The organism is Paraburkholderia sp. J67 (genome assembly GCF_905220265.1).
GTDB lineage: Bacteria > Pseudomonadota > Gammaproteobacteria > Burkholderiales > Burkholderiaceae > Paraburkholderia.
Window position 1 is genome coordinate 57,672 of the sequence record NZ_CAJMZK010000032.1, and the last position, 46,647, is coordinate 104,318.

Here is a 46,647-nt window from a genome sequence, read left to right on the forward strand (position 1 = left end):
AACCGCCGGGGGTCAGGCTTCGGACGCCGGAGAACGCGACGTTTCGACCTGCAAGGCGGGGCGCGCGCGCAACAGCGTATCGAGTGCGTGACGCACGCGCGGCGTGTGCCGCTCGGTGAGCAGCGAAATGGCGTAGCAGTACGCATAGACCAGCGCAACGGCCACGGCGAAGAGCGTTATGCCGCGCGCGTCGGGACGCTGCCCGAAATGCAGGCCGAAGCTTTGCGCCGCTATCGCGCAGAGCAATAGCAGCGCCGGGAAATGAAGCAGATAAGTGGTGTACGAGAACTCGGCGAGTTGCCGGTGCCATGTCGCGAAGGGCAGGCCATGCGCGAGACGGCTCGCGCTTGCGAGCGCAGCCGCATAGGCGATGCCCAGCACGAAGTCGCGTGCGAACGCCGCGAGCAGATTCGACTCGATCGCGTTAATCCCGTGCGTGAGGCGCGAAGCGGCCAGCGCGAGCGCGAACAGTGCGAAGCCCGCGAGCGGCGGCGGCCGCCATGCGGTCGAATTGACCCAGCGAAAGGTCAGGACACCGATCAACCAGACGGCGCCCCACAGCATGACGGAAAACGGCAATAGCACCGCGAGTGCACAGGCCGCCACGGCCCAACCCAGACGCCGGCCGCGTTCGCTCGTGAGCGCGGCGGCGCCGAGTGCGAACACGCAGTAGTACCACCACTCGCAGGCGAGACTCCAGAGCGGCCCATTGCTGCCGAGTGTTTGCGTGAGCACGCCCTGCATCATGAAGAGATTGCCGAGAAGCGTGGGCAGGTTCATCGCGGAGGCGATCACATAGGTGATCGTCGCGATGGGCGGCTCGGGCATCGACGTGTAGATGCCGCTGGTGTTGAACCAGCGCAGGCCCACGCAATCGAGCGCGATGCCGATGAGCAGAGCGGGCAGCAAGGTCGTATAGATGCGACTCGCGCGCGCGGAGGCATAGGCGCGCAGATCCGGGCCGCGCCGCTGCCAGCGCTGCAGCGTGGTGCCGCCCACCAGAAAGCCGCTGATGACGAAGAACACCACTACGGCTTCGTGGCCGAGGCCGGTGAAGAAGTACAGCGCGCGCGCGAGCGGACCCTGCGCGCCCGAGGTACCCGACGCAGCGGACGCGGCGAAATCCGCGAGCACGAGCGAACGCGCGTGATTGACGACCACGAGCAACGCGGCGAACCAGCGCGATAGATCGAGGAAGGTGGTGAGCCCTGCTTTCATCGTGGCGACTTTCCAGGCGAACGCAAGCGGCCGTCCGCGAAGGCTGAAGGATTCGAACGATGCTACTGCCGTAAAAGCGCCGTTGTACGCCAGGGTCTCGGCGTTGTGCGACATCGACACCCTGCCAGCGCGTGACGCTCGCCGCGTGCGTGCGCTGGCGCTCGAAACTCCGTAGAAACCCGGGGTGCGTGGCTGCGAGCGGCGAGGCCTTGGCGAGCGCACAGGAGCGCGTGCCCATACGCTGCGATTGACGGGGCACGGCCCGCCAATCACACGACAACTACCGACCATCACGTCGAGGAAACAACGATGCGCACAATACGCAAGGCGGTCTTTCCGGTCGCGGGTCTCGGCACGCGTTTTCTACCGGCCACCAAGGCAAGCCCGAAAGAGATGCTGCCGATCGTGGACAAACCCTTGATCCAGTACGCCGTGGAAGAAGCCGCCGCGGCGGGCGTGACCGAAATGATCTTCGTGACCGGGCGTAGCAAGCGCGCCATCGAAGACCACTTCGACAAGTCCTACGAAATCGAAGCCGAGCTCATGAGCCGCGGCAAGACCGAATTGCTGCGCGTCGTGCAGAGCATCAAGCCGCGCCACGTCGATTGCCTGTTCGTGCGCCAGGCCGAAGCGCTGGGTCTCGGCCATGCAGTGCTGTGCGCGGAGAAGATCGTCGATGGCGAGCCGTTCGCCGTGATCCTCGCCGACGATCTGCTCGACGGACAGCCGCCCGTGCTCTCGCAGATGCTCGACGTGTTTGGGCACTACGCGTGTTCGGTGGTGGGCGTCGATCAGATCGAGCCGCAGGAAAGCCGCTCGTACGGCGTGATCGACGGGCGCGCGTGGGACGACCGCATCTTCCGCATGAGCGGCATCGTCGAAAAGCCGGCACCCGAAGCGGCGCCCTCGCGTCTGGGCGTGGTGGGGCGCTATGTTTTCACGCCTGGCATCTTCGAGCACCTGCGTCGCGTGACACCGGGCGCGGGCAACGAAATCCAGCTCACCGACGCGATTCTCTCGTTGATCGCACGCGAGCAGGTGCTTGCGTATCGCTTTCGGGGCAAGCGTTACGACTGCGGCAGCAAGCTCGGCTATCTGAAGGCGAGCGTCGAGTTTGCGCTGCGCCACCCGGAAGTGGGCGAGGGCTTCGAGCGCTACCTCGAAGAACTGGCTTTCGAGAACGAGGCGGCCGCGCAGCGGGCGAAAGTGGCATGAGCGCCGCGCCGCTTGCCCTTGTGCGCCCGACGGCTGAGCGTGCGCAGGACGACGGCTCGCCGCCGCTCGATGAAGGCGATTTCCTCGCGGCCGTGCGCCTCGCGCCGCTGGTGGCGATCGACCTGATCGTCACCGACGATGCGGGCCGCGTGCTGGTGGGCTTTCGCCGCAACCGACCCGCGCGCGGCAGCTGGTTCGTGCCGGGCGGGCGCATCCGCAAGAACGAAACGCTCGATGCGGCCTTCACGCGCATCGTCGAGGCCGAGCTGGGGCTGGCCGAAGTGGCGCGTCGGCAGGCGTCGTTCTACGGGCTCTACGAGCATCATTACCCGGACAATTTCGCGGGCCGCGAGGGCGTGCCGACGCACTACGTCGTGCTCGCGCACATCATGGCCGTCAAGGACACGGCGAGCGTGGGCCGGCTCGATCAGCACAGCGAATACGCGTGGGTCGCGCCGGAAGCGCTGCTGGTGCGCGACGATGTGCATGAGAACACCAAGGCGTATTTCCGCTGAGCGGCCCGGTGTGCGAGCCGCGTTGGTGCACTGCGAGGTTTTCCTTTGCGGACAGACACTTGCGTGAACCGCCCAAAGGTTATCAACAGGGCTGTGAACAAAATCTGTGGATAATTTGCGGGCGGTGGGTGGTGGTTGTGGCGCGGGGTTTAATGTCTTGTTCTTTTGCGTCAATGAGTTAGGGGCGATTTCCCGGTGTTGCCCACAAGGCTGTGAACAAAAACTGTGGATAAATCCGGGCGCGCCGTTATCGCCCCGGCGCTCGAAACGGCATACACCCCAGCGCTACCGTATCAGCCCGCAACGGTCTTGCAACATAAGGCAAGATTTCCCGCACCGCCCCGCGCCAGGCCGCCTGCACCGCAGGCCTTCGCTCGACACGGCTTCCCGCCCCTTTCGCTTGCGCAGGATCAATCCCGCTCCGCGCCCCTCCTGCGCTGCGAAGCGAGATGCTGCTACCTTTCGCGGTCGTTTTCGCCGCGTGCGCACGCGTGTGTGCAGCCTCGCCCCGTTCAGGATTGCCATGCCCCGCTTAACCCGCTTTGCCGGTCCCTCAGCCGCCGATCCCTTCGCGCCACACGGCCCGCGAGCCGCCATCGGCCTGCCCGCGCGCATCGTGTATGCCGAAGGCCTCGCCGCTCAGGCCGCCACGCGCCACGGCGCCTGCGCACTCGATCTGTCGCGCACTGGTCCGCTGCCAGCGGGCGCATGGGTGCTGGCACTGCGCGGCGCGGCGCGTGCCGTCATCGACAGCGAGCGGGCGCGCGAAATCGACGCCACGCTCGATCTGCTCGATGCCGTCGCGCGCGGCGAACTCGACGACACCCATACGCCGAGCAGTCTCGTCGGTTATCTGGCCGCGCTGCAACGAAAAGCCGGCACATCGCATCTTGAATAAACAAAGGAATCCGAACATGTTTTCCGCGACACGCTCCGGTGCACGACCCGGGAACGCGCGCCCAGCCGATGTCCGCGAGACCATCGGCCGATGAAACTCGCCGACGACATTCGCCACAACGCCATCGCACGCGGACTGTGCGCGCGCCTGCACGAAGCCGTCGAACTGCGCCGCCGCTATCGCCTGATCAGCTTTTGCCACAGTCACGCGCAGGCGATCACGCGGCACGGTCTGGGCGCGCTGCTGCCGTCGCAGATCGAACTGATCCACGGCCCAGGCTGCCCCGACTGCATCCTGCCCGCCGCCCAGATCGACGCCGCGATCGATCTCGCGTGCTCGCGCGGCGTGACGCTGTGCGCCAGCGACGATCTGCTGCGCGTGCCGGGCGCCCATCACACGAATCTGTTCGCTGCGCGTGCAGCGGGCGCCGACATCGTTGCCGTCGCCACCATCGCTGAGGCGCTTGCACTCGCGCGCGCGCATCCGCAACGCGACATCGTCCATCTCGCGAGCGGTTTCGAAACCACCGCGCCAGCCTCGGCCGAGGCGCTGCTACGCGCGCGCGACCTCGCACTCGGCAATTTCAGCGTGCTCAGCCACCACGTGCTGACGCCCGCAGCCATGCGTCACCTGCTCGCCGACGATGCCATCGGCGAACGCATGCAGCTCAATGGTTTCATCGCGCCTTCGCACGTCAGCCGGGTTATCGGCGTGGCGCCGTATCGCTCGATCTCATCCGATTACGTCAAGCCGATCGTGATCGCCGGGCCGGAACCGCTCGACGTGCTGCATGCCGTGCTGATGCTCGTGGAGCAAATCAACGAATGTCGCGCCGACACGGAAAACCAGTACGCGCGCGCCGTGACCGAAACCGGCGACACGGCCGCGCAACGTCTGGTGGATGAGGTGTTCGAGGTGCGCGAGTCGTTCCTCTGGCGCGGCCTCGGCCGCGTGCCGCATAGCGCGCTCACGCTGCGGCCCGCATTCGCGCAATGGGACGCCGAGCGGCGTCACGCGCTCGGCACGCCGGAAGCGATCGCGATGGAGATTTCAGCGGGTCACGCGGCGAGCGCGGCGTGCACGCCGTTCACGCCGCTCGACCCGCACCTGAGCGCCAGCGCGTGCGGCGTACGCGGGCGGTTCTGGCCGATCGCGTCATAGCCGCCGCACGCGCGCCGCGTCAGTTGCCCTGCGGCGGCGTGTATTGCGCCGGTGCGCCGCCGCTCGAATCGGCGTCGTCGGGCGTGGGTGTCGGCGCAAGAGACGGCTCCTGCGACGGATAGGGCGGCTGCTGGTACGAAGGCTGCGAAGACTGTTGGGGCGCGCTCTGCTGCGAGGCGCCCGACGGCCCGAGGATCGGCGGCACGTTCTGCGCGGGCGGCGTGACGCCATTGAGGATCGCCGACGCCGCAGCCGCTTCCGAGGCAGCCGCGGCCGAAGCCGCAGTCGACGACGACCCCGCCTGCACGCCGCTCGACGGCGGCACTTCAGCAGGCTCAGGCGCGCTCGGGCGCTTGATCGGCGTAGCGGGACGCGGCGTCTCGGTCGGCTTCGACGTGAACAGCGAATCCATCCAGGTCTTCAGGCGGTCGCGGAACTGCTCGAACGCCCCGGGCGCGACTTCGGTATCGAAACGCGCGCGCGGATCGACGATGCGCGAGCGCAGCGCGCGCTGGAAGAAGTCGCCGACGATCGGCAACGCACTACGCGCGCCCTGCCCCCAGTAATCGCTATTGAGTGTCACACGGCCATCGTCGAAGCCCACCCACGCGCCTGCCACCAGCTGCGGGTCCATGAGGATGAACCAGCCGTCCGCGTTGTCCTGGGTCGTGCCGGTCTTGCCCGCCACATCGGCGCGAATGCCGAAGCGCGTGCGGATGCTCGAACCCGTGCCGCGATTCACGACGTCGCGCATCGTATCGAGCAAGGTGCGATCCGCGTCAGCCGACAGCGCCCGCTCCGGCGACGCGCTGCCGAACTCCGCGAGCACTTCGCCCTTGCTGTCTTCGATGCGCGTGACCATGCGCGGCTCCAGATAGACGCCGTCGTTCGCAATGGTGCTGTACGCCGAGACCATTTCCTTGAGCGTCACCGGGCTCGTGCCGAGCGCCAGCGAGGGCACCGCGTTGAGCTGGCTGTCGCGCACGCCCATCGCGCGCGCGAGGCGCGCGACCTTGTCCGGGCCCACGCTCTGCATGACCTGCGCCGTGATGCGGTTGCGCGAGAACGCAAGCGCGTCGCGCAGCGTCATCGGCTTGTTGCTGGGCGGCACGTCATCGTTAGGACGCCAGATTTCCCCGCCTTCGAGCGGCATTTCCACTGCCTGATCGATGACCGTATCGGACGGTTTCGCACCGCCCGCGAACGCCGCGCCATAGACAAAGGCCTTGAACGTCGACCCCGGCTGACGACGCGCCTGTTGCACGTGATCGAAGGGCTCGTCCTGGAAGTCGCGGCTGCCCACCCACGCCTTGATCTGCCCGTCGCGCGGGTCGATCGCAAGGAAGCCCGCCTGCACATCGGTCTTGGCCTTGCAGAGCGAACGCATGAAATTGCGATCCGAAGCGAGCTTCTTGAGCGCATCGGCGTCGCTCTCCCCCGCGTCATGCGCCGCCTTGAAATCGGGCGTCTCGCGCATGAAAGCCTTGAACACGTCGTTGTCCGCCGAGCAGCCGTTACGCCCGCTCCACGCGCCGTTCGCAATGCCCTGCAACTGATTGGCGTGCTGCTTGAGCGAGGCCGTGGCCATCGCCTGCAAACGCGAATCGATCGTCGTGCGAACGACCAGACCATCCGAATAGATGTTGTAGTCGTTGCGGTCGGCCCACGCGATCAGCCACTTGCGCAACTGCTGCGCGAAATGCGGCGCCGGGCCAGGCGGCTCGGTCTGACGCTCGAAGTCCAGACGCAGCGGCTTCTTCGAAAGCGTTGCATACTGCGCGGGCGTGAGCTTGCCGTACTTCACCATCTGCGAGAGCACGGTGTTGCGGCGCGCGAGCGCGCGCTCGGGATTGATCACCGGGTTGTAATAGGCGTTGCCCTTGAGCATGCCCGTGAGCGTGGCGGCCTGCAGCACGGTCAGTTGATCCGCCGACACGCCGAAGTAAGTACGCGCCGCCATCTCGATGCCGAACGCGTTGTACAGGAACGGCACCGTGTTCAGATAGGTTTCGAGGATCTGCGGCTTGCTGTAGACCGCCTCGATCTTGAAGGCGGTGATCGCCTCCTTGATCTTGCGCGTGAGCGTGGGCGCGCGGCCGATCTCATCGGGATAGAGATTGCGCGCGAGCTGCTGCGTGATGGTCGAGCCGCCCTGGCGGTCGCCCGAGAACGTGTGCAGCGCCGCACCCGCCGTGCGCTTGAAGTCGATGCCGTGATGCTCGTAGAAACGGTGATCCTCGGTCGAGATCAGCGCATCGACCATATGCGGCGAGATCTGCGCGAGCGGCACCCATTCGCGGTTCGACGGCTTGAATTCGGCCAGCAGCTTGCCGTCCGCCGAGAGAATCTGCGCCGGTTGATCGACGCGCGCCTTGCGGATGTCGCCAATGCCCGGCGTAAACGGAATCAGCACCAGCACGTAGAGCACGAGCGCCGCGGGCAGCGCCGCTGCGGCGATCAGCACGCCGCGCCGGGTGGGATGACGCAGATGATGGAGGCCTTGCGCGAGCCGCGGCCGTGCGAGCGCACAGGCGCACGACAGCAGGGGCTTCAGGCGGGAGGACCACTTCGCGGCTTGGGCGCGGATAAACGACACGGAACGCTTCACGCGGGCAACTGGATGGCTGGCAAAGCGTGCATCGTACCAAAACTGCGCGGCACGCCTTTCAGGCGGCCGACGCGGCCGGGCAATCCGCTACCGAAGCTACAGGATCAGCGAAAGCGCGATCGACACCCAGACGGCCGCCGCGCCTGCGACGAACGCGCGGCGCGCGAGCAGGAAGCGGCGCTCGTCGCCGGGCGGCGCGGGCGAGGTGGCCAGCCACGGCACGCTGCCGAGGCACGCGAACCCCGCCAGCGCCAGCACCACGATCACGCGGTCGCCGGCGCGCCACGGCGACGGCTCGTGCAGGCCCCAATAGCCGAGAAAGATCATGCCGATCGAAAACATCGTCGAGGCCGCCGAACTGAGCGCCACGACCGAGCCGGTCGGTGATTGCATGGACTGCCTCCCCCGCGCGACGCGCGATGTGGGGCCATTATCGGCGCGTGCGGCGCGAGGGGCAACGAGCTTGCACAGGCGCGGACACGGGCGCGCGGGGACGCGTTCAGGCGGAGGGGCGCACCATCTGGAACATCTCGCCGATCTGCGCGTAATCGGCGCGATAACCGGCGCGCATGATGGGCTGCGCCGCGTGGGTATCGAAGAGACCGTCTTTCAGATACTCCTCGCGGATATGCACGCCCACCACCTGGCCAAGCGCGAGCCAGTTGTCCATCGGCGAGCCGTCGAGCGCATTCAGGCGCACGATCTGAAGCAGCTTGCATTCGAGCGCGGCGGGTGCCTCGGCCACATGCGGGACCGCGACGTTGCGGCCCGGCGCGGCCGTGAGGCCCGCGAGCGCGAATTCGTCGACCTCGGCGGCAACGGGCGCCGAGCTACGGTTCATCTGCTCGGCAAGCGGACGCGAAGCGAGATTCCAGACGAATTCGCCGGTCGCCTCGATGTTGCTGATGCTGTCCTTGCGGCCTTCGCTGCAAAAGCCGATCACGGCGGGGAACGTGGCGAAGGCGCCGAAGAAGCTGTATGGCGCGAGATTGAGCACGCCTTCCTGCGAGCGGCTGGAGATCCAGCCGATCAGGCGCGGCGCGACGATGGCCTTGAACGGATCGTGGCGCAGGCCGTGGCCGGCGGCGGGGTCGTAGAAGTAGGTGTCGGACATGGTGAGCGATGCGGGATTAGCGCGGTTTCAATGCGGCTCACACTATGACATGGGGTGGGGAAATGTGCTGGGAGGGTTGTTTATGCGAATTGGAGTGCCAGGTTATCCACAGTTTTTGTTGAGAGCCTTGTGGAAAACCTGTCCGCATCCTTGCCAAGTGACTGATCCGAATGAAAAATTTTGTGGCGAGCGGGAAGCGGGCCGTCCTCGCCGCATATCGCTCGGTTCCTGAAGTCCGCGCCTCCTCTCTCCTCCATTTCGCAGTCGTCTCCCCCGGCGGGCGATAATGCCGGGCGCGGGCCGCTGGCCCTTCCACCCTTGGAGTGAAACAAGATGTTCCGCATGTCCCAACTGTTGCGCACGCTGTGTGCCTCTGCCGCGCTCGCCTCGGCGCTTCCCGCGTTCGCGCAGCCGATCCCCGTGCAGCCCGGCGCGGCGCAATCCGGCACGGCGCAAAACCTGCCCGCCGGTGCGATGGCCGTGGTCAACGGCGTGCAGATTCCGCAGTCGGCACTCGACAGCGCGGTTCAGACCGTGTTGAGCCGCAACAGCGACGCCAGCGATACGCCGCAACTGCGCAAGGCGCTCAAGGAGCAGTTGATCGTGCGCGAAGTGCTGCGCCAGCAAGCCGTGAGCGCGCATTACGACCAGCGCCCCGAAGTGCTTCAGGCGCCTGACGCCAGCAAGAGCGACACCGAAATCCGCGCGTGGATGCAGGACAACGTGCATGTGCCCGCACCGACCGAGCGTGAGATCCGCGCGCGCTATGACACCACGAACGCGGAACTGGGCAAGTTCGAGTTCAAGCCGCAGGTGATCGTGCTCGCCGATCAGAACATGGCGAAAGACCTGATCGCGAAGGCCAAGGCGGGCCAGCCGTTCGACGCGCTCGCGCGCGACTACAGCATGGTGCCGTCGAAGGCGAATGGCGGTGAAATGCCGTGGGTGAGCTTCAGGACGCCGGTGAAGGAAGGGGAGACGCACGGCGTGCCGGTGGATTTCGCACGCGCGCTCGCGCAACTCAAGGTGGGCGATGTGGCGCCGCAACCGGTGCACTCGGGCCAGGCCTGGGTCGTCGTGAAGCTTCAGGACAAGCGCGCGATGAAGGTGCAGAAGTTCAGCGACGTGAAGGAAGAAATTCGCCGCGAACTGACGGCCGAGGCGATGGACGCGGGCGCGGCGACGCTGGTGAAGTCGCTGGTGCAGAGCGCGACGATCATCCAGTAAGGGCGTAGCGGGTGCTCACGGCACCCGCCCTGACTCGGGGCTGAGTCAGCCGCCGCGCAGCTTGAACACGCTCACGAGCTGCGCGAGCGTGGCGGCCTGCTCCGATAGCGCCGCGGCGGCGCGCTCGGCGTCGCCCACGAGTATCGCGTTCTGTTGCGTGGCCTCGCCGATCTGCGAGACGGCGATGTTGACCTGCTCGATGCCGCCCGACTGCTCGCGCGACGCCACGCTGATTTCGGCGATGATCGCGCGCACTTCCTCCACACGCGTGACGATGTCGCGCATCGTCGTGCTCGCTTCGCCCGCAATCCGGTAGCCCGTATCCACCGTCGCCGACGATTCGGCAATCAGCGCTGCAATTTCGCGCGCCGCTGCCGCGCTACGCTGCGCCAGCGCGCGGACTTCGCTCGCCACCACGGCGAAGCCCTTGCCGTGCTCGCCCGCGCGCGCCGCTTCCACGGCCGCGTTGAGCGCGAGGATGTTGGTCTGGAACGCGATGCCGTCGATCACGCTCGTGATGTCAGTGATTTTCTGCGAGGCGCGGCTGATGTCCTGCATCGTCTCGACCACGCGCTCGACTGCGCGGCCGCCGTCGAGCGCCGCATCGGCCGCGCCCGTCACCACGGCGTTGGCGCGCTGTGCGTGATCGGCGTTCTGCTGCACCGTCGAGGTGATTTCTTCCATGCTTGCCGCGGTTTCTTCGAGGCTGCTCGCCTGGCTCGCGATGCGCTCGGCGATCTCGCCACTGCTTTCGGCGATGCGCGCCGTGTCGTCGCTCATCTGCGCGCTCGCGCCGCGCACCTGCGAGACGATTTGCGCGAGGCCCACGCCGATGCCGTCGATTGCCCGGGTGAGGCGGCCGATTTCATCGGCGCTGGCGGTTTGCGTCGCGTTCGACGCATTGGGGTCGTGCATCGCGTGCGGGTGCTGCGACGCGCCGATGCGCACCGTCAGGTCGCCCGCCGCGAGTTGCCCCGCAGCGTGTGCGGCAGCGTCGAGCGGTTGGCTCACCATGCGCCGCGCCGCGTAGATCGCGAGCGCCGCGAACAGCACGACGAGCGCGAAGCCGATCGCCGCGAAGCGGTTACGCGTGGCGTTCACTTCCGCCATGATTTCGTCGCGCGGCACCACGCCGCCCACGAGCCATTGCCACTGCGGCACGCTCACGAAGGAGACGAGTTTGGCGTGCGCGTCGCGCTCGTTGAGCGTGGCGTCGGCGCTGCTGTAGTCGAAGGTGCCCTCGCGCGCGTCGAGCATGCGCGAATACGGTGCGTTGGCGTCGTCGTAATGCTTGCCGGCGGCGGCCGGATGCACGATGAACGTCCCGCGCGCCGCGCCACTCGACGCATCCATCACGAAGTAATAGCCGGTGTCGCCGAGCTTGAGTTTCGCGATCTCGTTCTTGATCGACTCGATCTGCTTGTCCACATCCACGCCCACGAAGAGCGCGCCGATCACTTTGCCGCTGGCATCGGCAATCGGCTTGTACTCGGTGATGTATTCCTTGCCGAAGAGCTGCGCAAGGCCCGAATAGCTTTGGCCCGCGGAAATGAGCGGGTAGGCCGGGCCCTTGCGGTCGAGCAGCGTGCCGATCGCGCGCGAGCCGTCCTGCTTCTTGAGCGAGGTGGTGACGCGCACGAAGTCGTCGCCGCTGCGTGCGAACACGGTCGCGATCGCGCCGCTGCGTGCGAGGAACTGGTCGGGAATCGTGAAGTCGAGGTTCAGCACGTGATCGCCCACCTTGAACGTGGGCGTGGCCGTGCCGCCGATATCGACGCTTTGCGATGGATCGAGCGCGAAGTCGCCGGGCAGGAAGCTCGCGAAGAGCGTCATCGAGCGATCGACTTCGGCGTCGAGCGCGCTGTCGATCAACGCGATCGTCGAGGCGACCGAGCGGTCCTTTTCGGCGATGCGCGCGCGCACCTGTTCGCCGACCTGGTTGGCGGCGCTGCTGGTGAGCGCCAAAGTAAATGCGATGAAGATCGCCGCGACAATCACGCAGGAAAGTAGCGCGAGGCGCACGCCGACACTGGTGCGTCGCTGGACGAATGAAATCATTGAAGCGGTTCCTGAAAAACGATGCTGGGAACTGGCGCTTTCGAAGCGCTGGCATACGGATTACGGCCTGCTTCAGCGTTCCTTGAGGGGCGATGTGGAAAAAGCGCGAACGTTTGCGTCCGGATCGACGGATGTGTCTTTGTGGGGCGCGAACGCGAGACGCCGGAGCGTAAGGATTTACGCTGGATTTAGATGCAAAGCGTTATAGCCAAAGAAATATTTCGCACGCTGAAATATTATTTTGTTGTGCGTGCAATGAGTGCGATGACTCGCAGGAGGAAGGTGCGGCGTCAGTGACGCCGCGCCTTGCGAATCAGACCTTAGCGGCGCTCGCGCCAGGTGCGCAGAAGCAGCGCGTTGGTCACGACGCTCACGCTTGAAAACGCCATCGCGGCGCCCGCGATCATCGGGTTGAGCAGACCGAAGGCGGCGAGCGGAATGCCGATCAGGTTATAGACGAACGCCCAGAACAGGTTCTGCTGGATCTTGCGCCACGTGCGCCGCGAGATGTCGATGGCGGCGGCCACGAGCGCGGGATCGCCGCGCATGAGCGTGATGCCCGCGGCGTGCATGGCGACATCGGTGCCGGTGGCCATCGCGATGCCGATGTCGGCGGCGGCGAGCGCGGGCGCATCGTTGATGCCGTCGCCGGCCATCGCGACGATGGCGCCCGTGCGGATCTTCAGGTCGCGCACGGTGCGGGCCTTGTCGTCGGGCAGGACCTGGGCGTGCACTTCGTCGATGCCGAGTTGCGTCGCCACGGACTGCGCGCTGCCCGCGTTGTCGCCGGTCACGAGCACGCTGCGGATACCCATTGCCTTGAGTCGCGCGATCGCGTCGCGCGCCGTGGGCTTCACCGTGTCGCCAAAGGCGAGCAGCGCGAGCACGGCATTTTCGTGCGTATCCGGCTGTGTTTCCATCAGCCACGACACAGTGTTGCCTTGCGCTTCGAGCGCCTTGGCGCGCTCGGCGAGCGCGGGCGGCACCGCGAGTTTGAGTTCCGCGAGCCAGCGCGCGCTGCCGATAGCGAGGCGGCGGCCATCGACATCGGCTTCCACGCCGCGCCCGGGCACTGCGCGGGCTTCTGAGGCGGCACGCAGTGGCTTGGCTGGCGCCTGTGCGGCAAACGCATTCACCACTGCCTTGGCGAGCGGATGATCGCTGTGCTGCTGGACGGCGGCGGCGAGCGCGAGTGCATCGGCGCGCGCGATGCCGTCAGCCGCCTCGAACGCCGCGAGCGAAGGTTGGCCGAGCGTGAGCGTGCCGGTCTTGTCGAAGGCCACGACGCCGACGTCATGCGCGGTTTCGAGTGCTTCGGCGTCCTTGATGAGTACGCCGTGGCGCGCCGCCACGCCCGTGCCCGCCATGATCGCGGCGGGCGTGGCGAGACCGAGCGCGCACGGGCAGGCGATCACCAGCACGGCCACGGCGTTGAGGATCGCGGTTTCGGCGCTTGCCCCGGCGAGCAGCCAGCCGCCCAGCGTGAGCGCCGCGATCACGAGGATCGCCGGGACGAACACGGCGCTCACGCGATCGACGAGACGCTGGATTGGCGCTTTCTCCGCTTGAGCGTTTTCGACGAGGCGGATGATGCGCGCGAGCGTCGTTTCTGCGCCGATGGCGGTCGTGCGCACGGCCAGCAGGCCTTCGCCGTTGATCGAGCCGGCGGTGACGGCGTCGTCGGGCGCCTTCGGCACCGGCAGGCTCTCGCCCGTGATGAGCGATTCGTCGATATGGCTGCGGCCTTCGAGCACGACGCCATCGGTCGGCAGCCGCTCGCCGGGACGTACCACGACCACGGCGCCGACGCGCACTTGCGCGAGCGGCACCTCGCGTTCCGCGCCATGCTCGCGAATGCGCGCGCGCTCGGGGCGCAGCGCGTTGAGGGCGCGGATGGCGTCGGTGGTCTGACGCTTCGCGCGCGCCTCGAGCCACTTGCCGAAGCGCACCAACGTGATGACGACGGCCGACGCTTCGAAATACAGATGCGCGGTTTCGCCGGGATGCGCGAGCATCGCATAGACGCTCACGCCCCAGGCCGCCGAGGTGCCGAGCGCGACCAGCAGGTCCATATTCCCCGAGAACGCGCGCACGGCCTTCCACGCGGCGCGGTAAAAGCGCGCGCCGAAGCCGAACTGCACGATGGACGCGAGCACCAGCTGCGCGGTGGCGGGCAGCATCCATTGCAGGCCCAGCCAGTGGCCGAACATCGGCACGACGAGCGGCGCGGTCAGCACGGCTGCGATCAGCACGGCGCGCAGTTCACGGCGCGCGGCGGTTTCGGCCAGGGCGGCGCGCGAGGGTGCGGCTTCGGCGTTGGGTGCGGCTTCGGCTTCGGCGGCGGACGGGTTCTTTTCGATCGGCGTGGCTTCGTAACCGGCCTTCTGCACGGCGGCGACGAGGCGTTCGCGCATGGCGTCGTCGAGCGGTGCGTCGAGGCGCACCGAGGCCTCCTCGGTCGCCAGGTTCACGCTCGCGCTTTGCACGCCCGGCACCCGCGCGAGGACTTTTTCGACGCGATTCGAACAGGCGGAGCAGGTCATGCCGCCGATGGCGAAGCTGGCGGTTTCGGTGGTCTCGGGCGCGGGCTCGGGTTGGGCGATGGGCGTGGCCTCATAGCCCGCTTTCTCGACGGCGGCGACGAGTTGCTGGGTGAGGGCGACGCTGCTTTGGGCATCCATCGTGGTGTCGACGGTGGCTTTTTCGGTAGCGAGATTCACGCTCACGCGCGTGACGCCCGGCACTTTCGCCAGCGCCTTTTCCACACGCATCGCGCACGACGCGCAAGTCATGCCGCGGATTTCGAGCTCGGCCACCTGGCCCGCGCGCTCGGCAACGAGGGGTTCGTTCATGATGATGAAGCGCTTACGCGATCTGATTCGACTTGATGCAGTATCTACGTTCCCATGATGGGAAGGTCAAGGGGTGCGCGACAATAGTAATTGGGGTTTGATTGCGACGAACAGGCTCGCTGGCGGGCACGGCAAGCCCATCATGCTCGCCCCCGTAACGCAGAATTCCGCCCAGCAGACTTTTCTTGGGCGGGCGCGGACGATACGATACGATCCGGCGGCATTGGCACCCGCAGCGCGCACTGGACCAACGGCCCTTGGGGGGGCCGCAGCGCTGTGCTGGAGGCCGGTCGACGTCAATTCAAGGACCGCCCGCTTCGTACACAACCAACAAATGACAACAAAACGTCGCACTATTCCTTTTTTTCGCGCCTGTGCCGCTTTGGCGGGCGTAGCGCTTATCGCTGGATGCGCGTCCGCGCCTGAGGGCGCTGCGCCGAAGAGCAACGGCTGGGTCAAGGACGAGGTGTCCGACTCCTACGTGTTCGGCTATCCGCTCGTCTTGATGGATGTTTCGCGCGAAGCCGCCACCGGCAGCGCGCCCGGCCAGGCCGCGTCGAATACGCTGCGCCATGCGCAGTCGCTGCCGCCCGTCGGGGCTTCGAGTCCGCCCGAACCCAATCTCGATACGCTCGTGTCGTCCGGCTGGCTCGACCTGAGCCGCGAACCCGTGCTGATTTCGTTGCCCGACACGCACGGCCGCTATATGGATGCCCGCGCGCTCGACATGTGGACCAACGTGCTCTGGTCGACGGCGTCGCAAGCCAATGAGCGTGTGAGCGGTCTGAAGGCGCAAACGATTGCGTTCGTGCCGGCGGGCTGGAAGGGTACATTGCCCGCGCGCGTGAAGCGCGTTGACGTGAGCACGCGCTATGCATGGTTCATCGCCCGTATCCAGACGCGCGGCGGCGCCGATCTCGCAGCGGTGCGCCGTCTGCAACACGGCCTGCGCGTGACGCCGTTGTCGGCGTGGGATACGCACGGCAAGCGCGCTATGCAGGCGGACGCCCAGGCGGGCGCGGGCCTGAGCGGCGATCCGGTCGCGACGGGCACGCCCGCGGCCCAGCTCGCGGCGCTCGACGCCAATGGCTACTTCAACCGCCTCGCGCTGGCGATGGAAGACAACGCGCCCGTGCCCGACGATCAGCACGCGCTCAAGATCCTCGGCGACCTCGGCGTGCATCCGGGCGACTCCGCGCAATTGCCTTCGGGCAACAAGGACGTGGCGATGGTGAACGCGGGGTTCGCCGACGGCCGCGCGCGCGTCGCCACGCCGCCGTCGAACCTGCTGGCCGGCAACGGCTGGATCTGGATCGGCGACGATGCGGGCAACTACGGCCCCGACTACGCGCTGCGCGCCTACGCAGCGTGGGCATCGCCCGGTTTGCCGACGAGCCGCGACGAAGTGCGCGCACGCGTCGCGCAGGACAGCGATGGTCATGCGCTCAACGGCGCGAACCGCTACGTGATTCACTTCACGGCGAAGCAGGTGCCGCCGGTGCGCGGCTTCTGGTCGATCACGGCGTACACGACGACGGGCGCGCTCGATGGCGACGCACCGGTGCGCATCGCGTTCGGCGATCGTAATGGCGCACACCGCAACCGCGATGGCTCGATCGACGTGCAGGTGAGCGCCGATCGTCCGCGTAACGGCACGAACTGGGTGCCGGCGCCGAAGGGCGATTTCCGTCTCGTGCTGCGTATGTACGCGCCGAAGCCGCAAGCAAGCGACGGCAGCTGGCAGCCGCCCGCCGTCGAGCGTCAGTAAAGTGTCAGGGAGCGGCGTGCGCGCCGCTCCGTTCGCATCAGGCCGCGGCTCTCAGGCCGCCGCCACTTCTCCCGCGCCGCACGCCGCGGCCAACACCTCACCCATCCGCACAGCCGCATCCCCCGGCGTTTTACAGCCGCGCGAGGTGCCATCGGGCCTATACTTCGGGCAGTCGGGCTCATCTGTCTGCCGAATGCGCCGAACGTGCCGCATGTGGCCGACATGGCCCAAGCCGTTCCACCATCCGCGGCAGGCGTTACGCCGCGTCACTGGCCAGCAAGCATGGCAAGTCTCAACAAAACATCGCTGAATACTTCCCTGCAATCGGTGCGCGCCGTCGCGCGTGCGCCGCGTACCCGGCATATCTTCACGGGTATCGTCATCTTCCTCGTGGTGTTCGGCCTGCTCGGTTTCTTCGCCGCGCCGCCGCTCATTCGCCACATTGCCGAGCAGCAGTTGAGCAAGCAGCTCGATCGCCCCGTCACGATCGCGCGCATCGGGCTCAATCCCTATACGCTGCGGCTCGAAGCCGATCGCGTGCATATCGGCGAGCGCGGCGGGCAGGGCGACTTCTTCGATGTCGAACGGCTCGTCGTGAAGCCGTCGTGGTCGTCGATCTTTCGCGCGGCGCCGATCGTCGATGAGGTGAGGCTCGATTCGCCGCGCGTGACGATCGTGCGGCTCGACGCGCAGCGCTTCAACTTTTCCGACCTGATCGACAAATTCTCTAAGCCATCGGAGAAGCCGAGCACCCAGCCCGCGCAGTTTTCGGTATCGAATATTCGCGTCGAAAACGGCCAGATCACCTTCGACGATCGCCTGCTCAACGAAAAGCATGTGATCGACCGCTGGACGCTCGGCATTCCGTTCATCGCCACGCTGGCGTCGAAGACCGACATTTTCGTCGAGCCGTTGCTGCGCGCGCGCATCGATGGCACGAGCACCCTCGCCATCGACGGCAAGACCAAGCCGTTCGCGGCTTCACGCGAGTCCGAAGTCGAGCTGCGTCTGACCGATCTCGACGTGCCGAAGATGCTCACCTATTCGCCGACGAAGCTGCCGGTGACGGTCAAGAGCGGCAAGCTCTCGACCAATCTCAAACTCGATTTCGTGATGTCGGGCGAGAAGCCGACGTTGCGCGTGTCGGGCACCACGGACCTGAACGACATCGACGCGACCGACAACGCCAACGCGCCGCTGTTCGGCGCGCGCAGTCTGCATGTCGCCGCGGCGTCGCTCGAACCGTTCGGCAACGTTTATCGCTTCGATGCGATCCGCCTCGATACGCCCACGGTCTGGGTTGCGCGCGACAAGGCTGGCGTCCTGAGCGTCGAAAAGCTCGCGGGCGCACCGGCGGCAAAGGCCGAGGCCAAGGGCGCGCAGATCGGCGGCGCGAGCGAGGCCGTCGCTGCCGCGCCTGCGTCGGGTGCGAAGGCGCAAGCCGCCGAAAAGGCGCCGCCGCTCGATCTTTCGCTGCGTCAGTTCGCGCTCACGGGCGGCACGGTGCATGTGCATGACGAGGTCGCCTCGAAGGCCGTCGATCAGACCTTCAGCAACGTTGCCGCGACGCTGTCGAATTTCTCGACCACGGCGAAAGCCGCTGCGCCTTATACGCTCGCGCTGAGCGTGCCCGATGGCGGTACGGCGCAGGTCTCGGGCAACTTCGGCATGGCCGCAAAGCACGCCGATGCGAAGATCGCGCTGAACGCGGTGCCGCTGCCGCCGCTGCAGCCGTATGTCGATACCGCGACGGCCGCGCAGATCGTGGACGGCAAGCTCACGCTCGATTCGACCGTGACGGCCGACTGGGCAAAGTCGCCGGCTGCCGTGCAGGTGGGCGCGAGCACGCTCGGCCTCGATGCACTCAAGATCGCCGCGCGCGGCGCGAAGACGCCTGCGGTGGCGCTCGCAAAAGGCACGGTACAACTGAGCCAGGTCGATCTCACAGCGCGCACGGTGCAGATCGCCTCGGTCGATGCGACCGGCCTCGCCCTGAACGTCGAGCGCCTGAAGAACGGCGACATCGACCTCATGAAGCTGGCGGGCAATCACGAGGCTGCGCAGCAGCGCACGGTGGTTCACGCGGCGCAGAAGTCGGTGCAGGAAGGTCCGGCGTGGCACTACAAGATCGACAACGTCAGTGTGAGCGGCGGTTCGATCAACTTCACGGACAGCACGACGCCGCGCCCGGTCAAGCTCGCGATCACGCCGCTCGACCTCAAGATCCAGCAGCTCAGCGACGACATGCGCCACGCGCTGCCCATCGACCTCAAGGCGACCGTCAACCGCAAGGGCACGCTCGCGCTCAACGGCAACGTGAACCCGACGCCGCTCAAGGCGCAACTGAAGATCGACGCGAACCGGCTCGACGCCGCCGCCTTCGAGCCGTATTTCGGTAGTCAGTTGAACGCTGTCATTGCGAGCGCGCTGCTCAATATGAAGGGGCAGCTCGCCGTCGAGCAGGGCAAGGCGCTCAAGGCGAATTATCGTGGCGACGCGGCGCTCGTGGACGTGCGCATGCTCGACAAGGCGACTTCGGACCCGTTCGCGGGCTGGCGCTCGCTCGCGCTGTCGAACCTCAAGGCCACCTATGACGATGCGCGCGGCACCGATGTCGATGCGAGTCGCGTGACCTTCGCGGGCTTCTATGGCCGCGTGCTGCTGGACGCGCAAGGCAAGCTCAACCTCAAGGACGTCGTGGCGCAGCAGAGCGGCGAGGCCCAGTCGCTCACGCGCGACACCAGCGCCGCGCAGCGCGGCGGCCGCGAGCCGGTGCCGCTCACGCCGCAGGCGGCGAGCGCGCCCGAGATGGCGTCGGCGCCGCTGCCTGCATCGCTTGCCGCCGTGCCGAAGACGGTGACCGCCGCGCAGCCGCCATCGAAACCGGTGCATTTGCACTTCGGCCAGCTCGTATTGCAGGGCGGCCGCGTGAACTACACCGACAACTTCATCAAGCCGAACTACACCGCCGACCTCGTGCAGATCCAGGGCACGGTGGGCGCGTTCGGCACGGAGTCGACCACGCCCGCGCCCGTCGATGTATCGGCGAAGCTCGACGCGAACGGGCCGATCTCGATCAAGGGCTCGGTGAATCCGCTGATCGCGAAGCCGTCGCTCGACCTCACGGCGAGCGCGCACGACATCGAGCTCACCAATCTCACGCCGTATTCGACCAAGTACGCGGGCTATCCGATCACGAAGGGCAAGCTCAACGTCGACCTGCACTATCAGCTTGCCGACGACCAGCTCACGGCGAACAACCATATCTTCATCGATCAGCTCACCTTCGGCGATCACGTCGACAACGACACGGCGACCAAGCTGCCCGTGCGTCTCGCGATCTCGCTGCTCAAGAACCGGCGCGGCGAGATCGACGTGAACATTCCGGTGTCGGGTTCGCTGTCGAATCCCGAGTTCAGTCTGGGCGGCCTGATCTGGAAGGCGGTGCTCAACCTGGTCGCGAAGGCCGTGACCGCGCCGTTCACGTTGCTCGCCAATGCGTTTGGCGGCGGCGGGCAGGAGCTGGGCTATGTGGAATTCGCGGCGGGTTCGGCGAAGCTGACCGATGCCGACGACAAGAAGCTCGACACCATCGCCAAGGCGCTCGACGACAAGCCTTCCATCAAGATCGACCTGATCGGCCGCGTCGATCCGGCCGTGGATACGCCCGCGCTGCGCGAGCAGTACGTCGATCGACTGGTGCGCCAGCAGAAGGTCAAGGACACCGTGGGCAACGGCGAGAGCGTGGATACCTCGCAGGTGCAGGTCGATCAGAAGGAATACGAAAAGTATCTGACCAAGGCCTACAAGGCGGGGGACTTCAAGAAGCCGCACAACATGATCGGCCTCACGAAGTCGCTGCCCGTGGACGACATGAAGCAGGCGCTTGCCGAGCATGCACCCGTGGACGATGCCTCGCTGCGCGATCTCGCGCAGCAGCGCGCACAGGCTGTGCAGCAGTACTTCGAGGGCAAGGTGGACCCGAGCCGCGTGTTCGTGGTGGCGCCCAAGCTCGATGCGAAGGGTATCGACGACAAGGGCGCGACGACGCGGGTCGACTTCGGCCTGAAGTGAGCGAATGCGACGCGAGGCGCGCAGGTTGGCGCGCCTCGTTGTCGATGCAGGCTTAAGCCGTGAGCAGCGACGGCGCGCGCCGCTTCACCCACTGCGTCGCCTGATCGTAGGCATGCGCGAATTGCAGCACGGACAGATCGGCTTGCGGCTTGCCGATCACCTGCAAGCCCATCGGCAGCCCCTGCGCATTGAAGCCCGCCGGCACGCTGATCACCGGCAGACCCGCGAGGCTTGCGCCGATCACGACTTCCATCCAGCGGTGATAGGTGTCCATTTCGCGGCCCGCGATCGATTTGGGCCAATGCTCGCTTGCGGCGAACGGGAACAGCTGGGCGCTCGGCAGGACAAGATAGTCGTGGTGTTCGAACAGCGCGAGCAGCGCGTTGTACCACTGGCTGCGCGCGACCGATGCATTCCACACATCCTCGCCTGACAGCTTCAGGCCGCCTTCCACTTCCCATTGCGCTTCGGGCTTGAGCAGCGCGCGCTTCGCGGGGTCGCGATAGAGCGCGCCCAGCGTGCCCGCCACGGAGAAGTGGCGCAGCGTGCGCCAGCATGCCCAGAGCTTGTCCATCGGATAGTCGGGGCGCGTGGCCTCGACCTTGCAGCCGATCGATTCGAAATCCTTGAGCGCGGTTTCGCACAGCGCGAGCACGCCTTCTTCCATCGGCAGATAGCCGCCGTAGTCGCCCAGCCAGCCGATGCGCGCACCGCTGAAATCGCGCGCGAGCGGCTGCGTGAATTGCGCGGGGTCGTCGGTCAGCGAGAGCGGGGCGCGCGCGTCGTAACCCGCCTGGGTGGCGAGCAGCATGGCGAGGTCGGGGACGCTGCGGCCCATCGGCCCTGCATAGCCGAGCTGGTTGTAGTAGAGATCGACGGCGGGCACCGACGGCACACGCCCCTGCGAAGGCCGCAAGCCGAACACGTTGTTCCAGCCCGCCGGATTGCGAAGTGAGCCCATCATGTCGCTGCCGTCGGCCACGGGCAGCATGCGCAGCGCGAGCGCCACCGCCGTGCCGCCGCTGCTTCCGCCTGCGCTGCGGGTGGCGTCGTAGGCGTTCAGCGTCGTGCCGAACACCGTGTTGTAGGTGTGCGAGCCGAGGCCAAACTCCGGCGAGTTGGTCTTGCCGATAAAGATCGCGCCCTGCGCGCGCATGCGCGCGGCCATGAGGGCGTCGGCTTTGGGCACTTCATCGCGGAAGATCGGCGAGCCTTGCGTCGAGGCGATGCCCGCCGTGGCGGTGAGGTCCTTCGGCGCTTGTGGAATGCCGTGCAGCCAGCCCAGATACTCGCCGCGTGCGAGTTGCGCGTCGCGTTCGTCGGCTTCCTTGAGCAGCACCGCGCGCTCGCGCAGCGACACGATGGCGTTGGCCGGCGTGTTGACGCGCGCGATGTGATCGAGGAACGCGGTCATGACTTCGCGGCACGAGACCTTGCGCAGCCGGATCCATTGCGACAGTTCGAGGGCGTCGACGGTGACGATGTCGCTGAGCGTGGAGAGGGGTGAAGCGGAAGCGGGCGATGCCTGATTCATGCGTGACTCTCGTGAACGGATGGTTGCGATGGAACAGGAGGGACTTTATTGTCGCGCGTCAAACCCGCAAGCGAAAGCAAACGGCTGGTTGTCGCGTGAATCAACGGTTGCCACTTCGGACCCTTTGCGGGGGATGCTAGATATCGGCGCACCGGGTTAACCCCGCAATTCGGCCGATGTCGTTTCAGATTTTTCCTATGCAAAAAGGGGAGTGTGTCGTTCAGGCTGTAGTTTTCGCGCCGAAAGGCGCTCCGAATTCACGCCCCCAAAAACATGGAACAAAAAATGAAGCGCATCGTGGTTATCGACGATCACCCGATCGTCCTCAAGATGCTCGCCAACGTCCTGCATACCGAATACGAACTGGTGGGCGAATGCGGTGATGGTGAAGAGGGGCTGCGCCTCGTCAGCATATTGGAGCCGGACCTCGTCATCCTCGATCTCGAATTGCCGAAGCTCGATGGCCTGTCGGTCATTCGCGGCATTCGCGCCAAGCTGGCCAATACGCGCGTGCTGGTGCTCTCCGCCAAACCCGAGCAGGTGATGGCGAATCACACGCGCATCGCGGGCGCGAATGGTTATGTGAGCAAGAGCCGCGGGGTGGAAGAGTTGTGCGGCGTGGTGAAGGCAGTGTTGCTGGGGTATGACTGCTTTCCGGCGGGCAGTTGCGGCGGTGGTCGCGATGTGGCGCTCAACGGACTTTCGCCGCGTGAGGTCGAGGTGCTGCAATATCTCGCGCGCGGGATGAGCAACAAGGGTGTGGCGGCGCGCCTGGGCCTGTCCGACAAGACCGTGAGCACGTACAAGACACGCGTGCTCGACAAGCTGGGGGTTTCGTCGCTGGCGGCGCTGATCGAATTCGCCACCCTGAACAAGCTCATCGACTGATTCGCGGCAAAGGTGGCAACGGCCGCTCGCCCAGCACGGGGCGAGCGGCCGTTTCGCTTCTGGCGTTCGCGCGGGGCGCGCAGTCGTTTGCCAGGCGCAAAAAAAAGGCCCCAACCAGTGCTGGTCGGGGCAATGAGAATACACCGTGCGCTCCGGGGAACGAAACGCCCGACAACGTTACCGTCCGCGCGCGCGCGAGGCAACGCGCCCGCATTACCCTGCATTACTGTCGGCATGCTTTCTGGAGCCGTCCGTCGTGTACTGTTGACCATCGATAGAGCGCCGGAGGCCCTTGTTTACGGCGAATCGCTATGCACTTTGATTTGGATGCCAAACCAGTTCAATGGGTGTGGATCTATCTGCCGGCATGAATCAGTAAGCAACTGAAATGCGGTGTCGATCGTTTGTTTGCATACGCACGCACTCAGACAGCCGAAATGCGCCGAGGCCGGTCCTCCCTTGCGGGAGAGACCGGCCTCGGCGGCGTCACGCTAGATCGTTGAACCGATCAATAGCGCGGCGGGGGCGGACGGTGGTCGTCGCGGTAGTGCGGGGGACCCGGATCGTGCGGATGATGGTGCATCCACTCGTCATGTTCCCAGTAGCGGTGGCCGTCCCAGTAGCGGTTGTCATGCCAGCCAATCGAAACCTGGACGCCGACCGGCATCATGTGCGGTTGGCCGTATTGCGGCGCCGAGTCGGCGCGCAGTGCGAACGGCGCAGACTGGGCGAAGGCGCTCGAGGCACCCATCAGCGCGCCGCCTGCCAGCAGCGCGGCTGCGAGAGCGCGTGCGGGGGTCTTCCAGCTCTTCGTGTTCATGTTCTTACCTCCTCTCGGGTTCGTCGTCCGCTTCTTGCAGTGCTTGGCGCCCTGCGTTGCGTTCGACCTTGAACCAAAGCTTATCGGGCCGACGCCGGTGAAAACGTGACGACTTGTAAGCTTTCGTTTCGAGGCGACTTTCACACGAATCCCGCCATTTAACAGTTGGGCCTTGATGCAAAAAGGATTACGGCAGGTTTCTGAACCTTGCCGCAAGTTTTCAAAGGGTCGGGTTGTCAAGAGGCGTTACATTCGGCGCCCGACCTGCCCGCAAGCGTGCAGATCGTTGCGCTCTCAACATTTCATAAACATTACGATTATCGTTCAGTAACCATTCACTTGCCGGGTTTGCCTGCGTCCGGTGCCTTGCCGAGGTCGATGGCGGCCTGCGAGCCGACCTGAGCGCGCAGCTCGTATTTCTGGATCTTGCCGGTCGCGGTGCGCGGCAGCTCGCCGAACTTCACCACGCGCGGCACCTTGAAGCGGGCGAGCAGACGTTGGCAATGCGCGATGATCTCCTCCTCCGTCACGCTTTCGCCGGGACGGAGTTCGACGAACGCGCAAGGCACTTCGCCCCATTTCGGATCGGGCATCGCGACCACGGCCGCGAGCGCGACAGCCGGATGCCGATACAACGTGTCCTCGACCTCGATGCTCGAAATGTTCTCGCCGCCCGAGATGATGATGTCCTTGCTGCGATCGGTGATGCGAACGTAGCCGTCGGGCGTCATGACGCCAAGATCGCCGGTATGGAACCAGCCGCCGCGGAACGCGTCGTCGGTGGCGCGCTCGTTCTTCAGATAACCCTTCATGCAGATGTTGCCGCGGAACATGATTTCGCCGAGCGTTTCGCCGTCGTTGGGCACGGGTTCCATCGTCGTCGGGTTGCGCACGCTGATGCCGCTCTGCAGGTGATAGCGCACGCCCTGGCGCGCGGCGAGGCGTGCCTGCTCTTCGTCGGGCAGCGTCTTCCAGCTCTCCTGCACGGCGCACACCGAGGCCGGACCATATACCTCGGTGAGCCCGTAGACGTGCGTGAGTTCGATGCCGATCGTCTTCATCTTCGCGATCACGGCCGGTGGAGGCGGCGCGCCCGCGACCATCGTGCGCACCGTGTGCGTGATGCCTTGGCGGTAGTCGGCCGGTGCATCCGCGAGCGCGCCTTGCACGATAGGCGCGCCGCAATAGTGCGTGACGCCTTCGCTGCGGATCAGATCGAATACGAGCTTCGCGTCGAACTTGCGCAGACACACGTTCACGCCCGCGCGTGCGGCCACGGTCCACGCGAAACACCAACCGTTGCAGTGAAAGAGCGGCAACGTCCAGAGATAAACCGCATGCTTGGGCAGATCCCATTCGAGGATATTGCTCACCGCGTTCAGATACGCGCCGCGATGGTGATAGACCACGCCCTTCGGATCGCCGGTCGTGCCCGAGGTGTAGTTGAGCGCAATGGCGTCCCATTCGTTCTCGGGCGGCTGCCAGGCGTACTCGGGGTCGCCTTGTTCGAGGAAGGCTTCGTAGTCGGTTGCACGCGGGAAATGCTCGGCATCGGCGGGCGCGACATCGGCGACGCTGATGATCTTCAGCTCGGGAAATTCCAGTGCCGCGCGCTGCGCGAGCGCGGCATATTCCGTATCGACGATCAGTACCTTCGCTTCGCCATGACGCAGCATGAAGAGCATGGTGGACACATCGAGCCGCGTGTTGAGCGTATTGAGCACGGCGCCGAGCATCGGTACGCCGAAGTGCGCTTCCACCATCGCCGGAATGTTGGGCAGCAGCACCGCGACGGTGTCGCCGCGCCCGATGCCCGCACGTTCGAGCGCGCTGGCAAGGCGTCGCGTGCGCGCGTAAGTCTCGCGCCAGTTGCGGCGCACTTCTCCGTGGACCATGGCGAGGCGATCGCCATAGACTTCGGCCGCGCGCGCGATGAAGTCGATGGGCGTGAGCGGAACGTAGTTGGCTTCGCGTTGCGCGAGTCCTTGTTCGAACGGGTGCGACATGGTGCTGTCTCCTGTCTGGCGCATGGGGCGCATGTCACGTCATGGCATGGCATGGCATGGCATGGCATGGCGCCGCTGGCGGATTGACGATTTATCGGTATTTGTCGGTATGATTCAGCGCTACCGTAGCAGGACCGTGCTTGCGAGTCTGTCGCTGGCGCGACAGAGCTCGCACGCCGGATTCTTCACTTCGAGGTCAGCGTCATGTCGCAGCCCATTATGCCCCCGGAAAAAGATGCTGCCGCGCCTGTGGGCCGCATCGATTCGAGCGACGTCACGCGCCTGGCTGCGCTGTTCGAGCGCTGCGCGTGGTTTCGCGCGCTCGCACCCGAGCATCGCGCATGGGTGCTCGAATGCTCGCATGCGCAGTCCTACGCGGCAGGCGCGACCGTGGCCGCGCGCGAGGCGCCCTCGGCGTACTGGCTCGGTGTGAGCAGCGGGCTCGTCAAGCTCGCCATCTTCAACGCGTCGGGGCGCGGCTGCACGTTTTCGGGCGTGCCGCATGGCGGCTGGTTCGGCGAGGGCAGCGTCATCAAGCGCGAGCCGCGCAAATACGATGTGATCGCGCTCCAGCCCTCGCTCGTGATGGCCGTGCCCGCCGATACGTTTCATCGGCTCATGGACAGCAGCCTGCCGTTCAACCGTTTCGTGATCCATCAACTCAACAACCGCATGGGCGAGTTCATCGGCCTGATCCAGAACAGCCGCTTGCTCGACGTCGATGCACGCGTGGCGCAGGCCCTCGCGCAAATGTTCAATCCCGATCTCTATCCCGAGACCGGCCGCGCGCTGGAGATCTCGCAGGAGGAGATCGGCATGCTCGCGGGCGCATCGCGTCAGCGCGTCAATCAGGCCTTGCAACTGCTCGAACGCGAAGGGCTCGTCACGCTCTCGTATAACCGCGTGGACGTTGCCGATCTCGACGCGCTGCGGGCCTTCGGGCGCGACCAGATCTGACACCGTACGCGTTGCCGCGCGCAGAAGTCCTCATCAATCTTCCACAGACTGGAACAGTCCTCCCCTCGTGGCCCGGTTTTTAGGCGCGGGTCGGCTGCGTAGACTTGTCGCATCGACTCGCCGCTCGCCAGGCAGATCGCCAGCGCAGCGAGTCCGTTCAGACCACAGGAGAGTACGGTGAAGAACGCATTGCTACGCACGGCGCTGGTTTCGATGATCGCGGTAATTCCGGCGGTTTCGTTCGCCCAGTCCATCCACAACGGCCCGGTGACGCGTGCGCAGGTGTTGCAGGAACTGGTCGATCTCGAATCGGTCGGCTATAGCCCGGCGTCGGGCAACGACGTCAATTACCCGAACGATATTCAGGCCGCGATGTTGCGCCTCGAAGCGAAACGCGCCGCTCAATCGCGTCTTGCGCAACAACAGGCGCAGCCGCAGGAAGACGTGGCCCAGTCGGGCTATGGTGCGCAACCGGTGGCGACGAGCGAAGCGGGCGGCCCGGCTGCCGCGGCGCGCAGCCTCGAACCGGCGGCTTATAAGCACCACTGAGCAAGATCACTGATCAGCATTGCTGATCGATTCGACTGACCGGCGCCGCGTGAATGCGGCGCCGGTTTTCATGCGTCGGGCGGCACGCCGAGCATTTGCAGCGTGCCTTGCATCACCCCTGAAAATACGGGCCCGGCGACGGTGCCGCCATAGAACGAACCGCCCGCCGGATCGTCGATCATCACCGCGACGATCACGCGCGGCGCGCTCATCGGCGCCATGCCGACGAACAGCGCGCGATAGCGGTTCTTCGCATAGCCCGCACCGATCTGCTTGCGTGCGGTGCCGGTCTTGCCGCCTACGCGATAGCCTTCGACGTTCGCCGCGCGGCCCGTGCCGCCTTCGCGCGTCGCCATTTCCAGCATCCCGCGCAGCGCCGCCGCCGTGGCCGGCGTCGTGACCGTGCGCGGCTGCGTGGCGGGCGAGGCGACCGCGCTCTCGCTCTCGCGCAGGAGCCGCGCGGGATACATCGTGCCGTCGCCGGCATAGGCCGTGTAGACCTGCGCGATCTGTAGCAGCGACGCCGACAGGCCATACCCATAGGCCATCGTCGCCTGCTCGATCGGACGCCAGCGCGCCCACGGCCGCACGCGGCCCGCAGCGGCGCCGGGAAAGGTCACTTCGGGCCGCAAGCCCAGGCCGTAATCCTGATACTTGTTCCAGATGGTCTGCGCGGGCAGGTTGAGCGCCATTTTCGCGAGCGCGATATTGCTCGACTTCTGGATGGCTTCGGCCACCGTCATGCGGCCGTGATTCGAGGTGTCGTGAATCACAGCCGGGCCGATGCGATAGGTGCCCGGCGTGGTGTCGATGATCGTGTTCGCGTTGACCTTGCGCAGGTCCATCGAGAGCGCGGCGACCACGGGTTTGATGGTCGAACCCGGCTCGAAGGTGTCGATCACGGCGCGGTTGCGCAACTGGCGTCCCGTGAGGCGCGAGCGGTTGTTCGGATCGAACGACGGCCAGTTCGCCAGTGCGAGGATCTCGCCGCTCTGCGCGTCGAGCACCACGACGCTACCCGCTTCGGCGTGATGTTTCGCGACGGCGGTTTTCAGCTGTGAATACGCGAGTTGCTGCACGCGCCGGTCGATGGTCAACTGCACCGTGTCGCCGTTTCTCGGCTGCACGCGCTCGCGCGTTTCCGAAATCACGCGGCCAAGGCGGTCGCGGATTACTTCGCGTTGTCCCGGCGTGCCGTGCAGGCGGGCGTTGGCGGCCAGTTCGACGCCTTCCTGGCCTTTGTCCTCGACATCGGTGAAGCCCACCACGTGTGCGGCGGATTCGCCCTCGGGATAAAAGCGCTTGGAGTCGGCGATCAGCGTGATGCCGCCGGTGGCCATTTCGTCGATATGGGCGGCGGTTTCGGCGTCGACCTGGCGCTTGAGCAGCACGAACGCGCGCTCGGGCGGCAGACGGCGGCGCAGTTCGGCGAGCGGCATGTCGAGCAGCTTCGCGAGCGGGGCATGCGCGGCTTCGTCGAGCACCCGCGGATTGGCCCAGATCTCGAACGTCTCCAGACTCACCGCGAGCAGCGCGCCATTGCGGTCCACGATGCCGCCGCGCATGGCGTCGAGTTCGAGCGTGCGCTGATAGCGCTTTTGCCCCTGCTTGACGTAAAAACCGTGATTGACGACCTGCACCCAGAGCGCGCGGCCCGCGAGCGCGGCGAATGCGGCGAAGGTGATGAACACGACAAGCTTCGAGCGCCAGGCGGGGAGCTGCGGCGACAGCATCGGATGACGGGTCGCAGTGGCGTGCGGATCGCGTGGCGGCTTCCTGGAACGGATCATCGGGGTGGTGCGGGGGGATGGTCAGAATATTATTGTAAACATATAGTAATTAAATTGAAATTTGTGTGGCCGTGTGGTCGTGGGTCGGAGAATGATCGTGCGCAGGGAAGTGTGAGTTGCTGGCTTACGTGCATCGCCACAAGCCGCCGCCGGCTCGTGGCAACCCCATCCCCTCAAATCAAGCCATCGCCGGCAACTGGAAGCTCGCGATCGACTCGCGCAAGCCCGTCACTTGATCCTTGAGCGAATGCGCCGCCGCCGCGGCCTGTTCGACCAGCGCCGCGTTTTGCTGCGTCACCTGATCCATCTCGCCGACGGCGCGATTCACCTGCTCGATGCCCGCACTCTGTTCGCGCGAGGCGTTGCTGATCTCTTCGAGGATCTCGTGCACGCGCCGCACGGACTGCACGATTTCACTCATCGTCGTCCCCGCGTTGGTCACGAGTTGCTGGCCTTCGGTCACCGTGCCGGTCGATTTTTCGATCAGCGCCTTGATCTCCTTGGCCGCCGCCGCCGAGCGCTGCGCGAGGCTGCGCACTTCCGCCGCGACGACGGCGAAGCCGCGTCCCTGTTCGCCTGCGCGGGCTGCTTCCACGGCCGCGTTGAGCGCGAGAATGTTGGTCTGGAAGGCGATCCCGTCGATCACGCCGATGATGTCGCCGATCTGCTGCGAGCTGGTCGTGATGTCGCCCATCGTGCGCACGACGTCGTCCACGACGACGCTGCCGCGCGTGGCCACGTCGGCAGCCTGGCTCGCGAGCGTCGCGGCGTGCTGCGCGCTGTCCGCGTTCTGGCGCACGTTGGCCGTCATCTGGTCCATGCTCGACGCGGTCTGCACGAGCGCGGCCGCCTGTTCCTCGGTGCGTTGCGAGAGGTCGGTGTTGCCCGCGGCGATCTCGTTGGCGCCCACGTTGATGTTTTCCGCGCCGCTGCGCACGCGCGCGACGGTTTGCACGAGCGCGCCCTGCATGGTGGCGAGCGCGCGCATCAGGCTGTGGGCGTTGCTGCCCTGCACTTCGACGCGCGAGGTGAGGTCGCCTTGCGCGATACGGTTGGCCGTATCCACGGCCGTTTCCAGTTCGCCGCCGATACTGCCGCGCACGCTGCGCACCACGAACACCATCACGACCGTCGCCGCGCCGCCCAGCACGAAGGTCACCAGCAGCCAGCGCACGAGGCTGCCGTAGAACGCGGCGCTCACGTCGTCCATATACATGCCGGTGACGATCACCCAGTCCCACGGTGCGAAGCGGTTGCCGAAACTCAGCTTCGGCACGGGCTCGCTATGGCCGGGCTTGGCCCACAGGTAATCGACGAAACCGCCGCCCGGCTGATTGGCCGCTTCCGACAGCGCCGTGAACACGTGTTTTCCCGAAGGGTCCGCGAAATTGCTGAGCGTCTTGCCGTTGAGCTCGGGCTTGATCGGATGCATCAGCATCACGGCCTGCGAATTGTTGATGCTGAGATAGCCGTCCTTGCCGTAGCGGATCGAGCCGATCACGGCGAGCGCCTGCTTTTGCGCGTCGGCTTCGGGCAGCACGTTGTGCTGCGACAGACCGTAGTAGTAGTTGGCGATGCTGGTGGCTTCGTCCACGAGCGTGGTCAGTTGCGCGCGCCGTTCGCGGATCATGCCGTCGCGGCTTTGCCAGGCGCCGAAGGCCACGATCAGGAGCAGGCCGATCCAGAGGATCGCGATCATCGAGCGGAGTTTCTTGTTGAGAGTCATCGTCTGCTTGGTCGGTCAGAGGGGCCGCTGCTGGGCTGTGAAATCCGGCGATGAAAGACGCTTCGCCTTCCTGTGTTTACGGCCTTTGCAAACCTGCGCGTGATCCCAGGGCGAACCCTGTTTCCTCATAGGAAACAAGGGGCTCGCAAAACGCCCCTGGCGCGCGCTGGAACGGCTGCAAGCGAGGGAAAGGCGTTTGCCGCGAAAGTGCACAAAAAGCGTCGAAAAAAGCCCTTAAAAGCCACAAATTTCACAGCAACACCATGATTTGCCACTTCTCGCCGGGATCGACGGCAGATGCGAATCGTTTCCGCTATAGTCGCGACTTCGGTTCAAGGCCGCCGCCGCTTTTCGATCCGCACAAACGTGGTTTTGGCGTTTCGCGCGAGGTGCGCGACGCTCGATCAACAGCGACATCGCTCGCCGTTTGCGAGTCCCCGTCGCGATTGCCACCTGGACGCTCCGGCGGCCCACGAGCCAGAAACCGACTTTCCCAACGATGCGACGCGCCCGGCGCAGCCTTCTGGCAGCAGCCGCGACGACGTCCACAGGAGTAACAAGAATGAACGCACGCGAACCCGCACTGGTTTCCACTTCGCGCAGCGCACGGCTGCGCCAGATGCTGATCAGCAACGAACTCGAATTCCTGATGGAAGCGCACAACGGCCTGTCCGCGCGAATCGCGCGCGAAGCGGGCTTCAAGGCGATCTGGGGCTCGGGCCTCTCGATCTCCGCGCAGTTCGGCGTGCGCGACAACAACGAGGCAAGCTGGACCCAGGTGGTCGACAACCTCGAATTCATGGCCGATGCGAGCGATCTGCCGATCCTGCTCGACGGCGACACCGGCTACGGCAACTTCAACAACGTGCGCCGCCTCGTGCGCAAGCTCGAACAGCGCGGCATCGCCGGCGTCTGTATCGAAGACAAGGTGTTCCCGAAGACCAACAGCTTCATCGGCGGCGAAGCGCAGCCGCTCGCCGACATCGACGAATTCTGCGGCAAGATCAAGGCCGGCAAGGACTCGCAGACCGACGAGAACTTCTCGATCGTGGCGCGCGTGGAAGCGCTGATCGCCGGTTGGGGCATGGACGAAGCGCTCAAGCGCGCCGAGGCGTATCGCCTTGCGGGCGCGGACGCGATCCTGATCCACAGCAAGCTCTCGAAAGCTGACGAGATCCTCACGTTCGCGCGCGAATGGGCAGGCCGCGGTCCGCTCGTGATCGTGCCGACCAAGTACTACAGCACGCCGACCGATGTGTTCCGCAAGGCGGGCATCAGCACCATCATCTGGGCGAACCACCAGATCCGTGCAGCCGTTTCGGCCATGCAGGCCGTCACGAAGACGATCTACGAAACGCAGACGCTCGTCGACGTCGAAGACCGCATTGCTACGGTCAACGAAATTTTCCGCCTCCAGGACGCCGACGAATACTCGGAAGCCGAGAACCGCTATCTGTCGACCACGCGCTCGGCCGGTTCGGCGATCGTGCTGGCGGCCAGCCGCGGCAAGGGCCTCGACGCCGTCACCGAAGACAAGCCGAAGGTCATGCTGCCGGTCGCGGGCAAGCCGCTGCTGCGTTGGCTCGTCGACGCGTTCAAGAAGGAAGCGATCAACGACATCACGGTCGTAGGCGGCTACAAGGCCGAAGCGATCGACACCGCGGGCATCAAGCTCGCGCGCAACGAACGCTATGCGCAGACCAACGAACTCGCCTCGCTTGCGTGCGCCGTCAAGGCGCTCGACAACGACACGGTGATCTCCTATGGCGATCTGCTGTTCCGCAGCTATATCCTGCGCGACCTCGTGGAAAACGACGCGGAATTCAGCGTGGTGATCGACTCGTCGCCGGAATCGGAAAACGCCAGCGTGCGCGATTTCGCATGGTGCTCGGGCGGCGACGACCGCGGCCTGTTCGGCGACAAGGTGTATCTGCAACGCGTGTCGTCGGATCAGGCTTCGCAGGCGACGGCGCCCAATGGCCGCTGGATCGGCCTCACGAGCGTGCGTGGCGCGGGCCGCGACAAGCTGCGCAACAAGATCGCGCAACTCCAGACGCGCGCCGATTTCGACACGCTCGACATGCCGGCGCTGCTCAACGCGCTGATCGAAGACGGCGAGAGGATCGAAGTGCAATACGTGCGCGGCCACTGGCGCGGCGTGAACGACCTCGAAGACTTCCGTCGCGCGGGTGACTTCGCGCATGCGCAAACGCCGATCGGTGGCAATGCGGGCGGCGGCACGGCAGGCGCGAAGCCGGAGGCGAAGGCATGATCGAAGCGGCACAGTTTGTCGAAGCGGCGCGCGCGCGGGGCTTCGAATGGTATGCGGGCGTGCCGTGCTCGTACCTCACGCCGTTCATCAACTACGTGTTGCAGGACGAGTCGCTGCATTACGTGTCGGCGGCCAATGAGGGCGATGCGGTCGCGCTGACGGCGGGCGTCGCGCTCGCGGGCAAGCGCGGCATCACGATGATGCAGAACTCTGGTCTCGGCAACGCCGTGAGCCCGCTCACCTCGCTCACGTGGACCTTCCGCCTGCCGCAACTGCTGATCGTGACGTGGCGCGGTCAGCCGGGTGTCGCGGACGAGCCGCAGCACGCGCTGATGGGCCCGGTCACGCCGCAGATGCTCGACACGATGGAAATTCCCTGGGAGCTGTTCCCCACGGAAGCGGACCAGATCGCACCGGCGCTCGAACGCGCCATTCAGCACATGGACGAAACGGGCCGCCCGTATGCGCTCGTGATGCAGAAGGGCAGCGTCGCGTCGTACGAACTGAAGGGCGGCGGCGCGATGCCGGAGAAGCACGCGCTGCCCGTTGCGCAGTCGAACTTCGCGGGTCGCGGCTACGACGAATTGCCGACGCGCCAGCAGGCGCTCGAACGTGTGATCGCGGCAACGCCGGCTGAATCGACGGTCGTGGTGGCCTCGACGGGCTTTTGCGGGCGCGAACTCTACGCGCTCGACGATCGTGCGAACCAGTTGTACATGGTCGGCTCGATGGGCTGCGTGACGCCGTTCGCACTCGGTCTCGCGCTCGCGCGTCCCGATCTGAACGTGGTCGCGCTCGACGGCGACGGCGCCGCGCTCATGCGCATGGGCGCGTTCGCGACGCTCGGCGCGTATGGTCCGCCGAACCTCACGCACGTGTTGCTCGACAACGGCGCGCACGATTCGACGGGCGGCCAGGCCACGGTCTCGCAGCAGGTCTCGTTCGCGAACGTGGCCGCCGCGTGCGGTTATGCCGATGCCGTGGAAGGCGACGACCTCGCCACGCTCGACACCGTGCTGGCCGCCGCGCGTGAGCGTGCGACGGGCGCCAGCGGTGTCGCGGGCACACGTTTCGTATGCCTGACGATCCGCCGCGGCACGCCCGACGGTCTGCCGCGCCCGACCATCACGCCGCCCGACGTGAAGACGCGTCTTATGCGCCACATCGGCGCGCTCGCTGCCTAAAGGAAAGGAACCGCAGATGCTGTTGCTCAATCCCGGCCCGGTCACGCTCACCGAACGCGTGCGCCGCAGCCTGTTGCAGGAAGACCTGTGCCACCGCGAAAGCGAGTTCTTCGACGTGCAGGAAGAGGCGCGCACGCGTCTCTTGGGCGTCTACGACCTCGATCCCGCGCAATGGCAAGCGGTGCTCATGACCGGCTCCGGCACGGCGGCGGTCGAGAGCATGATCGCTTCGCTCGTGCCCGCCAACGGCAAGCTGCTGATCGTCGAAAACGGCGTGTACGGCGAGCGCATCACCGCGATCGCCACGCAGTACGGCATCGCGCATGAAGTCGTGAAGCACGAGTGGATGCAGGCGCCCGAACTCGCGCGCATCACCGCCGCGCTCGACGCGGACAAGTCGATCACGCACGTCGCGATCATCCATCACGAAACCACGACGGGCCGTCTGAACGATCTGCGCGCACTGGGCGAAGCGTGCCGCGCGCGTGGCGTGCAGATGCTCGTCGATGGCGTGAGCAGCTTCGGTTCGGAAGCGATCGACTTCGACGATACGAGCATCGCCGCCGTGGCGGCGACCGCGAACAAGTGCCTGCACGGCGTGCCTGGCGCGGCCTTCGTGGTGGTGCGCCGCGCGGCGCTCGCGACGGCCGCGAGCCGCACGTATTACCTCGACCTCAAGCGTCTCGCGACCTTGCAGGATCAGCGCAATACGCCGTTCACGCCGTCGGTGCACGCGTACTACGCGCTGGTGGAAGCGCTGCGCGAGCTCGCCGACGAAGGCGGCTGGAAGGCACGTCACGCGCGCTATGCGGCGCTTTCCGAGCAGGTGCGTGCCGGTCTGGCGGCGCGCGGCATGGACAGCGTGCTGCCGAAGGACGAAACGTCGGTGGTGCTGCGCGCGTTCCGTCTGCCCGCAGGCGTCGATTATCCGAAGCTGCACGACGCGCTCAAGGCGCGCGGCTTCGTGATCTACGCCGGTCAGGGCGGTCTGTCGAAGGAACTGTTCCGTATCTCGACGATGGGCGACATCCACGCCGCCGATGTCGAGCGTCTGCTCGCCGCATTCGACGAAATCGCGAAGTAGTTGAGCGACCAGTGGCGCGATTCAATCGCGCCAGAAAAAAGGGCCTTGCAGCGAGCGATCGCTGCAAGGCCCTTCGTGTTTCTGCGTGCTGGCGCGTTTAGCTGGTCGCGCGTTCGCGCCGTACCGTCGACGCCTGCTTGGCTGGCTTGCGCCGCGCACGCGCCTTCTTCAGCCAGATCAGCACGCCCGTCACGCTGAGAATCGCGATGACCACACCCGTGAAGCTGATGGCGATGCGCCCCGGCAAACCGGCGATACGTCCGGAATGCAGCGGAAACTGCATCTGGATGAAGATATCGCCCGCGCTGCCGTGGCCGGGAATCTGTCTGGCCATTACCTGGCCGGTGCGCGCGTTCATGATGAGCCACGGATTGCCGAGGCCCGCATCGCCGTGATCCGCACCCGGCGCGTAATAGCCCACGCCGTAGTAACCCAGCGACGGCACCGCGAACAGGCCGCCAGGCGGGGCGGTGATGCCTTCGCGGCGGCCCGCTTCAGCCGCGTTGGCGATGATGCGATCGCGCGCCTGCGTCGCCTCTTCGGGCGTGAGCACCGGGCCGGGCGCGACGGTGCGGAACGGGTCCGGCGCGAGTGTCGAGAACACCGAGACGACGGGGCGCACGATCTGGCTGCCCAGATTCATCGAGATCGAGGTGAGGGCGATGACCGTCAGCAGACCCCAGAGCCACACGCCACCCGAGCGATGCAGGTCGAAGGTGAGCGCATAACCGCCGCGCTTGACGCGGAACGCCAGCGACTTGCGCCAGCTCTTGAAATTCGGAAACGCGAGCACGATCGCGATGAAGCCGTCCAGCAGCCAGACCATCCCCACGACGCCCATCGTCCAGACGCTGAAGTCGATGCCCATCTTCGTCGGCAGGAACAGCGTGTAGTGGAGCTGGTAGAGGAAGGGGATCAGGTTCAGGCGGGCGAGCGACGGCGCGCCCCACATACGGCGGCCCTGTATGGCGCCCGTGACGGGGTCGAGCGCGACCTGGTTGTAGTCGAGCGCGTACGGTTGGTTCGTCTTCGGATCGAGGCGCGGCTGCACGCGCACCTGGAAAGTGTGCCCAGGCTCGACCGCGAGCGGCATGAACGACACCACGGCCTGCGGGTCCTCGGCTTCGAGACGGTTCGCCAGTTCGAGCGGCGAAAGCGGTGTGCCCGGCGTGGCGGCGTCGTAGAACGAGGGATTGAGCGCCGAGTCGAGTTCGTGGTCCCACGCGATCACGGCGCCTGTGAGCCCCGCGAGGAACAGGAATGCCGCCGTGCCGAGGCCGAACCAGCGGTGCAGGCGTACCAGCAGGGGTCTCATGCGCTGTGGCGGCGCGCGCGCCGTCGAACGGAGGCGGGCGCGGTGGTCGTTACGGTCACGGTGGCGTCGGCGGATCGGGGTTGAGGTAAGTTCTTGATCGCAAATGCGAATCGTTTGCATTTTACGGAGTGCGCGAGGCTGGCGCAAGCTTCGCGAAAGCACGGGAAATTGGGGGCGGTTCGATCGCGCCATTCGAGGCGCGAGATGGGCGCGCGAGAGGGCACGCGCGTGGGGCGACCGGCGGGGCACGGAGTGGCAGCGCGGCCGCTACAGGTCTACGCGGGAGGGGACACCCAAGGCGCGGCAGCCGCGCCGTCGCAATCTAAACCGGGTCTTTGCTCGGCGGCCCTTCGGGGCGTTGCGGCTCCTCGGTGTGATGACCGGGCGGCGGAGGCGTGAGCGGATCGCGTTCGGGATCGCGCGTCGGGTCGGCGAGCGGATCGGGAATCGGAGTCGTATGCGAGCAAATCATCGCGGTTACCTCGTGCGCGGGCTGCGTGAGCCGGTGCAGGACGTGTGGGTGGTCTTTATAGCGTAGGCGATGGAAACCGCGCGTGCGGAGATTCCGGGCCCGCGTGCACTGGCGCAAAGCGGGTTCCCGGCGCACTTCAGTATCAGCTGCGAGAGGCTGTTTTCAGAGTCCGTCGAGGTCGGCGGGAGTATCGACGTCGCGCAGGATGCCGGGGTCGTCCACGTCGATGCGCGCGAGCGTTTGCGTGGCGAGCAACGAGCGTGCGCCCGCGTCGCCGTCCAGCGCGACGAGGGCCGAGCGATGCCCGTAGCCGAATCCCACCGGATGGCCGCGCTGCCCGTCGTGGAACGGCGCGACGAGCGGCTTGCCCGCGTCGAGTTCGCGCGCAACGGCCTCGATGGTGCTCACGGCGATGCGCGGCATGTCCGCGAGCGCCACGATCCAGCTTTCGCCTTCGCTATCGGCTTCGACGGCGGCGGCGAGGCTCGCGCCCATGCCGCGCACCGATCCGGCGGCGAATACCACGTCGCAGCCCGCCTCGTTGAGCGTGTGTGCGAGCGTTTCCGCGCCCGGCCGCACGACCGCGATGACTTTCGGCACGACCATCAGGAGGCGGTGCGCGGCCTCGCGGGCGACGCACGTGCCGTTCGGAAGCGGCGCGAGGAGTTTGTTGCGCAGACCGTCGGGATCGAAACGCGAACCGGTGCCGGCGGCGAGCAGTACGCCGGTGGCAAGCGAAGCATAGGCCATGGGGTGTACCGCGCGAGAGGGGTGAACGCTGATTGTGCGGCGCAACCGCGCGTGAGGCAAGCATTCTCGCCCCAGACGTTTCTCCTTCGATTTCCCCCTCGTTTCCCTCACATCATTGCGCCTAAGCCGTCGTGTGCGCCGGCAACATGACCTTGTCGATCGTGATCGACTAAACGAATGGAAGGCGTATTGCTGTTTTTCGGCGCCGGTTTCGCGGTGGCTAGCGCCTCGATCGGCTGGCCGCCTGCGCGCGCGATGATGGCCGCGGCGGACAGTTTTTGTCGATGGCATGATGCGGCAGGCTCGCGGATCCGATGACGCGCGCCCGACCTAAAAAGCTTGCGATACCTGCAACCGGGAGGAGACCCTATGCTGACAGTGCATCACCTCGACAACTCGCGTTCCCAGCGCGTCCTCTGGATGCTCGAAGAGCTGGGCGTCGAATACGAGATCGTGGAATACAGACGCGACAAGCAGACCATGCTCGCGCCGCCCGCGCTGCGCGCCGTGCATCCGCTCGGCAAGTCGCCGGTCGTGACGGACGGCGACCTCACGCTCGCGGAGTCGGGCGCGATCCTCGAATACCTGGTCGAGCGCTATGGCAATGGCCGCTTCGTGCCGCCGCGCGATACGCCGGAATTCTTGCGCTATCGCTACTGGATGCACTATGCAGAAGGTTCGGCGATGCCGCCGCTGCTGCTCAAGCTGGTGGCGAGTCGCATCGCCAATGCGAAGGTGCCGTTTTTCGTGCGGCCCATCACGCGCAAGATCGCGGGCTCGCTGGAAAGCGATTTCGTCGATCCGCAGCTCAAGTTGCATTTCGCTTATATCGCGAAGGAGCTCGAAGCGACCGGCTGGTTCGCGGGCGACGCGTTCACGGCCGCCGATGTGCAGATGAGCTTTCCGCTCGAAGCGGGGGCGAAGCGAGCGGGTGCGGAGGCTCTCCCTTCCATTCGCGATTTTCTCGACCGCATTCATGCGCGGCCCGCGTATCAGCGCGCGCTGGCGCGTGGCGGCGAGTTCACGCTGTTCGGATAACATCAGGATGACGAAATAATGGGTGCAAAAAAAGCCGGGAAACGATGGTTTCCCGGCTTTTTTGCTGATTGCTATGTCACGCGTGTGCCATCAATCGATCCCGTGGAACACGGCGTCATCCGGGCCGAGGTACGCAGGCGGGCGCCACACGGCATCGCGCATCGAATGCTGCACGAGGTTTTCCACGCCCAACAGCACCGCAAAGATCGCCATGCGAACCGGAATGCCGTTGTCCGTTTGGCGGAAGATCGCCAGGCGCGGATCGTGGTTCAGGTCCGTCGACAGATCGTTCGCGCCCGGGCGGCTGTCGCGCGGCAGCGGGTGCATGACGAGCGTTTCGGGGCTGCAGCATTCGTCGAGCATCGCCTGGTTGATCTGGAAGTCGGGCGTGTAGCCTTCGAACGATTCGTCGGTGAAGCGCTCCTTCTGGATGCGCGTCGCGTACACCACGTCGGCGCCGCGCAGGCCCGCGCGCATATCGGTGGTCTGCTCGACCACGTGACCGTTGGTCGAAATCAGGTCGACGATATAGGCCGGCATTTCCAGCATCGGCGGCGAAACGAGCGTGAACTTGATGCCGCGGTAGAGCGCGAGCAGTTTCACGAGCGAGTGCACCGTGCGGCCGTACTTGAGGTCGCCCACGAGCGCGATGTGCGCGCCGTCGACGATCTTGCCCAGACGCGAGAACTCGCGCTGGATCGTGTAGAGGTCGAGCAGCGCCTGGCTCGGGTGTTCGCCCGGGCCGTCGCCGCCGTTGATGACGGGAATGTTCACGGCGCGCGCGAATTCGGCCACCGAGCCTTGTTCAGGATGCCGAATCACCATCGCATCCACGTAGCCGGCCATCACGCGGCTCGTGTCGTAGATCGATTCGCCCTTGGCCATCGACGAGAACGTGAAGCCGGTCGTGTCGCACACCGAACCGCCCAGACGGCAGAACGCAGCGCCGAAGCTCACGCGGGTACGCGTGCTGGCCTCGAAGAACAGGTTGCCGAGCACCGCGCCTTCGAGCACGCGCGAGATTTTCCGGCGGCGCGCAATGGGCTGCATGATGTCGGCGACGCGGAACAGCGCTTCAACGGAGTCGCGCGAGAACTGGTTGGTGGAGAGCAGTTGCGGCTTGCCTTCGAACTGGATCTGGCTTGCGAGCGAATGCGACTCTACGCTTTGCGTATAGCCTTCGCGCGGCTCCGCATTGCCGACGATTTCCGAAACGAAGCGCTCGACGATCTCCGGCATCGCGCGCGATTCCTGCGATTCTTCCGGCAGCAGCCAGGTGTCGAGTGCGCGGCGCGACACGCCGATGCGGCTCGCGAAGGCGTCGCGGGTCATGTTCAGACGCCGCATGGCGTCGCGGAGGAAGGCTTGTTGCGGAACGCTCATGCTGGCACCCGTGATAGCTGGTTGATATACGCGGTGCGTATATTAGTTCGGTGGCGCGAGAAGTCAAGCGGTTTTGCGCGTCCGAGGCAGGGAAGCGCGGTGCGGCAATCTGGCTCATCAGAGACGCACTGGTGCGGGCGATCCCGCTCGCCTTGGCCGATCGAAGTGTAGGCCACGGCGCGCGTCCTTTTAGGGCAAGCTTTCCAGACTGTTCATGCGGTCGCTGGCGGAGGCGATTCGTCGGCGCATGGGAGCTGTTTTATTAGGATGGGGGTTTGGCGGGCGCCGTGATAATCGCCGTTTTGATTTCGAACGGGCCGGCATGCGCTGGCTACCGCAGCCTGATGTACGCACTGTTTTGCACCCTGTTTTCGTGCGCTTCACGCGTGCGCGCAAAGCGCCGCCGCCGGAGCCAGCCATGAAGATGCCGTGGACCAGCTCGGTCAATGAGCTTTCGAGTGGCGAGACCCGTTTTGTCACGCATCGCGCCGCACGCCGCACGGCGATCTGTACCGCCTGCGCCGTGGGCATCGCCGCGCTCGCGGGCGGCGTCGCCATCGGCCGCAACAGCAGCGTCGTGGATGTGCCCACGGGCCCCGGCGCTGCGGGCGTGGCCACGCATCACTACGTGGTGGGCGAGATCGGCCGCATGAGTGCGTCCATCGCGCTGCTCGATCCGCGCATCGAACGTCTTGCCGCACAGATTGCCGACTTGCATCAGTTCGATCAGCGCCTGCGTGCGCAGCCGCAGCATGGCGGGCCCGTGGCGTCCCCCGCGCCGTCCGTGCGTTCAGGCGACGACGATGAGGATGCGCCCGAAGGTGCATCGAGTGCGGCTAGTGCCTCGGGCGCGGCAGGCGGCGAGGGCGGCCCCGCGCTTGCGCCGCGCAGTTGCGTCGAGGCGTCCGCGTCGCGCGCCAACGCGCACGCGGTCAGTGGCGAGGTCGATTGCCTGTCCGCGACGCTTGCCGCGCTCGAACAGGCCGTCGCGGAGCACGAAGCGGCATGGCAGGCCTTTCCGGGCCGCCGCCCGACTGAAGCGGGGCGGCTCGGCTCGCCGTTCGGCAACCGCATCGATCCGTTCACCAAACGCCTGAGCTTTCACCCCGGCCTCGACATCGTCGCGCCCACCGGCACGCCGATTCTCGCCGCCGCCGGCGGCCGCGTGATGTTCGCGGGACCGAAGGCGGGCTACGGCAATTGCGTGGAGATCGACCACGGCAACGGCTTCGCGACGCGCTATGGGCATGCGTCGAAGATCGACGTGCAGGTGGGGCAGGTCGTGCTGCCCGGCGACCATATCGCCGATGTCGGCTCGACCGGGCGTTCGACTGGGCCGCATCTGCACTTCGAGGTGATCGTCAAAGGCGCGCAGGTGAATCCCGTCGGCTATCTCGCGCTGTTCGGCGCTTACCACAATGGCTGACGCGCGCCGCACCACGCGCGTGCGCACGGACACGCAACGCGCTTTCGAGCTGCAACCGGTGCGCTCGCGCGCCTGGCGCTGGAGTATGGCGCTCGTCTGGACCGTGCTGGCCGCGGGCGCAGGCGCGGGCGCCGTGGCGTGGATCGAGCACGCCAACGACGCCGCGCGTTGTCCCGTGCTCGCGCCCGACGCATTGCAGGTACGTCTGACGAATGCCGAACTCGCGCTGGAACAGGAGCGCGCGGCGCGGGACGCCCTCCAGAAGTCCGCGGCGGCAGCCCAGGCCCAGGCCGCCTCGCTCCAGACTGAAGTGCTGTTCCTGCGCGGCCACGGCGCGCGCGAGGGCGCGCACTGAGCGCGCATTGAGCGCGCCTCTCATCCAGAGCGTCGACATCGCTCCTCAACCCGACCTGAATCGACTTAACGCAACGGTGGTTCCCATGTTCAACAAAAAGAAGCCCCAGCCGGGCATCCAGCAAACCAAGCTCGCAACACTGATCGCCGAGGACGTGCGCATCACGGGCAACGTCGAATTTGCCGACGGCCTGCGCCTCGATGGCCAGATCAACGGCAACGTCAGCACCAAACCGGGGACGCAGACACTCTTCGTCCTGAGCGAGCGCAGCATCGTGCAGGGCAACGTGCATGGCTACGATATAGTCGTGAACGGACGCATCGTCGGCGACGTGATCGCCGATCATTTCGTCGAATTGCAGGCGAATGCACATGTGGTCGGCAACATCTACTACCAGCAATTGCAGATGGATTGCGGCGCGACCGTGGACGGCAAACTGACCAAGCGCGATCCCGCCGACGCACCGAGCCTGCTGCTGGATACGTCGATCGTCGATGTCGAGCCGCTTGGCTGACGCGGTGCGCGGCCCGCTAACCGGTAATTCCGGTTACACTGCCGGACATGTCACGTCAGCCGAACCTGTTCGCCTCGCCACTCGCCGTTGCCGCATTGCGCGCGACGACGTACGCGCTCGCGTCGTCGGTCGGCGTGAAAGCCAAAGCCAAAAAACAGTCGCTCATCTGACCGGAGCTTGCTGTTCCGTCGGATGTTGCGATGGAACGGCCTGCCGGCACCCCGCCTCTCTCTCCCTGGCTCGCTGACTCCCGCGCACTGCTCGACGGACCTACCATGCGGTCGCGTTCAAGGGAAAGTCATGTCTTCGTTTTCGGGTATCTGGATTCCGCTCGTCACGCCGTTCAACCGGGGCGCCGTCGATCACGAGGCGCTCGACGCGCTGGTGCGCCATTACGTGCGAGCGGGTGTGGCCGGTTTCGTCGCGCTCGGCACGACCGGCGAACCTGCCGCGCTCGACGAGCGGGAGCAGGATGCGGTGCTCTCAACCGTGCTCGCCAGTGCGAGGGATTTGCCGGTGGTCGCGGGTGTCAGCGGCAATCACACGCAGTCGGTGTGCGAGCGCATCGCCGCGCTCAACGAATTGCCTGTCGCGGGCGTACTGGCGGCCGCGCCGTATTACATCCGGCCATCGCAGGCGGGCGTTATCGGCCACTTCGCAGCGCTCGCCGATGCGAGCCGCAAGCCCGTGATTCTCTATGACATCCCGGCGCGCACCGGCGTGACGCTCGCATTGCCGACGCTGCTCGAACTCGCGGGGCACGCGCGCATCGTTGCGATCAAGGACTGCGGCGGCTCGCTGGACAAGACGCTCGCGCTGATCCTCGATGGCCGCCTGCAGGTGCTCTGCGGCGAAGACCTCGATATGTTCGGGATGATGTGTGCCGGTGCGAGCGGTGCGATCGCGGCATCGGCGCATCTATTGCCTGAGCGCTTCGTCGCAATGGAGCGGGCGTTGCGCGAAGAGCGACTCGCCGAGGCGCGCGCGATCTGGCACACGCTGGTGCCACTTGTGCGCGCCGCGTTCGAAGAGCCGAATCCGGGGCCGGTAAAGGCCGCGCTCGCCCAGCAAGGGTTGATCCGCAATGAACTGCGCGCGCCGATGACGCGCGTGAGCGAGACGCTGGAAGAGATGTTGGGAAGGCTGGTGGCTTGAAGCGATGCTGCGCGCGGCGGACCCGGTGTTGGGTACGCCGCGTCCGATCGTCAGCGAACTGCGCGCGCGCTTGCGCTGCTGCGTGCGCGGCGGCGCGTGCGTGGGCGCTCCGCGTCGACGGGTTCGCCGTTGAGCAGAATCCGCCGGCCGGGGACGTGTTCCGCGACGAGGCGCGCGATTTCGAACGCCGAGCTTTCTGCGGGAACGACCTGGCGGCGCGCGCCGTCGTCGAGCGGCGTGGTCCATTCGACCAACCGGTAGGCGCGGCCCCACGGATGCTGGAGCGGCGTGGAGATGCGGCAGGATGCGACGCGTGTAGTCGAGCCGTCGCGCAGCAGGGACTGCAGGTGCAATAGCACGTCGTTGTCTTCAGGCATGGCTTCGCTCCTCCTCGACTAACCGCATAAAAAAACGCCGCCGATGTACCGGCGGCTCAACAGGGGTGAGCGTATGGTTGCAGCGAAGAATTAAACCAGCCTTAAGAGCGCCTGCGCGTGTAAAGCCCGCCTATGAGGACTTTCGCCCGCACAGGCGCCCGCGCGGACTGTGAGTCCGAACGGGGCGCTGCGACCGGATGGAGCGAAATCGGAAGGGTGGGAGGCGCGACCCTAGTGCTTGCCTGCGCCGTTTTGCCGCAGTGTCGCGCGCACCTTGCGAGCGGCGAAGAGCGGGAGATAGTCGTGAATGCGCGCGTCGGCGCGGTATTGATCGAGCGCGTCGGCGTAGATGCGGGCGACCGTTTCCTCAGGCGTCTGCGTTTCTTCGGCGATGCTGTGGACGATTTGCGCGGCGTCGACTTGTGGCATGAGCTTGCTCCGGTCAGCGGTTGGGCGGGCAGACAAGAGTGGAATTGAAGGACACGGCCGCGCACGATGCCAATTGAAACGTCCTATCAGGAGCAGAGCGAAGGAAATGTGGTTTGTGCTTAGTTCGGTTGAATGCGCGCGTGCGTTCTTGAGCGGTTTTTAGCGCCGAATGGAAAAAGCCCCGGCGAAGGCGAGTGCCTTGGCCGGGGCCGTTCGACCACTATTGCGCTGCTTATATAGTGGACAAATGAACGCGCGAAATACGACTTACGCGACGTTTTCGAGCGCCGGATAATCCGTGTAGCCCGTTTCCCCACGCGCGTAGAACGTCGAAGGATTCGGCGCGTTGAGCGGCGCATTCAGCTCGAAACGGCGCGGCAGATCGGGGTTGGCGATAAAGAGTTGCCCCCAGGCGACGGCATCGGCTTCGCCATCTGCGAGCACTTTTTGCGCCGATTCCAGCGTGAACTTCTCGTTCGCAATGTAAGGGCCACCGAATTCGGCCTTCAGTTGCGGGCCAAGGCGATTGTCGCCGAGCGATTCGCGTGCGAAGAGGAATGCGATCTTGCGCTTGCCCAACTCGCGTGCGACGTAACCGAAGGTGGCGGCGGGATCCGAGTCGCCCATCGTGTGCGAGTCGCCGCGCGGGGCGATATGTACGCCCACGCGATTCGCGCCCCAGACGTCGATGCAGGCATCGGTCACTTCGAGCAGCAGGCGCGCGCGGTTTTCGATCGAGCCGCCATAAGCGTCGGTGCGCTGGTTAGTGCTGTCTTGCAGGAACTGATCGAGCAGATAGCCGTTCGCACCGTGAACCTCAACGCCATCGAAGCCTGCGGCCTTCGCGTTGAGCGCGCCCTGGCGGTACGCAGCGACCACGCCGGCAATCTCGTCGAGTTCGAGCGCACGTGGCGTGACGAACGGGCGCTGCGGCCGCACGAGGCTCACGAAGCCTTGCGCGGCGATTGCGCTGGGCGCGACCGGCAGTTCTCCATCGAGGAAGAGCGGATCGGAAATGCGGCCCACGTGCCACAGCTGAAGGAAGATGCGCCCGCCCGCGGCGTGCACGGCCTCCGTCACGAGTTTCCAGCCTTCGACTTGTTCTTGCGACCAGATGCCCGGCGTTTCTGCATAACCGACGCCTTGCGGCGTGACCGACGTCGCTTCGCTGACGATCAGGCCGGCGCTGGCGCGCTCGGCGTAGTACTTCGCCATCAGCGCGTTGGGCACGCGTACCTCGCCCGCACGCTGCCGCGTGAGCGGCGCCATGATGATGCGGTTGGGAAGCGTGAGATCGCCGATCTGGATGGAGTCGAAAAGCGTTGCCATATATTCACCTTGTTGCGGGAGCGGCCCGCGGCATTGAAGCAAATAAGGGATGGAAACCGGGGTTTCCGGCGATGCGTGCCGTCACAACTGCTGGTGCATCAGGCTCAGAAATGCCTCGATGACCGGCTCGTTGCGCTTGAAGAACACCCACTGGCCAACCCGTTTCGACGTGACGAGCCCGGCTTTCTGTAGCGCGGCCAGATGTGCGGAGACCGTGGATTGAGAAAGCCCGCAGTGCGCGTCGATCCGTCCCGCGCAGACGCCGTGGTCGAGCGGGAGTTCCTGATCGGCGAAATGCGCTTGTGGCTCGCGCAGGCAAGCGAGGATCTCGCGGCGCACGGGATTGGCGAGCGCCTTGTAGATCGCGTCGAGGTCGATGGTTGTAGGTTCAGGGTGGTTCATCGGCTTTGCATCGTTACTGTACGAATCTTATATCGTACTTTTACGATATGGGCGATCGCACTGATTGCAATAGGGGTGATAGATAAATGCTGTTTTGCCTTGGCTGGCCGCGATAGCAGGAGCGCCGGGGATTTATTTCCTCTCGCCCCCTTGCGGGGCGGTGCTGTTGGCGCTAAGATTCGCC

General features: G+C 65.8%; 38 protein-coding genes and 1 pseudogene. 19 read left to right on the top strand and 20 right to left on the bottom strand.

The window, feature by feature from the left end:
• Positions 1-12: 12 nt before the first annotated feature.
• Positions 13-1,218: an acyltransferase family protein gene (locus tag U5782_RS35370; protein WP_322048497.1), complete on the bottom strand. Its 1,206-nt coding sequence runs from the start codon at positions 1,216-1,218 to the stop codon at positions 13-15.
• A gap of 309 nt (positions 1,219-1,527) precedes the next feature.
• Here U5782_RS35370 and galU point away from each other — a divergent pair, with 309 nt between their 5' ends.
• The 4 genes from galU (at position 1,528) to hypD (ending at position 5,007) form a co-directional block, all read left to right on the top strand.
• The gene (gene galU, locus U5782_RS35375) at positions 1,528-2,433 is read left to right on the top strand and encodes a UTP--glucose-1-phosphate uridylyltransferase GalU (RefSeq protein ID WP_322048498.1); all 906 of its coding nucleotides are present in this window, start codon (positions 1,528-1,530) and stop codon (positions 2,431-2,433) included.
• Positions 2,430-2,948 carry a GDP-mannose mannosyl hydrolase gene (locus U5782_RS35380; protein WP_322048499.1) on the top strand — a complete coding sequence of 173 codons (519 nt, stop codon included), beginning with the start codon at positions 2,430-2,432 and terminating at the stop codon, positions 2,946-2,948. The genes galU and U5782_RS35380 overlap by 4 nt, the downstream gene beginning before the upstream one ends.
• A gap of 523 nt (positions 2,949-3,471) precedes the next feature.
• A complete protein-coding gene (locus U5782_RS35385) occupies positions 3,472-3,846 on the top strand; it encodes a hypothetical protein (protein ID WP_322048500.1) in 375 nt (124 codons plus the stop codon).
• A 90-nt stretch (positions 3,847-3,936) separates the two neighbouring features.
• The gene (hypD, locus tag U5782_RS35390) at positions 3,937-5,007 is read left to right on the top strand and encodes a hydrogenase formation protein HypD (RefSeq protein ID WP_322048501.1); all 1,071 of its coding nucleotides are present in this window, start codon (positions 3,937-3,939) and stop codon (positions 5,005-5,007) included.
• 19 nt (positions 5,008-5,026) lie between these two features.
• On the opposite strand, the gene U5782_RS35395 is transcribed toward hypD, so the two are convergent.
• The 3 genes from U5782_RS35395 to U5782_RS35405 form a co-directional block, all read right to left on the bottom strand.
• Positions 5,027-7,594 (bottom strand): penicillin-binding protein 1A, encoded by a 2,568-nt coding sequence (locus U5782_RS35395; protein ID WP_415914462.1) that lies wholly within the window; start codon positions 7,592-7,594, stop codon positions 5,027-5,029.
• A 117-nt stretch (positions 7,595-7,711) separates the two neighbouring features.
• Positions 7,712-8,008: a hypothetical protein gene (locus U5782_RS35400; protein ID WP_322048502.1), complete on the bottom strand. Its 297-nt coding sequence runs from the start codon at positions 8,006-8,008 to the stop codon at positions 7,712-7,714.
• A 106-nt stretch (positions 8,009-8,114) separates the two neighbouring features.
• Entirely contained in the window at positions 8,115-8,729 is a 615-nt protein-coding gene (locus U5782_RS35405; RefSeq protein ID WP_322048503.1) for a flavin reductase family protein, read from the bottom strand.
• Positions 8,730-9,062: 333 nt separating this feature from the next.
• On the opposite strand from U5782_RS35405, the gene U5782_RS35410 reads away from it, so the two are divergent.
• Positions 9,063-9,956 carry a peptidyl-prolyl cis-trans isomerase gene (locus U5782_RS35410; RefSeq protein ID WP_322048504.1) on the top strand — a complete coding sequence of 298 codons (894 nt, stop codon included), beginning with the start codon at positions 9,063-9,065 and terminating at the stop codon, positions 9,954-9,956.
• Positions 9,957-10,001: 45 nt separating this feature from the next.
• On the opposite strand, the gene U5782_RS35415 is transcribed toward U5782_RS35410, so the two are convergent.
• Both U5782_RS35415 and U5782_RS35420 read right to left on the bottom strand, forming a co-directional pair.
• Positions 10,002-12,014, bottom strand: a complete 2,013-nt coding sequence (locus tag U5782_RS35415) for a Cache 3/Cache 2 fusion domain-containing protein (protein WP_322048505.1) — start codon at positions 12,012-12,014, stop codon at positions 10,002-10,004.
• Between the two features lie 320 nt (positions 12,015-12,334).
• On the bottom strand, positions 12,335-14,866 hold the full coding sequence (locus U5782_RS35420; RefSeq protein ID WP_322048506.1) for a heavy metal translocating P-type ATPase: 2,532 nt from the start codon (positions 14,864-14,866) through the stop codon (positions 12,335-12,337).
• A 334-nt stretch (positions 14,867-15,200) separates the two neighbouring features.
• Here U5782_RS35420 and U5782_RS35425 point away from each other — a divergent pair, with 334 nt between their 5' ends.
• Positions 15,201-16,634: a DUF1254 domain-containing protein gene (locus U5782_RS35425; RefSeq protein ID WP_322048507.1), complete on the top strand. Its 1,434-nt coding sequence runs from the start codon at positions 15,201-15,203 to the stop codon at positions 16,632-16,634.
• Between the two features lie 282 nt (positions 16,635-16,916).
• The gene (locus tag U5782_RS35430) at positions 16,917-20,708 is read left to right on the top strand and encodes a DUF748 domain-containing protein (protein ID WP_322048508.1); all 3,792 of its coding nucleotides are present in this window, start codon (positions 16,917-16,919) and stop codon (positions 20,706-20,708) included.
• Between the two features lie 52 nt (positions 20,709-20,760).
• Here the strand turns inward: U5782_RS35430 and U5782_RS35435 are convergent, their stop codons facing one another.
• Positions 20,761-22,242 (bottom strand): amidase, encoded by a 1,482-nt coding sequence (locus tag U5782_RS35435; RefSeq protein ID WP_322048509.1) that lies wholly within the window; start codon positions 22,240-22,242, stop codon positions 20,761-20,763.
• 285 nt (positions 22,243-22,527) lie between these two features.
• Between U5782_RS35435 and U5782_RS35440 the strand changes: the two genes are divergently transcribed.
• Positions 22,528-23,130, top strand: coding sequence for a response regulator transcription factor (locus U5782_RS35440; RefSeq protein WP_322048510.1), 603 nt, complete (start codon positions 22,528-22,530; stop codon positions 23,128-23,130).
• Between the two features lie 508 nt (positions 23,131-23,638).
• On the opposite strand, the gene U5782_RS35445 is transcribed toward U5782_RS35440, so the two are convergent.
• Both U5782_RS35445 and U5782_RS35450 read right to left on the bottom strand, forming a co-directional pair.
• On the bottom strand, positions 23,639-23,950 hold the full coding sequence (locus tag U5782_RS35445; RefSeq protein WP_322048511.1) for a hypothetical protein: 312 nt from the start codon (positions 23,948-23,950) through the stop codon (positions 23,639-23,641).
• A gap of 335 nt (positions 23,951-24,285) precedes the next feature.
• A complete protein-coding gene (locus tag U5782_RS35450; RefSeq protein ID WP_322048512.1) occupies positions 24,286-25,956 on the bottom strand; it encodes an acyl-CoA synthetase in 1,671 nt (556 codons plus the stop codon).
• Positions 25,957-26,160: 204 nt separating this feature from the next.
• Between U5782_RS35450 and U5782_RS35455 the strand changes: the two genes are divergently transcribed.
• Positions 26,161-26,913 carry a Crp/Fnr family transcriptional regulator gene (locus U5782_RS35455; protein WP_322048513.1) on the top strand — a complete coding sequence of 251 codons (753 nt, stop codon included), beginning with the start codon at positions 26,161-26,163 and terminating at the stop codon, positions 26,911-26,913.
• A 213-nt stretch (positions 26,914-27,126) separates the two neighbouring features.
• Positions 27,127-27,462: a DUF4148 domain-containing protein gene (locus tag U5782_RS35460; RefSeq protein WP_415914463.1), complete on the top strand. Its 336-nt coding sequence runs from the start codon at positions 27,127-27,129 to the stop codon at positions 27,460-27,462.
• A 68-nt stretch (positions 27,463-27,530) separates the two neighbouring features.
• Here the strand turns inward: U5782_RS35460 and U5782_RS35465 are convergent, their stop codons facing one another.
• Positions 27,531-29,252 carry a penicillin-binding protein 2 gene (locus U5782_RS35465; protein ID WP_322048515.1) on the bottom strand — a complete coding sequence of 574 codons (1,722 nt, stop codon included), beginning with the start codon at positions 29,250-29,252 and terminating at the stop codon, positions 27,531-27,533.
• 178 nt (positions 29,253-29,430) lie between these two features.
• Entirely contained in the window at positions 29,431-30,978 is a 1,548-nt protein-coding gene (locus U5782_RS35470; RefSeq protein WP_322048516.1) for a methyl-accepting chemotaxis protein, read from the bottom strand.
• Between the two features lie 562 nt (positions 30,979-31,540).
• Here U5782_RS35470 and aepX point away from each other — a divergent pair.
• Genes aepX through U5782_RS35485 form a run of 3 tightly spaced genes read left to right on the top strand, consistent with a single transcriptional unit; the run spans position 31,541 to position 35,518 of the window.
• Positions 31,541-33,250 (top strand): phosphoenolpyruvate mutase, encoded by a 1,710-nt coding sequence (gene aepX / locus U5782_RS35475; protein WP_322048517.1) that lies wholly within the window; start codon positions 31,541-31,543, stop codon positions 33,248-33,250.
• Positions 33,247-34,434, top strand: coding sequence for a phosphonopyruvate decarboxylase (gene aepY, locus U5782_RS35480; RefSeq protein WP_322048518.1), 1,188 nt, complete (start codon positions 33,247-33,249; stop codon positions 34,432-34,434). Before aepX ends, aepY begins: the two co-directional genes overlap by 4 nt.
• Positions 34,435-34,450: 16 nt before the next feature.
• Entirely contained in the window at positions 34,451-35,518 is a 1,068-nt protein-coding gene (locus U5782_RS35485) for a 2-aminoethylphosphonate aminotransferase (protein WP_322048519.1), read from the top strand.
• A 97-nt stretch (positions 35,519-35,615) separates the two neighbouring features.
• Here U5782_RS35485 and U5782_RS35490 read toward each other — a convergent pair whose 3' ends face one another.
• The 3 genes from U5782_RS35490 to U5782_RS35500 all read right to left on the bottom strand — a co-directional run bounded on the left by U5782_RS35490 (position 35,616) and on the right by U5782_RS35500 (position 38,055).
• Positions 35,616-36,833: a PepSY-associated TM helix domain-containing protein gene (locus U5782_RS35490; RefSeq protein ID WP_322048520.1), complete on the bottom strand. Its 1,218-nt coding sequence runs from the start codon at positions 36,831-36,833 to the stop codon at positions 35,616-35,618.
• Positions 36,834-37,155: 322 nt separating this feature from the next.
• Positions 37,156-37,305: a hypothetical protein gene (locus U5782_RS35495; protein WP_322048521.1), complete on the bottom strand. Its 150-nt coding sequence runs from the start codon at positions 37,303-37,305 to the stop codon at positions 37,156-37,158.
• Between the two features lie 162 nt (positions 37,306-37,467).
• Positions 37,468-38,055: a nucleotidyltransferase family protein gene (locus U5782_RS35500; protein WP_322048522.1), complete on the bottom strand. Its 588-nt coding sequence runs from the start codon at positions 38,053-38,055 to the stop codon at positions 37,468-37,470.
• A 369-nt stretch (positions 38,056-38,424) separates the two neighbouring features.
• Here U5782_RS35500 and U5782_RS35505 point away from each other — a divergent pair, with 369 nt between their 5' ends.
• Complete coding sequence (locus tag U5782_RS35505; protein ID WP_322048523.1) at positions 38,425-39,093, top strand: glutathione S-transferase; 669 nt, start codon at positions 38,425-38,427, stop codon at positions 39,091-39,093.
• Positions 39,094-39,183: 90 nt separating this feature from the next.
• On the opposite strand, the gene U5782_RS35510 is transcribed toward U5782_RS35505, so the two are convergent.
• Complete coding sequence (locus U5782_RS35510; RefSeq protein ID WP_322048524.1) at positions 39,184-40,476, bottom strand: aspartate carbamoyltransferase; 1,293 nt, start codon at positions 40,474-40,476, stop codon at positions 39,184-39,186.
• 418 nt (positions 40,477-40,894) lie between these two features.
• Here U5782_RS35510 and U5782_RS35515 point away from each other — a divergent pair, with 418 nt between their 5' ends.
• The 5 genes from U5782_RS35515 (at position 40,895) to dapA (ending at position 43,926) form a co-directional block, all read left to right on the top strand.
• Positions 40,895-41,902: a M23 family metallopeptidase gene (locus U5782_RS35515; protein ID WP_322048525.1), complete on the top strand. Its 1,008-nt coding sequence runs from the start codon at positions 40,895-40,897 to the stop codon at positions 41,900-41,902.
• Positions 41,895-42,257 (top strand): hypothetical protein, encoded by a 363-nt coding sequence (locus U5782_RS35520; RefSeq protein WP_322048526.1) that lies wholly within the window; start codon positions 41,895-41,897, stop codon positions 42,255-42,257. The genes U5782_RS35515 and U5782_RS35520 overlap by 8 nt, the downstream gene beginning before the upstream one ends.
• A gap of 85 nt (positions 42,258-42,342) precedes the next feature.
• The gene (locus U5782_RS35525) at positions 42,343-42,771 is read left to right on the top strand and encodes a polymer-forming cytoskeletal protein (RefSeq protein WP_322048527.1); all 429 of its coding nucleotides are present in this window, start codon (positions 42,343-42,345) and stop codon (positions 42,769-42,771) included.
• A gap of 47 nt (positions 42,772-42,818) precedes the next feature.
• The gene (locus U5782_RS35530) at positions 42,819-42,941 is read left to right on the top strand and encodes a hypothetical protein (protein WP_322048528.1); all 123 of its coding nucleotides are present in this window, start codon (positions 42,819-42,821) and stop codon (positions 42,939-42,941) included.
• Between the two features lie 130 nt (positions 42,942-43,071).
• Entirely contained in the window at positions 43,072-43,926 is an 855-nt protein-coding gene (gene dapA, locus U5782_RS35535; RefSeq protein WP_322048529.1) for a 4-hydroxy-tetrahydrodipicolinate synthase, read from the top strand.
• A gap of 143 nt (positions 43,927-44,069) precedes the next feature.
• Here the strand turns inward: dapA and U5782_RS35540 are convergent.
• The 5 genes and pseudogenes from U5782_RS35540 to U5782_RS35560 all read right to left on the bottom strand — a co-directional run.
• Positions 44,070-44,303 (bottom strand): annotated as a pseudogene (locus tag U5782_RS35540) (DUF2866 domain-containing protein); the annotation flags it as partial.
• 231 nt (positions 44,304-44,534) lie between these two features.
• On the bottom strand, positions 44,535-44,732 hold the full coding sequence (locus tag U5782_RS35545; protein WP_322048530.1) for a DUF3562 domain-containing protein: 198 nt from the start codon (positions 44,730-44,732) through the stop codon (positions 44,535-44,537).
• Between the two features lie 267 nt (positions 44,733-44,999).
• The gene (locus U5782_RS35550) at positions 45,000-46,061 is read right to left on the bottom strand and encodes an alkene reductase (RefSeq protein ID WP_322048531.1); all 1,062 of its coding nucleotides are present in this window, start codon (positions 46,059-46,061) and stop codon (positions 45,000-45,002) included.
• Positions 46,062-46,142: 81 nt separating this feature from the next.
• Positions 46,143-46,463: a metalloregulator ArsR/SmtB family transcription factor gene (locus tag U5782_RS35555; protein WP_322048532.1), complete on the bottom strand. Its 321-nt coding sequence runs from the start codon at positions 46,461-46,463 to the stop codon at positions 46,143-46,145.
• Positions 46,460-46,647, bottom strand: a 188-nt coding sequence (locus U5782_RS35560) for a hypothetical protein (protein ID WP_322048533.1), incomplete at its 5' end; no start/stop codon positions are given. The genes U5782_RS35560 and U5782_RS35555, both read right to left, overlap by 4 nt.

Bases quoted from the DNA above. Each gene is read 5' to 3' on its own strand.
- galU (WP_322048498.1), top strand. From the start codon at position 1,528: ATGCGCACAATACGCAAGGCGGTCTTTCCGGTCGCGGGTCTCGGCACG.
- dapA (WP_322048529.1), top strand. From the start codon at position 43,072: ATGTCTTCGTTTTCGGGTATCTGGATTCCGCTCGTCACGCCGTTCAAC.
- U5782_RS35510 (WP_322048524.1), bottom strand. From the start codon at position 40,476: ATGAGCGTTCCGCAACAAGCCTTCCTCCGCGACGCCATGCGGCGTCTG.
- U5782_RS35505 (WP_322048523.1), top strand. From the start codon at position 38,425: ATGCTGACAGTGCATCACCTCGACAACTCGCGTTCCCAGCGCGTCCTC.
- U5782_RS35405 (WP_322048503.1), bottom strand. From the start codon at position 8,729: ATGTCCGACACCTACTTCTACGACCCCGCCGCCGGCCACGGCCTGCGC.
- U5782_RS35550 (WP_322048531.1), bottom strand. From the start codon at position 46,061: ATGGCAACGCTTTTCGACTCCATCCAGATCGGCGATCTCACGCTTCCC.
- U5782_RS35425 (WP_322048507.1), top strand. From the start codon at position 15,201: ATGACAACAAAACGTCGCACTATTCCTTTTTTTCGCGCCTGTGCCGCT.
- U5782_RS35385 (WP_322048500.1), top strand. From the start codon at position 3,472: ATGCCCCGCTTAACCCGCTTTGCCGGTCCCTCAGCCGCCGATCCCTTC.
- U5782_RS35490 (WP_322048520.1), bottom strand. From the start codon at position 36,833: ATGAGACCCCTGCTGGTACGCCTGCACCGCTGGTTCGGCCTCGGCACG.
- U5782_RS35515 (WP_322048525.1), top strand. From the start codon at position 40,895: ATGAAGATGCCGTGGACCAGCTCGGTCAATGAGCTTTCGAGTGGCGAG.
- U5782_RS35520 (WP_322048526.1), top strand. From the start codon at position 41,895: ATGGCTGACGCGCGCCGCACCACGCGCGTGCGCACGGACACGCAACGC.
- U5782_RS35495 (WP_322048521.1), bottom strand. From the start codon at position 37,305: ATGATTTGCTCGCATACGACTCCGATTCCCGATCCGCTCGCCGACCCG.
- U5782_RS35530 (WP_322048528.1), top strand. From the start codon at position 42,819: ATGTCACGTCAGCCGAACCTGTTCGCCTCGCCACTCGCCGTTGCCGCA.
- U5782_RS35525 (WP_322048527.1), top strand. From the start codon at position 42,343: ATGTTCAACAAAAAGAAGCCCCAGCCGGGCATCCAGCAAACCAAGCTC.
- U5782_RS35370 (WP_322048497.1), bottom strand. From the start codon at position 1,218: ATGAAAGCAGGGCTCACCACCTTCCTCGATCTATCGCGCTGGTTCGCC.
- U5782_RS35545 (WP_322048530.1), bottom strand. From the start codon at position 44,732: ATGCCACAAGTCGACGCCGCGCAAATCGTCCACAGCATCGCCGAAGAA.
- U5782_RS35420 (WP_322048506.1), bottom strand. From the start codon at position 14,866: ATGAACGAACCCCTCGTTGCCGAGCGCGCGGGCCAGGTGGCCGAGCTC.
- hypD (WP_322048501.1), top strand. From the start codon at position 3,937: ATGAAACTCGCCGACGACATTCGCCACAACGCCATCGCACGCGGACTG.
- aepX (WP_322048517.1), top strand. From the start codon at position 31,541: ATGAACGCACGCGAACCCGCACTGGTTTCCACTTCGCGCAGCGCACGG.
- U5782_RS35445 (WP_322048511.1), bottom strand. From the start codon at position 23,950: ATGAACACGAAGAGCTGGAAGACCCCCGCACGCGCTCTCGCAGCCGCG.
- U5782_RS35410 (WP_322048504.1), top strand. From the start codon at position 9,063: ATGTTCCGCATGTCCCAACTGTTGCGCACGCTGTGTGCCTCTGCCGCG.
- U5782_RS35435 (WP_322048509.1), bottom strand. From the start codon at position 22,242: ATGAATCAGGCATCGCCCGCTTCCGCTTCACCCCTCTCCACGCTCAGC.
- U5782_RS35485 (WP_322048519.1), top strand. From the start codon at position 34,451: ATGCTGTTGCTCAATCCCGGCCCGGTCACGCTCACCGAACGCGTGCGC.
- U5782_RS35400 (WP_322048502.1), bottom strand. From the start codon at position 8,008: ATGCAATCACCGACCGGCTCGGTCGTGGCGCTCAGTTCGGCGGCCTCG.
- aepY (WP_322048518.1), top strand. From the start codon at position 33,247: ATGATCGAAGCGGCACAGTTTGTCGAAGCGGCGCGCGCGCGGGGCTTC.
- U5782_RS35460 (WP_415914463.1), top strand. From the start codon at position 27,127: ATGATCGCGGTAATTCCGGCGGTTTCGTTCGCCCAGTCCATCCACAAC.
- U5782_RS35430 (WP_322048508.1), top strand. From the start codon at position 16,917: ATGGCAAGTCTCAACAAAACATCGCTGAATACTTCCCTGCAATCGGTG.
- U5782_RS35555 (WP_322048532.1), bottom strand. From the start codon at position 46,463: ATGAACCACCCTGAACCTACAACCATCGACCTCGACGCGATCTACAAG.
- U5782_RS35465 (WP_322048515.1), bottom strand. From the start codon at position 29,252: ATGATCCGTTCCAGGAAGCCGCCACGCGATCCGCACGCCACTGCGACC.
- U5782_RS35440 (WP_322048510.1), top strand. From the start codon at position 22,528: ATGAAGCGCATCGTGGTTATCGACGATCACCCGATCGTCCTCAAGATG.
- U5782_RS35415 (WP_322048505.1), bottom strand. From the start codon at position 12,014: ATGATTTCATTCGTCCAGCGACGCACCAGTGTCGGCGTGCGCCTCGCG.
- U5782_RS35450 (WP_322048512.1), bottom strand. From the start codon at position 25,956: ATGTCGCACCCGTTCGAACAAGGACTCGCGCAACGCGAAGCCAACTAC.
- U5782_RS35380 (WP_322048499.1), top strand. From the start codon at position 2,430: ATGAGCGCCGCGCCGCTTGCCCTTGTGCGCCCGACGGCTGAGCGTGCG.
- U5782_RS35470 (WP_322048516.1), bottom strand. From the start codon at position 30,978: ATGACTCTCAACAAGAAACTCCGCTCGATGATCGCGATCCTCTGGATC.
- U5782_RS35455 (WP_322048513.1), top strand. From the start codon at position 26,161: ATGTCGCAGCCCATTATGCCCCCGGAAAAAGATGCTGCCGCGCCTGTG.
- U5782_RS35500 (WP_322048522.1), bottom strand. From the start codon at position 38,055: ATGGCCTATGCTTCGCTTGCCACCGGCGTACTGCTCGCCGCCGGCACC.